Source organism: Rickettsia endosymbiont of Polydrusus tereticollis (assembly GCF_964026385.1).
Taxonomy (GTDB): domain Bacteria; phylum Pseudomonadota; class Alphaproteobacteria; order Rickettsiales; family Rickettsiaceae; genus Rickettsia.
The window spans coordinates 1-57,671 of the sequence record NZ_OZ032142.1 but is presented as its reverse complement, the minus strand read 5'-3'; the positions used below and the strand labels follow the sequence as shown (position 1 = coordinate 57,671).

Sequence of the window (57,671 nt, the reverse complement as noted above, 5' to 3'; positions counted from 1 at the left end):
TTTGGCATTATATTATTCATCTTTCTTTTGCGGTATTTCTTTGTTAATATATTCTTTCATTAATGCATGATATTTATGTTTTACTTTTTTTAAAGTGTAATCTCCGTCATAATGACCGTCCATACTAATAACCTTTTGCAAATAAAAGTTTAATTGTTCTATATCTTCGTTTAATATATTATCATCGTTGTTTATAATATAAGAAATCGTTTGTTTTTGAAAATTAGTAAAATAAGACTTTATTTCATAGATTTTTTTCATAATTATAGGAATATCTTTTGGCTTTATTACTAATAACGTTACTAATATAATTACTATTAAAGACATTAAATTAATTTTTTATGTTTATATTTAGGATTTATAAGGTTTTGTCCGGTTGCTTGCAACATATACTCATGATAATCCTGGTAATTTCCTTCAAACCAAGTAGCATCGCCTTCTTTATCATAAGCAATAATGTGCGTAGCTATCCTATCTAAAAACCAACGGTCATGGCTAATTACTAAAACACAGCCGGCAAAATCTAAAATAGCATCTTCCAAAGCTCTTAAAGTATCAAGATCAAGATCATTTGAAGGTTCATCAAGAAGTATAACATTCGCTCCTTCTTTTAACAATTTTGCTATATGTACTCTATTACGCTCTCCTCCGGAAAGCTGACCAACCTTTTTTTGTTGATCACCGCCTTTAAAATTAAAAGCTGCACAATAAGCTCTACTTTTTACTATTCTACTACCAAGTTGTAACTCGTCTAATCCTTCGGAAATTTCTTCCCATACGGTTTTGTTGTCGTTAAGGTGATCTCGAGACTGATCAACATAACCTAATTTAACTGTCTGACCGAGTTTAATAGAACCGTTGTCCGATGCTAATTTTCCGGTAATAATATTAAATAAAGTTGATTTACCTGCTCCGTTCGGACCAACTATACCGACAATTGCGCCACGTGGAACTTTAAAACTGAAATCTGATAATAATATTTTATCACCGAATTTTTTAGCTATATGGTCAGCTTCTATAACCAAATCTCCAAGACGCGGACCGTTTGGTATAATAATTTGAGCCGTACCGTTTCCTTGTTCTTGTTGTTTAGTTAGTAATTCTTGGTAAGCGGTAATACGTGCTTTGCTTTTTGATTGTCTAGCTTTTGGCGTTTGACGTATCCACTCCAGCTCTCGATTAAGTTGTTTTTTCCTATCGTCTTCCTCTTTACTTTCTAGAGCGAGTTTTTTTTGTTTTTGTTCAAGCCAACTAGTGTAATTGGATTGCCAAGGCACACAATTTCCTCGATCAATTTCTAATATCCATTCCGTGACATTGTCCAAAAAATAACGATCGTGGGTAATAATTACCACGGTACCTTTATAATTTTTTAAGTAGTTTTCAAGCCAAGAAACTGATTCTGCGTCTAAATGGTTTGTCGGCTCATCAAGTAAAAGCATATCCGGTTTTTCTAAAAGCAATTTGCATAACGCAACTCTTCTTTTTTCACCGCCGGAAATTTTTTCAACATTAGCTTCTTTTGCCGGACAACGTAACGCTAGCATAGCAATATCTATTTCACGCTCTAAATTCCATGCATCACAAGCATCTATTTTTTCTTGTAAATCTGCTTGCCTAGTAAGCAACTCATTCATTTGCTCATCGGTCATTTCGTTAGCAAATTTATTACTTATTTCATTAAATTCATCAATAAGTATTTTCTTCTCATTTAACCCTTCCATAATATTATCAAAAACATTTTTATTAGGATTAAGATGAGGCTCTTGAGGCAAATAACCTACTTTTATACCATTGGCAGGAGACGCCTTACCGTCAAATTCTTTATCAATTCCTGCCATGATTTTCAGCAGGGTAGATTTACCGGCACCGTTTGGACCTATTATGCCAATTTTAGCCCCGGGTAAAAATGATAAACGTGTTTCTTTTAAAATTTGTTTACCGTTGACGGTTTTACTTAAACCATCCATTTTATAAACATATTGATATGACATAGATTATTAGTTCCTTATATTATTATTTAACACCGATTAAAATGTCTAATATTGTATTTTTAGGGTTTATTGCTCGCTGATAGTAAATTTCAAAACCCGTATGATAATTTGTTATTCTACAAATGATTTTTCATTTCATATCCTAACTTAACTTTAATAAAATTGTGTCTAGTTCTTCTAGGTTATTATAATGAAATATTAATCTCCCGCCTATTGAATAATTTTCTATTGTTACCTTTATATTAAACCTTTCCGATAATGTTTTTGCGAGTAATTGTAAATCATTACTTTTATCACCTTCTTTTAAAAAACGCTTTCCAACCCGATAATCATCATCCGGTGATTTTACATATTCATCTTTAGACCATTTTCTAACTATTTCTTCAGTTTGACGGACATTAAGGTCGTGTTCTACTATATGCTCAGCTATTACTTCCGCATGCTCATGATTTACTAAACACCTAGCATGCCCCATGCTTAATACTCCTTCATTTACTTTATCTTTAATTGACTGCGGTAATTTATTTAACCTTAAAAGATTTGCTATATGACTTCGACTTTTACTAAGCTTTTCAGCCAACATTTCTGTTGTATAATTAAAATTTTCTACTAAATGCTTAAACCCCTCAGCTTCCTCTATAACAGATAACTCTGCTCTCTGTATATTTTCGATTAAAGATATCTCCATACTTTCTTTATCGTCTAAGTTTTTTATAATTACCGGTACGTCAATAATTTTTGCTAGTTTACATGCTCGCCAACGTCGTTCGCCGGCTATAATTTTATAATCTTGATTAATAATAATAGGCTGTAATAAACCGTTATTTGCTATAGAGTCAGCTAATTCTTTTATTTTATCATATTCAAAATTTTTCCTTGGTTGATTCTCGTTCGGTTTAATTTTATCAATATTTACAATTTGAATTATTTCATCTTTTGCACTTGGTACAACTTCTTCACCAAGTAATGACGATAATCCTCTCCCTAATCCTTTATTTTTCATTGTGCCTTCCTAAAATTTCTTTTGTAAGCTGCATATAAGCAATAGCTCCTGAACATTTATGGTCATAAATAATCGCCGGCTGACCGTATGACGGTGCTTCAGATAATTTAATATTCCTAGGAATAACTGTTTTAAATACTAGCTTCCCTAAATATTTCCTTACATCTGCCTCCACCTGTTCAGTTAAGCGATTGCGTCTATCATACATGGTAAATAATATGCCGGCAATTTTTATTTTAGGGTTTAATTTTTTTTCTACAATTTCAATTGTCTTTAGTAAATGGCTGAGCCCCTCTAACGAATAAAAGTCACATTGCATCGGGATCAATACCTCATCCGCAGCTACCAAAGCATTTATCGTAAGCAAATTAAGCGATGGAGGACAATCTATAATAATATAATCATAATAAGCTTTTGACTCTTCAAGCAAATTTACTAATAAATATTCTCTATCTTTCATATTCATCAAATCTAATTCTGCAGCCGATAAATTAGCATTCGAAGTAACTATATTTAAATTTGGAATGTTTGTAGACATTATTGCATTTTCTAATTTAATCGAACCGATTAATACTTGATAAATAGTATTTTTTCTCTCTCGTTGATTAATACCAAAACCGGTACTGCTATTTCCTTGAGGGTCAATATCTACCACTAAAATTTTTTTTTCCATAGCAGCAAAAGCGGTTGCTAAATTTACTGTAGTAGTAGTTTTAGCGACTCCGCCTTTTTGATTTACTATAGAAATTATTTTTACGGTCATGTAATCTTCACTAAATTACGAATTTCTAATACTTTACCTTCCTCAGACGTAATACTTTTATGTACAGAATAATCAAATGACCAATTTTTTTTGGTCTCTTCTAATTCTGCATGGTAATTTTTCCCTTTTAATAGCAAAAATTTCTCTTTTATCGTAATATTTTTAGTATAGCTAAATATCATCCCCAACGAAGCAAAAGCTCTACACACTAATATATTACAATCAAACTCAGATTTTTCCACTCTTTGGTTGATTACCTTAACATTATTATCTGATATGTTTGATGCTTTTTCTAAAAATACACATTTTCTAATATCCGATTCTATTAAAATCACCGATTTTATCCCTGCTATTGATAATACCATACCGGGAAAACCCGCTCCCGCACCTACATCAATTAAACATATATCCTTATTATCAATATATTGTAATAATTGTAAAGAATCGATTACATGACGCAACCAAAAATCTCCAACACTATTATGCGATACAAGGTTAATAGTATTATTCCATTTTAATACTAATCCTTGATATTCCTTTAGTTTCTCAATTATTTCACGTGGAATAAAATCATAATTTTTAATCACGGTATTTAGTTTTTAAATAAATTATAATAGCAGTAATGGCTGCGGGCGTTATTCCTGATATTCTTCGTGCTATACCGACGGTTAAAGGTTTGTGATAAGTAAGTTTCTCACATACTTCCACAGATAACCCCGATATTCGAGAATAATCAATATTTTGAGGGATTAATAAAGTTTCTTCTTCCTTAAATAACCGTATATCTGCCTGTTGCCTAACTAAATATGAAGAGTATTTTGATTCAATGTAAAGAAATTGTAAAATATTATCGGTTATGCTTGCTAGTTGAGGGAAAATTTTAACCGCTTGGTCTATAGTAAAATTAGGCATTGCCAATAAATCCAACACTGATTTATATGTTCCGTCTTGAGCAACTAATATACCGTTTTTTGCTAATTGACTTGTTGTTAAGGATAAGGAAGCGGCTAGGATTTTTGCTTTTTCAATATCTTGACGTTTTTTTATAAATATTTCTTCTCTTTTTTTCGATGTGAGTCCAATATCTAGGCCTAATTGTGTTAGTCGTAAATCGGCATTATCCGCTCTTACCGACAACCTATATTCCGACCTTGAAGTAAACATCCTGTACGGCTCTACGGTACCAAACATTATTAAATCATCTATCATTACTCCGATATAACTATCTGCTCTAGTTAATATAAAAGGTTTTTGGTTTTTTACAGCTAAAGCAGCGTTAATACCGGCTATGATACCTTGCCCCGCTGCTTCTTCATAGCCGGTAGTACCGTTAATTTGCCCGGCAAAATATAGTCCTATAATTTTCTTGGTTTCTAAGGTAATTTTTAATTCTCGAGGATCGACATAATCATATTCAATTGCATAACCGGGGCGAAGTACTATAGCATTTTCAAACCCCGGTATCGTTTTTATTAATTCAAGTTGAACATCTTTTGGTAATGAAGTAGAAATACCGTTAGGATAAATTGTATAATCATCTATACCTTCAGGCTCTAAAAATATGCGATGTTCAGATTTAGCACTAAATCTAACCACCTTGTCTTCAATGGAAGGGCAATATCTAGGACCCGTACCTTCTATTTGACCTGAATACATAGCAGATTTATCTAAATTATTTCTGATAATATCATGCGTTTTGCTAGTGGTTTTGGTGATGTAGCAATTTATTTGAGGAACTTGAATATTAGTAATTAACTCAGAAAAAGGACGAGGGATTTTATCTCCCGGTTGAAGCTCAACTTTACTATAGTCAATGGTGCGTCCGTCAATTCGTGGCGGCGTACCTGTTTTTAACCTACCAAGCTTAAACCCTATTTTTTTTAATGTAGTAGATAAGCCGTAAGAAGGTTCTTCATCGACTCTACCGGCTGGAATTTTCTCTTGCCCTATATGAATAAGACCCGACAAAAATGTTCCTGTTGTAAGAATAACTTTTTTACATAGAATTTTTTTACCGTTTTTTAAAATGACGGCTTGTACTTCCTCATTCTTAGTTTCAATATCCTCTACCGAGTTATAAAGTAAGGTTAAATTTTCATGGTCTGTTAATGCGGCTTGCATTGCTTTTTTATAAAGCTTGCGATCAGCCTGAGCACGAGGTCCCCACACCGCCGGTCCTTTGGTTTCGTTCAGCATTTTATAATGTATGCCTGCCTGGTCTATAACTCTTCCCATTAAACCGTCAAGAGCATCAACTTCTTTAACTAAAGTACCTTTAGCAATCCCGCCGATTGCAGGATTACAAGACATTTCACCAAGATTTTCCGGTTTTAACGTAATTAAAAGCGTAGTAACGCCAAGACGTGCCGAAGCAGAAGCGGCTTCCGCACCGGCATGCCCTGCTCCGATAACTATTACGTCATATTCAAGCATTAAGTTATTCTATAATTTCATTTTTAGCAAAGAAAAATTTTATTTCTCTTTTAGCACTATCTTGATTATCGGAACCATGAATACTATTAGCTTCAATTGATTCACCGAGATCTTTCCTAATGGTGCCGATTTCCGCCTCATTTGGATTAGTAGCTCCCATAACCTTACGATTTAAAGTAATAGCATTACTGCCTTTAAGGACTTGCAGCACTACCGGACCGGAAGTAATATATTCAACTAAGCTATTAAAAAATGGTCTTGTTCTATGTTCATCATAAAAACACTCAGCTTGATATTTTGTTAAAATAGTCATTTTTTGTGCTACAATTTTTAAACCGGCTTTTTCTAAATAAGCGTTAAGTTGACCGGTTAAATTTCTTTTTGTAGCATCCGGTTTAATCATTGAAAAAGTATATTCGATTGTCATTATTAACCTTTTTTATAGTTTATTAAAATTTTATTTTGACGGCTGTTTTTTTTGATGTATTAGCAGAATGATTCCATGTTAAAGCAAACAAACACGCTCCTAAAAAGGCCGATATACTAAAAAATATAAATACACCGTCCCAGCCCCAATTATCACTTATCCATCCGACACCTACTCCAGCAATCGCCGCTCCTAGATAGCCGAACAAACCGGAAAAGCCGTTAGCGGTGCCGACAGCTTGCCGAGTACTAAAGTCAGCAGCGGCAACTCCTACTAATAACTGAGGACCGGATACAAAAAAACCGATTAAAGCAAGAATTGCAATACTTAATATTTCACTTTGCATAGGAATCTGCCAAAATAAAATAAGCGTAATACTAAGGATCAACATATATATTGCCCCGACAGGACCGCGACGTCCTTGAAATAATTTATCGGACATTGAACCGGCAATAATAGCCCCGGGTATGCCGATTACCTCATAAAAACCTATCTGCCAGCCTGCATTTGCAAGGCTTATATTTTTTAACTGCAATAAAAATGTCGGTGCCCAATAAATTATCCCCGAACGTATGATATAAACAAACATATTCGCTAAGCAAACATACCAAATTAATTTGTTACCGAACACCATTTTAAGTAAGGCAGGCGTTAATAAACGTTCATAATCATTTAATGTTTGAATTTCACCTTCCTTATACTCTTCAACCGTCGGAAGCCCTACTTCTTTCGGAGAGTTCCGCAAACGATTAAATAAAAATAACGAAACTAGACAGGCAATTATTCCCGGTACGAAAAATGCTGCCCTCCAACCGTAACTTTCAACTAAATAACCGCAAATTACCATTGCAAGGGCACCGCCTATTTGATTAGAAGTAGCACCTAAGGCCCATTTAGTTCCAAGCTCTTTGGGTGCAAACCAATGCGTTAACATGCGTGTTGCCGGAGGCCAACCCATTGACTGAAACCAACTGCTTATAATCCATAAAATACCGATTACTATTAAGGAATCGGCAAAACCTAAGGCTATAGTAATAATACCTACGACTAAAAGCCCGGACACCATAAATATACGAGCGTTAGCCCTGTCACTAATAAAACCGTTACAAAACTTACTAACACCGTAAGTTATAGAGGACGCTGTTAATATCCAGCCGATTTGAGTTTTTGTAATGCCAAAATAGTTTATTAAAGCAGGTGTTGCTATACTAAAATTTTGTCGACAAAAATAAAAAGTTGCATAACCGATAATGATAGAATACAAAATTCTCACACGCCAGTTATTATAGTTCTTCACGAACGGTGTTCTTGGGCTTTTAGCTTTAGATTTCGTATTCATGCTATGCAACTTAATAATTAAAAAAGAAAAATATCATTATACAGTGTCATACCGTGATCAAGTCGGTATTGTTGCATGGCTCTAAAAAAGTGCTGTATGTCATTCCCGCGAAGGCGGGAATCCAGAGAATATTTAAGCGAATTATGTAGTAAATTTTTATATAATTTTGCTTATTTTAAGTGTTTTTTCTGGATTCCCGCCTGCGCGGGAATGACATCAAAAATTCGAGCCATGACGATTCCGGCAACCATGCAACGAAGTTCGTTTCTCCTTCACAGACCTAGCTATAAACAATTATTTAGTAGCTATCAAAGTTTGATATTGTGTATTTAAACCTTTAACCGCATATAACCATAATATTACTATTATAAAAAATATAGAGGCAAAAAACGGTGTTGCTTCAACAAAGCCAAAAGCCGGAAATAAAATAAAGAAAGTCGATTGAATAACCGCCCCTCCTGATTTACCAAGCCTCCCGCCTATAACCTCAACGGCAGCTTGCCCTTTTACTCTTAAATCTTTATCAAGCGGTATATATGCCATATTTTTAGTGGCGTCAAATAACGAATATTTCACGCTTTTACTTAAAACATTTTGAATCATACCGATCATAACCGCTAATGCAAGCGGTCCCGAAGCCAACACACCGGTGAGATGCATAGCAATAACATTGTCGAAGAAAATAAAAACAAAGAAAGCAATACCGGTAATTAACATCATTAAAGGCGTTATCATTGCTGCCGTCATCCATGATACTTTTCTTAAAATATTACTCCCTATAATCATGAAAGCAATTGCTGCCCAACCTTGATAAGCTTGGAATTGCCCCATATACATCGTATAGGCTTCTTTTGTTGGGTGTAATTGATAAACTTTTGATTTCCAAACACCTTCTACCAAATTTACCGAAACACTGTAAGCTATAAGTAACAGTGCAATAAAACCGATATATTTAGAAGCAAAAATCATTTTAAAGCTTTCGACTAACGACAATTTTGCTTTACCTTTTTTCTCTTTAACAAGAGCAGGATCGTAAAGCCTTGGATCGGTAAGAACGTTCTTGTTCATCCATCTATATAACAATAGAATAACAAAACTACTTGCTATCATTATCATAAATAAAGGCGTAAATTTTAAATGCTCGGCAAATATTTTAGTTTTTTCATTTAAAAAATGTAAGATAATCCAAGAAGTAAGAGGCAAAGCCAAATTAGCAAGTAACCCGAACATTGAATAGAAACGCCTTGCTTCTTCAGTTTTAGTAATTTGGTTAGCAAATTGCCAAAATAGCAAGCTTAGCATTAATGTTCCCCAAAGTTCCGACATTGCATAAAAAGATGCATAACTCCACTTGCCGATTATTCTAATAAACCATTTAAAATTTGGGTAGCTGCTGCTCAAAGAAGCTATATATTCAGGGTTGGGATGAATTAAATCAGGATACGGATATAAAACAAAAGCAAACAGCACAAAATATACTAAAAAGAATAATGTTACCGTATAAAAAACATTTTCTTGTTTTAAAATATCACAGAGCTTGACGTAGATTATCATGGCAAGCACCGCCGACGGCAAAACTATATAGGTTTTCAAGAAGCTTATAGCTTCAGGCCCGATAGCGGTTACTACAAAACCGTCTTTAATCGAACGAAGTGTCGAATAGTTTAATAAAATACAAAACATCATAAAAGCCATCGGCAAGAATTTTTTGTTTTCATGCCACTCAATCGGCCAAATTATTCTTCTAAGCTCTGAAATATAATTATTATTTTTGTCGGCATCACTTTTTGTGGTACTCATAAGTTTAAATTTTCCTCTTAAATTCCCTGTTAAAATCGATCAGTATTATACTGATATATATTAAAAAAGTCAATTCCAATGATTATTTACCTGTAAATTGCAATATTAATATCACCCAATTATTCTTACGTATAATTTTTTTTAGGCTCAAACCCTATTGCTTGATAAGCATCTTTAACGTGTTCCATTTGATAATCAAGAAATCCCGATAATATCAGATATCCTCCAACTTCAATTATTGAGCCGATTTGGCTCGATAATTCAATTAACGGCGACGCTAAAATATTACCGATAATTAAGTCAAATTTAGTATTTTTATGTTTAGAAAGTAAAATTTTATCTTCACTATTTTTATAAAAAATTACCTTAGCCCGGATATTGCATGAAGTGAGATTTAAAGTAAGAAATTGAGTAATTTATAATATTAGCAATGATACTTTTGTAAAAATTTTGCCAAAAAGTGCTTTGAAGCCGTTATTTTCAAATTTTAGATGTAATGCCCCTTACCCCATTTTTTCTAAGCACCGGGAACAGTGCTAATCTAGGTTATTCTAATGCTAATTTCTTCATCACATGATTCCATACCTGTCGGTAAGGATATGATGAAGATAACAAAAACTTAATACGCCTAGTATTACGGATAATTACTACCCCAATTTTTAATAATTTTAAACGTATTGTACCTATTTGTGCTTTTGCTAATGCACTACCTTGTAATAAATTACCTCTGATATATTCTACTAAAGTGTATGCAAGACCCGATAAAATCATTCTGAGCTGATTAGCCCACCATCTATGACAAGAAGTACGATCTGCAAATAATTCTAGTTGTTGCTCTTTTATACGGTTTTCCATATCACCACGACCACAGTAAACTTTGTCGTATAAATCTTCAGGTTTATCTGATAAATTAGTTACTATATACCTTGGATTTTCTCCAAGCATTGTCATTTCTGCCTTACCAATTATTCTACGTTCATGACTCCAACTACCAGCCTTATATGGAAACTCACTAAAAAGACGTTGCTTTTCTTGGGTTATAATAAATGCTGCTTTTGACTTCTCCATTGTAGGTTTCAGTAACTCATTTAGTCTGTTATTTTGGGGCATTCCTACAATATATTTTATATTATGAATATCACACCAATCAAACATCTGATGACGACAAAATCCACTATCACCACGAAAAATAATCTTTACCTCTGGCCAAGCTTGGCGAAAACGTTTTACTAACAATGATAATATTGCCCAAGAATGTTTTGCTTGATCCTGCTTTGACGTCCTAAGATAACTAACTAACAGATGCTTTCCACAAAAAACATACAAAGGTAAAAAGCAATTATGACCGTAATAACCATGATAAAACTTACCTTCCTGTTGCCCATGAATTTCATCATCCGTAGCATCAAAATCAAGTATTAGCTGCTTTGGTACTATTTTATGAGACTTAATAAATTTATCAAGCATTAGTTCATGCACTTTAATTGCAAAGTGTCTATCAGCATTGTTTTCTATACGACATAAGGTAGAACTACTTGCCATATCATCAATTGTTTCCATAGCTGTTTGCATAGCAGGACATTTTCGTAGATAATTGTGGTCATTTAAATCTTCATAACCTAATGCAATACCATAAATTCGTTGCCTCAGCATTGTTGCCATATTATGGGTAATTTTACTACCATCTCGTCTATCAGGAAATATTTTAGCAAGCTCCTCTGTTATACCAAGCCTTTTATCTGCTTCTCTTAATAACAACACACCTCCATCGCTACTAATATCACCTCCAGTGAAATTTATCTCTATTGTCCGATTTTTTACTTTGGAAAACTGGTAACTATATGCTATACAATTTGTCATGACAAAATCCTTTGTATTATTCTAATGAAATACCAGTATTATACAGCTTTACGAGGATTTTGTCTCCTATATCTCATGCAATATCCGGGTTAGAGTCATTAAATTTAGCATTTTCCTTAGCTATTTCTATCGCTATTTTATCAATATCGCAGGCAAAAATTTGTGCTTCCGACCAAAGTTTTTCGGCTGCAAAAGATAATATCCCCGTGCCTGTGCCGATATCTAATATTTTACGCATTTGCGTATCCGCTAGCTGCTCAATAGCCTCAAGGCATCCTAAAGTGGTTTCGTGCTGCCCCGTTCCAAAGGCTCTTGAAGCTTCAATAAGTAGCGAGGTTTTACCTTTAGGACATTTATCTAAATGTAATTTTGTGCTAATAAAAAAACGCTTTGTTTCTATTGGGGTCAATTGGCTTTGATAAAACGCTACCCAATCCTTATCCTCGATTCTTTCTAGGTAAATATCCTTGATAGTTTCAAGATTATTATGTTTTGCTAATTCCTGAATTTGTTTTTTTAATAGTGACAAATTAGGTTTGCGGTTATAATAAGCCTCAAAATTCCAAATATCATCAGGCTTTGATTCAATAGTATCGGATTTGATTTCGCACATCGACGTAGCACTAGCACTTTCTGCAAAAAATTCTTCAAAAATTTCAATATCACGATATTTAATATTAAAAAAAACTTTAAAAGTATCTTTTAATTGACTATACGATGTAATCATGGTGTATTATTAATTATTCTTAAAGTATAACTGTATTTTTAAATTTTTGCAATTTTTTAAATATTATAAAGAGATTTATATGATGAAAAACAAAGCCGTAAGTGTCGCTATTTTGACAATATTATTATCAAATGTAAATAGCTTTGCTGAGTTGCCTAATTCTACACTGCCGAAAACAGATTTAACAAAAGCAGATTCAGCGAAGGCGTCGGCAAATAACACTGATGCATCACAAAAAATAATAGATGATTTTCAGGCTTATGCAGGTAGTATTAAGCCGGAAATACGCACAGAAATAAGAAAATATAGGGAAGAAATAGTGGCGATTAACAAGAAAAAATGTGATTTATATAATAGTTTATCACAAGAAGCACAAAGTTTTTTAATCGAACAACAAAAATATAAGAAAAAAATCTCAATTGTAGAAGAAAATCAAGCAAATAGCCCTTCCTCGGATAAGCTAGATAAAAACAAACCAAAATAACGGCTTAAGTAATTAAAATTGCGGTTCTTGTGTGGATAACTTAACTCATTGCGAGCGAATGAAAGTGTTTGTTGCATAGCTCTAAAAAATTGTCGTGTGTCATTCCCGCGAAAGCGGGAATCCAGAGAATATTTAAGCGAATTATATAGTAAATTTTTATATAATTTTACTTATTTTAAGTGTTTTTTCTGGATTCCCGCTTTCGCGGGAATGACATCAAAAATTCGAGCCATCCAACAACGCCGGAGGCATCATAGTACCGACGCAGTAATCCAGGCTATCCGAATTACACTAAAGAACTCTACTCAAACGGTTTCACTACTACCATAGTGACGGCTACAACCATACAAAGTGTGGGAATCTCATTAACAAGACGATAAAATTTTTCGGAGTGGGTATTTTTGCCGTCGGCAAAATCTTTCCGCCACCTGGCAAGTAGCCCGTGAAAAATAGTTAAAATTACGACAGCCAGCATTTTAACATGAAACCAAACACCTAGTGCAACTATTCCGTAAATATAAGCATTTATGATACCGAAAATAAAGGTGCTGATCATGGCTGGATTCATAATAATCCGTATTAGGTTCTTTTCCATTAATTGCAGCATTTTATCTGCCTCTCCACCGATTTTTGCCCTAGTGTGATAGATATACAGTCGCGGTAAATATAACAATCCTAGCATCCAAGATATCGCAGATATTAGATGAATTGATTTAAACCATAAATAATAACTTGCCATTTTTTAATACTTTTTTGGTTAAGCATGCTCGGTGTCATTCCCGCAAAAGCGGGAATCCAGCCTTACTTCTAATATTATTTCTTACACAAACACATTGTAAAGTTTTCGGGGCATATTTTTTTACCCTCGGCACTTATTATTAAATTATTAACTTGTTTATTAGGTTTAGCATTAATTAATCCTAATACTATTTTTGTTAAACCATTAATAAAATTTTTATTTACTCTAAGCGTCGGTATGCGAGTATAAGCAATTCCGTGTTTATCTGCAATTAATTTATATTCTATATCAAGCTCTACTAAAGTTTCAACATGTTCGGAGACGAAAGCAATAGGCACTATTATTAAATTTTTCTTTACCGTTCCGGCTATCTCTATTTCATCTTCGGTATTGGGTTTTAACCACTTTACCGGTCCTACTTTACTTTGATAAGTTACTTTATAATCCAAATTATCGATATTTAACTCCTTCACTACCAACCTTACGGTTTCCTCTATTTGCCATTGATAAGGATCGCCTGCCGTTATTATTTTTTCCGGCAAGCCATGTGCCGAAAACAATATACGAAAATTACCTTTATTTGCTAAATATTTTTTGATTAATGAAACATGGGATTTTATAAAATCTGCTTGCCTTGGGTAACAACAAACCGTTTTTATCGGAATATTGCCGTTGAAATTATTTATAAAATCTTTAACGGATGAACCGGTAGTAGTAGCTGAAAATTGTGGATATAACGGCAATAAAATTATCTCTGACGGTCCATATTTTTCTATTTGCTTAATTACTTCTGTCGATATCGGCGAAAAATAACGCATGGCTATAAAAATACTGAAATCTTCTTTTATAGTTTTTTGTAGTTCCTTCGTTAATGCTAATTTCTGAGCTTCCGTTTCAGCTAGTAAAGGCGACTTATTACCGATTAACGAATAGATTTTTTGAGATTTTTTATTTCTCGTGATAGAAATTATTTTAGCGATGACAAAACGCCAAGGATTCGGCAGGTTAATAATTGCCTTATCGTAAAATAAATTAAATAAAAACGGCTTTACCGATTTTAAACTATCCGGTCCGCCTAAATTGAAAAGGATAATAGCTATTTTTTTTGACATTTATTTACCCGACAATATTTACCGTATTATGGTTATTACAAGTACGGTGTCATACCGTGATCAAGTCCTCTAGTGTACGAACGTTGCAAAAACCGTCATTGCGAAGCCATGAAGGGCGTTGTTGCATGGCTAGAACTTTTGATGTCATTCTAGCTAAAAGCGGGAATCCAGAGAATATTTAAGCAAATTATATAGTAAATTTTTATATAATTTTACTTATTTTAAGTGTTTTTTCTGGATTCCTGCTTTCGCAGGAATGACATATAGCACTTTTCTTAATCCATGCAACAACGCTGACAAGCCACGGAATGACAGATTTTTACCTCTTTATTTAAACATTCGTACACTAGTAGGTCAAGCCACGGTATGACACCGTACACTTTGCAAAAATTCGATCCATGCAACAATGCCCACAGAACCTAGCCCGGATATTGCATGAGATATAGGAGACAAAATCCTCGTAAAGCTGTATAATACTGGTATTTCATTAGAATAATACAAAGGATTTTGTCATGACAAATTGTATAGCATATAGTTACCAGTTTTCCAAAGTAAAAAATCGGACAATAGAGATAAATTTCACTGGAGGTGATATTAGTAGCGATGGAGGTGTGTTGTTATTAAGAGAAGCAGATAAAAGGCTTGGTATAACAGAGGAGCTTGCTAAAATATTTCCTGATAGACGAGATGGTAGTAAAATTACCCATAATATGGCAACAATGCTGAGGCAACGAATTTATGGTATTGCATTAGGTTATGAAGATTTAAATGACCACAATTATCTACGAAAATGTCCTGCTATGCAAACAGCTATGGAAACAATTGATGATATGGCAAGTAGTTCTACCTTATGTCGTATAGAAAACAATGCTGATAGACACTTTGCAATTAAAGTGCATGAACTAATGCTTGATAAATTTATTAAGTCTCATAAAATAGTACCAAAGCAGCTAATACTTGATTTTGATGCTACGGATGATGAAATTCATGGGCAACAGGAAGGTAAGTTTTATCATGGTTATTACGGTCATAATTGCTTTTTACCTTTGTATGTTTTTTGTGGAAAGCATCTGTTAGTTAGTTATCTTAGGACGTCAAAGCAGGATCAAGCAAAACATTCTTGGGCAATATTATCATTGTTAGTAAAACGTTTTCGCCAAGCTTGGCCAGAGGTAAAGATTATTTTTCGTGGTGATAGTGGATTTTGTCGTCATCAGATGTTTGATTGGTGTGATATTCATAATATAAAATATATTGTAGGAATGCCCCAAAATAACAGACTAAATGAGTTACTGAAACCTACAATGGAGAAGTCAAAAGCAGCATTTATTATAACCCAAGAAAAGCAACGTCTTTTTAGTGAGTTTCCATATAAGGCTGGTAGTTGGAGTCATGAACGTAGAATAATTGGTAAGGCAGAAATGACAATGCTTGGAGAAAATCCAAGGTATATAGTAACTAATTTATCAGATAAACCTGAAGATTTATACGACAAAGTTTACTGTGGTCGTGGTGATATGGAAAACCGTATAAAAGAGCAACAACTAGAATTATTTGCAGATCGTACTTCTTGTCATAGATGGTGGGCTAATCAGCTCAGAATGATTTTATCGGGTCTTGCATACACTTTAGTAGAATATATCAGAGGTAATTTATTACAAGGTAGTGCATTAGCAAAAGCACAAATAGGTACAATACGTTTAAAATTATTAAAAATTGGGGTAGTAATTATCCGTAATACTAGGCGTATTAAGTTTTTGTTATCTTCATCATATCCTTACCGACAGGTATGGAATCATGTGATGAAGAAATTAGCATTAGAATAACCTAGATTAGCACTGTTCCCGGTGCTTAGAAAAAATGGGGTAAGGGGCATTACATCTAAAATTTGAAAATAACGGCTTCAAAGCACTTTTTGGCAAAATTTTTACAAAAGTATCATTGCTAATATTATAAATTACTCAATTTCTTACTTTAAATCTCACTTCATGCAATATCCGGGCTAGAAATTCACCCTAATTTTTAAGCTACCTTGTTGGGCAAGATATTTATTTGCAATGTTAACATTGTAATTAATACCATACTCCATCATTTTATATTTAGCAGTCAAACCGCCCCCAACATTAAAGCTAATTTTAGCCTGGTTAATTTTACTGTTTGGGAACGGATTTGTCATGCCCGGTAACCTTGCATCAACGAGCTGTGATTTATCTTTAAAATGACGATGAACAAAACTATATAATTCCGGAGTTAGGATCATATGACCGGTATTGATGTTTTTAGAAGCTCTAAAACCAACTATTCCTTCAACTAAGTCGGAAGTTGCACCTTTAACCGTTAAATTTTGGAACGAAGTACCGGTCTCAAGATAGCTAGCATCTCTAGATTTAGAATATCTAATACCTATCATCGGCTTTAAGTTTACTGCTTGGGAAGACAAATAATCATACCCTGCCAAAATCTGTCCGGTATAAGAATGCGATCTATGTTTGCCGATTGCCGTTTGATAACTCATTACTCCGCCCGCCAATATCACCGGACGTTGCGAATAATTTTTAACTAAACTATTACTATATAAGGCAATACCGCTAAAGAATAAATTACTATTCGGTACGTCATATAAGCCGTATAAAGAGTAAATATCGCTCTTAACTCTATTTTCATCACCGAGCTTATCGTTTTTATGCTTCATTATCGTATAAGCTCTAGTATAAGATGTGCCGAGTAACAAATCGTCGGTTACAAAACCGTCAAATCCGACGGTAGCACCTCTTGATTTGGCTTTGTAATCATTCACGTCACCTTTTATTTTCTGCTCACTATTACCGATAAAAGGACTCACCCATACACCAAGCTTTGTTTCCGTTTCATCACCTGCCGCTTCTGCTACAAAATTATTCATTCTCGTATTTAGGGTAGCGTTCACTATATTATTTACTTTTGTATGTATACGAACGACAGTCGATGGATTGATCTTATTTTGGATCAGGGGTTTTATTATTTCCGGCGTCCTATCTTTATCAACACGACCTAATTGATTTACAACTTCACCAACTGCAGGGCTATATTGATGTTTTTCTACTACATCTTTATCATTATTATTATCGCTAAGTAATGCTTCCATAGCTTCTTTCACGAGCGGATCGTGAATTTCTTTCACCTCTTTCTTTAATACTTCCTTAGATGTATCAGCAGCAGATATAGTCAGTGACGACTCATCTATAAACCATTTAACAAAACGATTTTGTTGATCGTTCAGGGTAATATTAATTCTATCGATAGGTAGAACTACTAGCCCGTTGCCGTCTTCCGAAGATATTAACCGGTATTTAGTATTTTCATCTATCTGGGTAATATCTATAGCAGGAGCAGTAAAATTAATTTGTAAATCCGTTACTTGCGATAAGTCTATTTTACTGCCGGCTGTAATTAATATGTTACCACAGTCTTGGGTTTCTGCATCATAATTTGCTAAAATAGTTAACTGATCTGAAAAATTAGCCTGCCCCGTATATGTTATTTGCGAAGTACCTAAACTAATCGTGGTACCGCTACCGGTTAAATCACTATTAAAAGCAAGGTCGTCAGTAGCCATTATAACAGCATCGTCGGCTATTACATTCGTTGCGGTTATATTACCGACAAATTTTGTTGTCGAGCCTTTTGATAATGTAATATTACCGTTACTATTAATGGCACTATTAAAACTTGTCACACCGTTTGTTGTAATGTCACCGACCGGATTTGCCGCCGTCCCAACCACACCGCTAATGCTACCGCCGTTAGTGAAGTTTAATTTTAAAGGCTCGCCGCCGGTTGAGTTAATAGCACCGATTAGGTTAACCCGGATATTGCATGAAGTGAGATTTAAAGTAAGAAATTGAGTAATTTATAATATTAGCAATGATACTTTTGTAAAAATTTTGCCAAAAAGTGCTTTGAAGCCGTTATTTTCAAATTTTAGATGTAATGCCCCTTACCCCATTTTTTCTAAGCACCGGGAACAGTGCTAATCTAGGTTATTCTAATGCTAATTTCTTCATCACATGATTCCATACCTGTCGGTAAGGATATGATGAAGATAACAAAAACTTAATACGCCTAGTATTACGGATAATTACTACCCCAATTTTTAATAATTTTAAACGTATTGTACCTATTTGTGCTTTTGCTAATGCACTACCTTGTAATAAATTACCTCTGATATATTCTACTAAAGTGTATGCAAGACCCGATAAAATCATTCTGAGCTGATTAGCCCACCATCTATGACAAGAAGTACGATCTGCAAATAATTCTAGTTGTTGCTCTTTTATACGGTTTTCCATATCACCACGACCACAGTAAACTTTGTCGTATAAATCTTCAGGTTTATCTGATAAATTAGTTACTATATACCTTGGATTTTCTCCAAGCATTGTCATTTCTGCCTTACCAATTATTCTACGTTCATGACTCCAACTACCAGCCTTATATGGAAACTCACTAAAAAGACGTTGCTTTTCTTGGGTTATAATAAATGCTGCTTTTGACTTCTCCATTGTAGGTTTCAGTAACTCATTTAGTCTGTTATTTTGGGGCATTCCTACAATATATTTTATATTATGAATATCACACCAATCAAACATCTGATGACGACAAAATCCACTATCACCACGAAAAATAATCTTTACCTCTGGCCAAGCTTGGCGAAAACGTTTTACTAACAATGATAATATTGCCCAAGAATGTTTTGCTTGATCCTGCTTTGACGTCCTAAGATAACTAACTAACAGATGCTTTCCACAAAAAACATACAAAGGTAAAAAGCAATTATGACCGTAATAACCATGATAAAACTTACCTTCCTGTTGCCCATGAATTTCATCATCCGTAGCATCAAAATCAAGTATTAGCTGCTTTGGTACTATTTTATGAGACTTAATAAATTTATCAAGCATTAGTTCATGCACTTTAATTGCAAAGTGTCTATCAGCATTGTTTTCTATACGACATAAGGTAGAACTACTTGCCATATCATCAATTGTTTCCATAGCTGTTTGCATAGCAGGACATTTTCGTAGATAATTGTGGTCATTTAAATCTTCATAACCTAATGCAATACCATAAATTCGTTGCCTCAGCATTGTTGCCATATTATGGGTAATTTTACTACCATCTCGTCTATCAGGAAATATTTTAGCAAGCTCCTCTGTTATACCAAGCCTTTTATCTGCTTCTCTTAATAACAACACACCTCCATCGCTACTAATATCACCTCCAGTGAAATTTATCTCTATTGTCCGATTTTTTACTTTGGAAAACTGGTAACTATATGCTATACAATTTGTCATGACAAAATCCTTTGTATTATTCTAATGAAATACCAGTATTATACAGCTTTACGAGGATTTTGTCTCCTATATCTCATGCAATATCCGGGTTAAAGTTTTTCGGTAAGGTTAACATCTTGGTACCGGTTCCCTGAATCTCGTTAATCACATAATAATCGTCTGCTTGGAGCAATACGTTTCCTTTACCGACCTTTAACATTTTAAGACCATCGATCTTGCCATTGATCTCGCCGTCGCCTAAAAACTCTATACTACTATTAGCATCACCCAAAACATCACCGGTAATGTTTCTACCGTCAGCTAAGGTTACTGCATTACCAACCTTTATGTTAGTAGCAAAAATATCAGGATATATATCAATGCTTCCTGCACCTATAAAAATTAATTTTTTTAATTTGTGAGCCTCGGTACCAAGGGTAATATTGTCGGCACTAGCAATAGTTAATATCTTACCGGCTTCTACGGAATTTATTACAACTTGACCCAAATTATTATTTCCCGTATCAAGAGTATTAGCGAGTGTTATAGTCATATCATCATTAATACTAGAATTAGTTAGTATTAATGTAGAATCTTCTCCCTCAAAATTGATTTTATTACCATTATCCAGCAAATTAACATCCGCAAGATTAGCATCAATTATTAAGGTATTGTTACCTTTGATATCAATTGTTTTGATATCACCGATAGTTACATCATTTGCCGTAAGTTCGTAAGTATTAACTTTAAGCGTGGCGTTATCGCCGTTTTCTATCTTACTGCTAAAAGTATAACCGTTTTCATTTTGTCCGTTAAATTCTAATATACCGCCCTGAGCGTTGCCGTTAGCAAATATAACATTTTCTGCTATTAAATCACCGCCTATTTGCACGATACCGGCGTCATGTCCATTAGCAGGAACAAAACTCAAATTTTTCGTGGTAACATCCCCCTGCAATTCAACTATTTTTGTATCGCCGCCTTGAATGTTAATATCTTTTAATGCCTCACCTTCTATATTTCTTTGACCTATATTCCCTTGAACTACTCCACTGCCCTGAAAGTTAATTTCACCTACTACTTTCTCATCATTATAGTTTGTTAGATTACCCTTTATTAATATATCATCAGCAACGTAAAGCTTAGCATCGTAGCCGTCGAAACACATATTACCGGTTAATATTGTTCCTTGCTTGTCAAGATACAAACTAGAGTTATCAGCAACAAAAACAACTGACTTAGCTTTAATTATCTGACCTTGCAAAATAGTTGTACCTTCCCCAATACTTATCGCTTGCAGTGAATTTGTAGCTCCTATATTTCCGGTTATTCGACTATTTTCTCCTGTTATAATTAATTGCCCCTTCCCGTCTTGTCCGCTAATATTATCTACATCACCGGTTAACACTGCTACGCCTTTATTGTTAATATTAAAACTTGACTCAGCGGTTGTTAGGTTAACCTTATCGGCTTTAATTTCTGCTCCATTAAACGTAACTGTAGTTGCGTTAATGTTTATTTCATTTAAGGAATGTTGATTGCCGATGCTTTTAGTAAATACTGCCGGTGTATTAATAATTAAGTTACCGTTCTTATTATTCTTACCGTTTATAGACGTTTCGAATGTTATCTCCTTACGATCGGCAGAATTTATCACTAATTCTGCTGCGTTTCCTTTTAAAGTTACCTTGCCCAGGGCATCATAACTATTAGGCATTGCTTCAGTACCGGATAAAAATTTCAAATTATCGTCTGTGCCGGTGCCGGTTAAAGTTAAAGCTTGTCCATCATTAATTGTGACTTGAAGCTTTTTATCTCCTTCTGTTGTATTAACCACGGAGCCTAATTTAATATTTCTTTCCACATTAAGGGTAGCGTTTTGCCCATGTAAATCAAGTGCACATATATTATTTTCTTGCTTACCGGTATTAATAGTAGCCGTTCTATCATTTAATTGTAGTGTAGAGCCGGGGATAAAAGGTATATGATCCTTTTCACCGCTTAGCCCTTTCCCTGTTTCAATGTTTATTTCTCTATGATCCTTCCTACCTATGCCAGATGATTTATTAGATCCATTTTCTTTAGCTTGTCTAGCTTCCGGCGCTGGTCTCCCCCTGCCGCCGCAAATGCACCGTTACCCATTAGCAAAGTCAGGCTAGAGGCAGTTACTAAGCCTGTTTTAAATATTTTATTAAGAATTTTCCGGGAGTTGTTCATGAGATTATACCTTAGATAAGTTTATTAAGAAATTTTTATATTTTTGTTAAAAATATATTAAGGTACAGTAATATATAGTGGTGATTTTGCTATGTCTATATAAATTATTAGAAAAATAGGCTTAGGAAATTAATAAAAATATCTGTAGTTTTTATACAACTATTAAATTTCATTAATCTATTGTGTTATTATGTTGTCGTTTGAAGAAATGAAGAATTAAAAGGAGGCGACGCCTGAGTGGATAATCGAAGCTCGTCATTGTAGGAGGCACAGGCATTGTAGCATGGACAGGTTAAAGCATGTTCTATGTCATTCCCGCCTTGAGCTAGAATGACATCAAAAATTCTATCCATATAACAATGGTTTCTCACCATGACGGTTTGGATATTATTCCGAGCTTTTATAAACCATTATTCGTAAACTATGTATTGCTTTGAAACCTAAGTAAATGGCAATGCGTTCTAATATTATTTCTTGCTGAAAAGCAATTTCCGGATGGACTGCAGAATTCTCTATTTGTATATGAAGTATATTTGTTTTCTGTCCTTTATGTATGCTGGAGGTTATTTTTAAAGGACGTGCTTTAGCACTAATTGTGCTGCCGACAATTTTGTGCCAATTAATCACAATTTCAGCAAGTAGCGGATGTTGCTTATTTAAAACTCGTCTAAGAATTAAATCTAGATTATCTTTAATAGGTTTCATTTTAATAACTTAACTAAAGTGAGTAACATTACCGCCAAAGCAAGCATAATAGATATAATAGGATAATATAAAGAAGTCACGGACAATATCATTAAGAATATATTACAGACGGCAACGCTGCTTACTACTTGCTTATGGGTTTTACCGTTTTGTACCGCTTTTTGAAAAAAATGTTTTAAATGAGGCTGCCAAATTTTTTCTTTATTAATAAGTCTAATTAAGATAGTGAGACCGCCATCGGCAATATAATATAATACCGCAATAAAACAGGCGATAAACAAATGGATGCCGGAAGAGCTAAGTAAAAGCAAACAAAGACCTGTTAAAAAGCCAAGGCTAATACTGCCGATATCCCCTAAAAATACCTTAGCCGGATGCCAATTAAATATCAAAAAACCGGAACAGCAGCCAAGTATAATAGTGCTTAAAGTAACTATAAAATATAGATTTGCGATTGCATAAGATTGTAAATAGCATAACAGCAACATCGTAATTGATAGATGAATCGACTGCATACAACTAATACCGTCTATGCCGTCCATAAAATTATAAATATTTGTGAAACCGCTTAAAGCAATAACCGCTAAGGTAAAAATGATATATAAAGGTAGGTCATAATCAAGCGACACTACAGGCGATAAAAAAAAGAAAACGGCAAAAGCAGAGCAAATTAAATGAACTATTAGCCGAATAAAGGCGGATATAGGTTTTAAATCATCCCAAAACGACACTGCCGCAATAACAAATAACAGCGGGATAATTTTTATTGAAGTAATAAGTGCATCGGTAGTTAAATATTCAAACAGACTAAAAGCTATAGTTACGACAATTACGATAGCAAGCCCGCCCCCTCGCGGCGTTACTTTATCGTGTGAGCGACGGTTGCTTGGTACGTCCACCACTCCCAAAGAAGCAAGATAGCGAATTAATAACCTTGTCAGTAAACTCGTCGCTACCATCGAACAAACGAATAATAATATATAGCTATTTATATAAGTCATAATAACATATTAGATTTGAAGCTAAAATAATCATTATTAGCTATAATAACGTGATCATGTACCGATATATTTACGGTATGGCAAGTTTCTACTATTTTACGGGTCGTATCAATATCAGCTTTTGAAGGCTGGGAGCTACCGCTTGGATGATTATGAACTAATATAATTGCACTCGCTTCGTTAAATAACGCTCGTTTTATTATTTCCCGTGGATATATTGCCGCCTGGTCAATGGTACCCTGGCTTAAAACTTCATCGGCAATTAAAATATTTTTTTTATTCAAGAATAATATACGAAACTGCTCTAACGGCATACTACTCATTGTAACTTTCAAATAATCAACTAAAGCTCCCCATGACCCGATAATATTTTTATTCGTTATTCTCTGTTTTAATACCCTATTGATTAACTCACGCATTACCGCAAAATTAACGTATAAATTTTCATTTGTACCGCTTATAGTGAGTAACTTATCCTTATCAAGGCTAATTAAATTAGTAAGATTTTTAAATTTTTCCAACAATTTTTTTGCTAAAGGTTTTACGTCTTTGCGAGGGATAGCAGAAAATAATATCAGTTCTAGTAACTCATAATCGGAAAACCCCGATGCTCCGCCGGCATTAATAAGACGTTGCTTTACTCGCTTTCGATGCCCTATATAATGCGGTCTTATATGATTAGGATCATCTTCAGCAGCTTCGTTAAGACTCTCAACTTTTTCAATATCATTTTCGTACGTTAAATCCCAAACATTAAAATTATTTAAATATAAGTTACTTTTCATATAGCATTTCTAATTAAATATGTGTCGTATCGAGTTCCCGCCGACTATGCAGCAAGACCATAGTAGACGAGCTTGTTGTATGGCTCGAAAAAAGTGCAGTATGTCATTCCCGCGAAGGCGGGAATCCAGAGAATATTTAAGCGAATTATATAGTAAATTTTTATATAATTTTGCTTATTTTAAGTGTTTTTTCTGGATTCCCGCCTTCGCGGGAATGACATAGAAAATTCGAGCCCTGCAGCAAGAGCATCATAGCCACAGGGTGACGGTTTACACATACGGAGGAAAACAAAGATTTTTAGGCGACATAGTAAATATTTCAAAACCGTCTTTCGTGACTCCTATAGTATGTTCAAATTGCGCCGATAAAGATTTATCACGGGTGGTAACCGTCCAGCCGTCAAGTTTGCTTAAATGCGTAGCATAATGACCGGCATTAACCATCGGCTCAATAGTAAAAAACATACCTTCTTTAAGTACTGCCCCCGTGCCTTTAGTTCCGTAATTTAATACAGTCGGCTCGTCATGAAAAACTTGACCGATACCGTGCCCCGTATAATCTCTTACCACCGAATAATTATGCTTCTCGGCGTAAGTTTGGATAACATGCCCTATATCACCGAAATGTACACCGGGCTTAACTATTTCAATACCTTTCATCATGGCATCATAGGTAACCTGAATAAGCCGCTTCGGTTTAATCGCCACCTCACCGACATAATACATACGACTAGTATCACCATACCATCCGTCAACAATTACGGTTACATCAATGTTAATTATATCGCCGTTCCTTAGCGGTTTATCGTTTGGGATACCGTGACATACTACGTGATTTATCGACGTGCAAATCGATTTTGGAAACCCTTTATAATTTAAAGGTGCCGGAATAGCATCACTCGCAATAATAAAATCATGACAAAGGTTATTCAAAGTGTTCGTAGTAACTCCGGGATTTACATAATCGGTAATAAAATCTAAAGTTTCAGCCGCCAACTTCCCCGCTACTCGCATCTTGTGAAAATCTTCGGTTGAATGGATTGTTATACTCATAAATAACTATTAATTGTATTTTAAAGAATTGACTACAGCTAAATCTCGATCGCTTCAGACAAGATGAATTTGAGGAAGAGCTAAGCTACCGTACTAGAGTTAGAGTACGTGAGCATAGGCGAATGCCGAAAAATTTGCTTGTATCAGTATCAAGCTTCCTGAATGACGCTGTATAGCATAACAGCTTTCCACACCGGTGTAAATTCTAAGTTATCGTAGAGCCTATCTTCCGTCATCCTGAAAGCGTTATTGTATGGATCGATTTTACCTCGTCATTGCGAGGAGGTACGAAGTACCGACGTGATTTGATGTCATTCCCGCGAAGGCGGGAATCCAGAGAATATTTAAGCACATTATATAGTAAATCTTTATATAATTTTGCTTATTTTAAGTATTTTTCTGGATTCCCGCCTTCGCGGGAATGACATATAGCACTTTTTTCGAGCCAAGCAACAACGCCTTTAGTCGCTCGTAATGACGTAGGATTTTCAAGTGATCTATCTGTGTTTTTCATGTTGCGGCTTTTTAACTTTATTAATATTTTCCTTTGCAAGATTTATTTTGTTAGGAGAAATTGTAGTTTCTACTTCTTTATTTTTATTACGCTCTTTTGCTTTTTCTTGCACCAAAAAAGCTTGATTATTATTTTGAATTTCAGTTTTGAATTCATTAATTTCTTTCTCTTTAGACTTTATTACCGAATCGTTATTTAAAATCAACTCGCCGATTTTTTCGCCGATTTGAGGTGCGTATTTTATAGCAAAAATAGAAGTCGGTATAACTATGAGGGAAAAGGTAGCACCGGCTGTTGCAATGCTAATTGCTCCGATGGCTAGTGCACAAATAGCACTGGCAATTTTGCCGGCGGCTTGTTTAAATGTATTATTTTTTTTAGTAAATTCTAAAGAAATTTCTAATACTTTATCAATTTCTTTTTTTATATATAAATTTATCTCGTCTTGCTTCTGATATTTCTTTATTGCATACATTACCGAGCTACAAAATAATTCTGGATTAGATTGAATATAATTAATTATATTGTTAGAATTTTTTTCCTTTAATAAATTCTTAAATACTGCTTTAATTGCTACTTTATCAGCATCGCTTATAACCATATCTTTAAAATAAATATTTACTAAATTCTCCGCCACTATATCTTGCGATTGCTCTAAAATATTATCTTTATGAGCAGTATTTGTATCTTCAGGTGTAATAGCTACGGCAAATAACGTTAAAGCTACTGAAAAACTATCGTCGTTTATGACCTTATGACCTAAAAAAGTTTTTAATTTGTGAATGCAAGAAGCAATATATTTTTTAGCATCAGGTTTAGAGTTAAGCCTTATTACATAGTCTATAGAAATAATATTTGCCAGTGTTGAACATGTAAGGCTCGAGATATTATCAATAAAATTATTCATAATATCTTTTTTAAACAATTGAGAATTAATATTATTTAATATAATCATATTATTTATAGTTAGTCTTTTGATACTAATTCTCTAATATACATAGTTAATTTAGCATAAATAAAATCAGGGGATTTTGCTGTTGAAAGTTTATAAATAGTTTTAGGAGTAAGTACTTCCTCGTTACGTACCCGTACAAAAGCTACGATAGTGTTAACCGGCATATAAGAATAAATTTCTCGAAATATTTGTAAAAACGTATTGAAATCTTGGGCTGCAAATTTTAAATTCACACTATAATTATCTATATTAATTTTTTCATGCTCGTCTTGAAATTCCTGAATATTATTTTTTAGGAAGACTGTATTGATAGTTACGTCAATGGGTTCAGCTAATTTATATTTATCGGCAAGACTTTGTATTTTCGGTATAAGCTCATGATGGTTTAAACAGTCGGTTCTCTTATGAATACTTAAATTGGCATATTTGGTATAAGCTTCTAATAGCTCTCCTTTAGAATTAACTATAGAATATAATTTTAAAGTTTCTTCCGTTAGAGCTTCTTGGGCACTCTGTTTCCTAATAGTAGAGTCCTTATACTCTTGCTTAAGACTTTGTATTAGGATAATAATTAGTGAAGTACAAAAAAAATATACGACAAATTGAAAAAAAATATAATTTTTTAAATACATAATATATTTTGTAAACATATTCTTATCCTTTTTGGCTATATTTAATGAATAACGGTATTACTACCTTACCGGATATATTAATTATTTTATCTTTAGATACGGTGATATTGAGTTTAATATTTTTGTCGGTCATAGTATCTTGGATAAGTTTTATATGGTCATTTAATTTGTTTATAGATTCTGTTACCGATAAGTTAGTAGTTATAAAATTAAGCAGAATGCTAACATTTAAATATCTTTTAGACATCAATAATATGTTATCTACGTCAGTCAATTCCCATGTGATTTCTTTTAGCTGAAAAGGCGGTCCTAAAGTTGTTATATATTTTTCTAACAAATCAAACGGTAATGTTACCGGTGCTTCCAATAATTTTTCTATCACATATAAGTCTGCTAAATTAGTGGTATTTTGAATGTAAGGATATTTACGTTTTACCTCATCATATTGTTGGGTCGTTGCGTAATATTTTTCACTAAAAAAAAGTGATGCTTTGTTGTTTCGTAATGTTTTGTATTTAGTAGCCCCTGCTATAATAAGCAATATAATCATACCGAAACTAAATAATTTAAATATTAGGGAGCCGATAAAGTTAAGCTTTTCTATTGATTTTAAATAAATATTAGTTGCTCGGAAATTTTTATATTTGATAAATAATTTGCTAACATTAACGTCTAAGAATTTATTAGCGGTTAAATTTACTTCATTTAATATCCCATCTGCGGGGATGAAAATTACAGGATGATTTTCAAAATTTGATTGTTGTAATAAAGTTTGTAATTCAGGTTCTACTATAAAAATTATACACGCTTCATTGTTTAAGTTACCGATATAGTTTTTAAATAATAACAAACAATCATTTATTTCTTGTTCAATAATTCCTTGAATATAAGACTCCGATTTATCGGGAGGATATTCGAAGGTACGCATAGAAATTATATTATCTTGATGTTTTATAATAAATTTAATGCCGCTTGCTTCTAAAATAAATACACAGATCTGAAAATAATCGGCATATTTATTTTGCTGAGTATTTTTTATTATTTTATCAAGGATAATTTTAAATTCTAACGCTAAAAAATAAATTCCTTTAAAGGTTAGTGATTTGTTTTCAAATACACATTCACCTATGTCGCTCAAAGGCGGTTGATAAGGACTAGACATAATTAAAGTAGACCAAAGCTCGTTCGGTGTCGTAGTCTTCTTATAAACATAATGTGCTATTATATCGTCTTTATTAAAATAGCCGTTAATAAATTGCTCGATAGGGTTAGTTTTTACTATCGATTGCAATATAGGTATTGAATCATGGCGCATTTTGCAATCAAGACCGTCAAGTAAGAAAAAAACATCGGAATTTTTAAATTTATGAAAAAAACTTTTATATAAGTTTAAATCTATCGAATCTGCAAAGGGAATAAATAAACTTTCTACTAACTTATTTTTTATAAAAGCACTAAGAAAAACACCTTTGCTGCCAAATAAAATAACAATATTTTTTTTATACAACCAACGCACTTTTACATTAGTTAATAAATTATTCAAGAATTTTGTAATAAATTGCGTGTTTAATTGCATATTTCGTAGTTTGTTTAAATTAAACATAATTAATTATATTTTTTTACTATACTGCTTATAATCATTTAGGTATAAAGAAATCTTAATATCGGGACAATTTAAAAGTTGTGATTGATATTAACTTAAACATTGATGTCATTCCTGCAGGCACATAAGGCGTTGTCGCCTGGCTCGATAAATCGGCAGTATGTCATTCTAGCTAAAAGCGGGAATCCAGAGAATATTTAAGTGCATTATATAGTGAATTTTTATATAATTTTGCTTATTTTAAGTTTTTTTCTGGATTCCCGCTTTTAGCTAGAATGACATCAAAAATTCGAGCCATGCAACAATGCCTTATGCAGCTCACAATGACGATTCTAGCATCCGTGCAATAACACTCAAAAGCAGGAATGACATCGAAAATACCCAAAAGGCATATTCAATAATATCTTATTATGACTAAATTTACCACCGAAGAAGTTAGAAGTAAATTTATAAGTTACTTTACTGCTAATAATCATACTCATGTACCGGCTAGTTCGTTGATTCCTCACAATGACCCCAGCCTTATGTTTGTTAATTCCGGTATGGTGCAGTTTAAAAACGTCTTTACCGGACAAGAAAAAAGAGCTTATAAAACAGCCGTGACTAGTCAGAAATCACTTAGAGCCGGCGGCAAACATAACGACCTTGAAAATGTCGGCTATACTGCAAGACATCATACATTTTTTGAAATGCTAGGTAATTTTTCTTTCGGTGATTATTTTAAAGAACAAGCTATATATTATGCTTGGAATCTTCTAACAAAAGAATTTGAATTACCTAAAGAAAAGCTATATGTAACGGTTTTCCATAGCGACGATGAGGCGGCTTTATACTGGCAGAAAATAGCTAATCTAAGTGATGAGAGAATTATTAGAATTAAAACAAATGATAATTTTTGGTCAATGGGTGATATCGGTCCGTGCGGTCCGTGTTCGGAGATTTTTTATGACCACGGCGAACACGTAAAAGGCGGTTTGCCCGGCACGAAAGATGAAGACGGCGATCGTTTTATTGAAATCTGGAATATGGTATTTATGCAATATGAACAGACAAATAAAGATACTAGAATTCCGCTACCGCAACAATCGATCGATACCGGCATGGGGCTTGAACGCATCACCGCCGTAATGCAAAATGTAAATAATAATTACGATATAGATTTATTTAAAGAAATAATAAACTTCACTGAAAATATAGTAAAAGTTAAGGTCGAAGGCGAAGCTAAATTTTCTTACCGAGTAATTGCCGATCACTTGCGAGCAGCAGCCTTTTAATTGCCGACGGGATAATGCCTTCAAACGAAGGAAGGGGCTACGTTTTACGACGCATTATGCGTAGATCTATGAGACATGCACATATACTCGGTAGCAAAGAACCGCTAATATATAAGTTATTACCGAAATTAGTAGATTTAATGGGTGATGCTTATCCTGAGCTAAAAAGAGCAGAAGAATTTACTGCTAGTATTTTAGAGCAAGAGGAAATTAGATTTAAAACTACCCTAGAACGTGGTCTAAAATTACTTGATGAAGAAGTAAAAACCTTAACAAGCGGTAGTAAATTATCGGGAGAAATAGCATTTAAATTATACGACACTTACGGCTTCCCGCTTGATTTAACTGAAGATATCTTAAAAAATCGTCAAATTTCTGTTGATCATGCAGGGTTTGACCAAAATATGCAACAGCAAAAAGAACGTGCACGACAATCATGGCTCGGTTCAGGTGAATCTAAAACCGATCAGCGTTGGTTTGATATAAAAGCGGAATTCGGTAGTACCGAGTTCCTAGGTTATACACTTAATGAGACTGAGGGCACAGTAATTGCTTTAATAAAAAATAACTCGTTAGTAGATGATATTAAGGAAGTAGGTGAGCGGTTTTTATTAGTTAGCAATCAAACGCCTTTTTACGGCGAGTCCGGCGGTCAAATGGGTGATATAGGGTTTATTACTTCACAAAATAGCAAGATTCAAGTAATTAATACTTTAAAATATTTGGGTTCTATAATCGTTCATGAATGTCTTTTAAATGAAGGCATAATCAAAAAAGGCGATACTGCTAGCTTTAGTATTGATATTAGATATCGGCAAAACTTAAAAATTCATCATTCCGCTACTCATATATTACATGCGGTATTACATGAAATATTGGGCAAACATGTAACGCAAAAAGGTTCATTAGTTGCACCTGATCATTTACGTTTTGATATTAGTCATTCAAAGGCTATTAGCGGCGAAGAGATTAATTTAATTGAAGATAAAGTAAATCAAATCATTAGAGATAACCATAAAGTAAATACTGCTTTAATGTCTACCGATGAAGCAATTAAACTAGGTGCAATGGCTCTATTCGGCGAAAAATACGATCAAGAAGTACGAGTAGTATCAATGAGCGGTGATTACTCGCTAGAGTTATGCGGCGGTACGCATGTCAAGCGAACCGGCGATATCGGTTGTTTTAAAATTGTTAGTGAAAGTGCTATAGCGGCAGGAATCCGAAGAATAGAAGCCGTTTGCGGAGAATTCGTTTTAAAATTAATGAGGGACAACGATTTTATACTAAAGTCGCTAGAAAATATTTTACGAACTAATAGAAATGAGTTGATTAATAAAGTAGATAATATTCTTAATCGTACCAAAGAAGCAGAAAAAGAATTATTTAAAACACAACTAGCTGCTCTTGATTTAAGCATAGAGCAAATTACCAAGGAAGCTATAGAGGTATCGGGCATAAAGCTAATCTACAAAAGACTAAGAAATATAGATAATAAAATATTACGTCAAGCTGCGGAACAATTAACAACAAAAATGGCAGATTTAGTAGTGTTATATATTGCCGAGGGTATCGGTACATTATATATTACTGTTGCGGTTAGTAAAAATATTAGCAATAAGCTTAACGCCGGTAATATAGCAAAAGAACTTTCCTTGTTTTTAGGCGGTAACGGCGGTGGCGGGCAACCCACCATTGCCCAAGCCGGCGGAAGTGATATAAATAAATTAACGAGCGTGGTAGAAAAAATAAAGAGCTTAATTAAGAAATAACAGTAGGCGTGTTGCATGGTTCATAATTTACCGTATTATGGTTATTACAAGTATGGTGTCATACCGTGGCTTGACCACGGTATCCAGAAAAAACCTTAATAAAAAGACTGGATGCCGTGATCAAGGAACTAGAATGACACTGAACGCTTTGTAAAAATTCGGTCATGCAACAATGCCTTACTCTACATAAAAATGATATTTTTACCACATTAAAGCAGTGCTAACGACATATAGTTATATTTTAGTCTTTTAACTGGTGAAATAATAATATATACTAACTTACATAGCTTTTAGTCGGGTTGTACTTATCAATTTTAAGATAACCGACTAAATAATTAATATATAATAATAATATTTAAAACTTAAAGGAGTTTAATTATGACAACAAAAAAAATTACACTAGCTGTTCTTGCTTTATTTCTTCTTGCCGGCTGTAATACTTCAAAAAGAACCGCACAAACTGACGGTATGATGAATCAAGGCGAAGAAACTTCTTTAATGAAAGATTTTGAAAAAAGTGCCGGTAATGCAGTATGGTTTGCTTTCGATAGTTCCGCTTTATCCGAAAAAAGTAAAGAAGAGCTAGAAAAACAAGCTTGCTGGTTATCTAGACATCCTCATGTAAAAGCTACGGTTGAAGGACATTGCGATGAAAGAGGTACTAGAGAGTACAATCTAGGTCTTGGCGAAAGAAGAGCAACCGCTGCACAAAAATTCTTAACACGGAAAGGCGTTGGGCAGGACAGAATAAACATCATATCTTACGGTAAAGATAGACCGGCTATGATGGGAAATAATGAAGAAGCTTATGCTTATAATCGTAGAGCTGTAACTGTTGTACATCAATAAAAGTTACAATATCTAATTTATCTTTTTAAAGAAGGTCGGGCTTAAAAACCCGACTTTTTTTATAATGAAAATGGTTAAAATATCGCTAAAAGGGTATTGCCTAAAAAGAATTGCTTTGTAGCCATAGCTTAACACTTCAATGTCATTCTAGCTATGGCGGGCGTTGTTGTATGGATCAAAAAATAGTTCCGATGTCATACCGTGGCTTGACCACGGTATCCAGAAAAAAGCTTAATAAAAAGACTGGATGCCGTGATCAAGGAACTAGAATGACACCGTATGCTTTACAAAAATTCAATCCACGCAACAACACCAATACCGCCTCGCAATGACGATAACAGGGGATTCAATGGTTTACCCAACAATAATCATATTTATATCAACTATTTTTTGCTTGTGAATAGGGGCTATTAACTTTATTATTCTTTATTTGAGATATATAAAATACAAAGTAACTTGATGAGAAAGGTCGTAATATCCGGCATGATCGGCAATGCCCTTGAATGGTATGATTATGCATTATATGCTCAATTTGCTTATATAATCGGTCAGCATTTTTTTCCTGATTCAGAAATGCGTGAAACACTAACTTTTGCCGTGTTTGCCGCAGGCTTTATAGTAAGACCGCTCGGCGGGATTATTTTCGGCAATATCGGTGATAAATTCGGTCGACGCATTGCTTTAGTAGTAGGTATTATAACAATGGCGGTACCGACCGCCGGTATCGGGTTATTACCCGGTTATAATACTATCGGGCTTGCTGCTCCTATAATCTTAACCATTATCAGATTAATACAAGGTTTTTCTCTCGGTGGAGAATTTAGCGGCTGTATCTCTTATATCGTAGAACATGCGTCTTTAGAACAAAGAGGGCTTGCAGGTAGTGCTTCTTTCGTTAGTATGTGTGCCGGTATGCTCCTTGGTCTTGCCACGGCTGCCGGTTTCTCTTATTTTATGCCTCCGGATATCCTTTATAATTGGGGTTGGAGGATACCTTTTATTGCCGGTTTATTTATCAGCTCGGTAGGGCTATATATTAGAAAAAATTTATCGGAAAGCCCTATCTATAAAAAAGCCAAAGAAAGCGGGCGTTTAGCACGTTCCCCCCTTCGGGAAACGCTAACTAAATATTGGCGTGAGCTGATTATAGCCATCGGTCTTTATATTACGGTAACTGCACCTTTTTATACCTCAACGGTTTTTATCGGTAATTTCATGAAAACGCTTGGGTATAGTAATCATCAAAGCTCTATAGTTAGTAGTGCGATACTTATCACTATGATGGTTGTATTTCCTATTTCTGCTTATATTTCCGATAAAATCGGTCGGCGTCCGGTATTAATATGGGGAATTGTCTTAATGATCCTACTTGTTTATTCGATTTTTATATGTTTGGGATCAATGAATTTCTGCCTAGCACTTCTGTCACAAATAGTATTTGCCGGAATTATTGCTATTTATATGGGACCTATTCCAACCGTGCTAGTGGAAATATTCCCGACCAGCGTAAGGTTTACGGGAGTTGCACTTTCCTATAATTTAGCGGCGGCAATATTCGGCGGTACTGCACCGGTAATGGGGATGATGCTGACAAAATTCACCGGTGACAAATATGCAATTTCGTACTATTTGATTGTGCTGGCGTTATTATCTTCTATAATTTTGCGGTTTTACAAAGAAACCTATAAAAAAAGTTTGATAGAGTCATGAGTGAAGTTTTTGAATTACCTGAAGAAGGAGAAAATAAAGTTTTATTGCATTCTTGTTGTGCACCTTGCGTAGGTCCTCTTATGGAAAAAATGATAACCGCCGGAATAGACCTGACTATTTTTTTCTATAATCCCAATATCCATCCTAAAAAAGAATATGAGTTACGGAAAAATGAAAATATTAGATTTGCCGAAAAGCATAATATAAAATTTATTGATGCCGATTACGATCCGCAAAATTGGTTTGCTAGGGCTAAAGGAATGGAATACGAACCGGAAAGAGGTAAACGCTGCAGTATGTGTTTCGATATGCGTTTTGAGCGTACTGCCCTTTATGCTTACGAAAACGGCTTTAAGGTTATTACTAGTTCCTTAGGCATTTCAAGATGGAAGGATATGAATCAAATTAACGAGTCCGGTATTAAAGCCGCTTCACATTATGACGGTATTACTTACTGGACGTATAATTGGCGTAAAGACGGCGGTAGTAGCAGAATGTACGAAATTGCCAAAGAAGAAAATTTTTATAAGCAGGAATTTTGCGGTTGCATCTTTTCTTTTCGTGACACTAATGACTGGCGGACAACTAACAACCGTCCGAAAATTGAAATCGGTAAGGAATATTATAGCTAAGAAGAGTGTGTTATTTCTGCGTGGCATTGTTTCGCCGATACGGCGTTGTTGCATGGATTGAGAAATTAATAAAAATCCGTCATGACGAAGCCACGAAGGCGTTGCTGCATGTATCGGTTTTACACTTTGTGTCATTCCCGCGAAAGCGGGAATCTAGAAAAAACACTTAAAATAAGCAAAATTATATAAAAATTTACTATATAATTCGCTTAAATATTCTCTGGATTCCCACTTTTAGCTAGAATGACATCAAAAATTTGATACATGCAACAATGCCGTTAAAAAGAACTAAAATAGATTAATTTAAATTTTGTTCACAGAACCCAAAATACTTCAATTTTAGCGTTTATATAAAAGATAGCATTTTGTAAATCAGTTTGATCGATTGCAAACTCTCCCCTAACCCGGATATTGCATGAGATATAGGAGACAAAATCCTCGTAAAGCTGTATAATACTGGTATTTCATTAGAATAATACAAAGGATTTTGTCATGACAAATTGTATAGCATATAGTTACCAGTTTTCCAAAGTAAAAAATCGGACAATAGAGATAAATTTCACTGGAGGTGATATTAGTAGCGATGGAGGTGTGTTGTTATTAAGAGAAGCAGATAAAAGGCTTGGTATAACAGAGGAGCTTGCTAAAATATTTCCTGATAGACGAGATGGTAGTAAAATTACCCATAATATGGCAACAATGCTGAGGCAACGAATTTATGGTATTGCATTAGGTTATGAAGATTTAAATGACCACAATTATCTACGAAAATGTCCTGCTATGCAAACAGCTATGGAAACAATTGATGATATGGCAAGTAGTTCTACCTTATGTCGTATAGAAAACAATGCTGATAGACACTTTGCAATTAAAGTGCATGAACTAATGCTTGATAAATTTATTAAGTCTCATAAAATAGTACCAAAGCAGCTAATACTTGATTTTGATGCTACGGATGATGAAATTCATGGGCAACAGGAAGGTAAGTTTTATCATGGTTATTACGGTCATAATTGCTTTTTACCTTTGTATGTTTTTTGTGGAAAGCATCTGTTAGTTAGTTATCTTAGGACGTCAAAGCAGGATCAAGCAAAACATTCTTGGGCAATATTATCATTGTTAGTAAAACGTTTTCGCCAAGCTTGGCCAGAGGTAAAGATTATTTTTCGTGGTGATAGTGGATTTTGTCGTCATCAGATGTTTGATTGGTGTGATATTCATAATATAAAATATATTGTAGGAATGCCCCAAAATAACAGACTAAATGAGTTACTGAAACCTACAATGGAGAAGTCAAAAGCAGCATTTATTATAACCCAAGAAAAGCAACGTCTTTTTAGTGAGTTTCCATATAAGGCTGGTAGTTGGAGTCATGAACGTAGAATAATTGGTAAGGCAGAAATGACAATGCTTGGAGAAAATCCAAGGTATATAGTAACTAATTTATCAGATAAACCTGAAGATTTATACGACAAAGTTTACTGTGGTCGTGGTGATATGGAAAACCGTATAAAAGAGCAACAACTAGAATTATTTGCAGATCGTACTTCTTGTCATAGATGGTGGGCTAATCAGCTCAGAATGATTTTATCGGGTCTTGCATACACTTTAGTAGAATATATCAGAGGTAATTTATTACAAGGTAGTGCATTAGCAAAAGCACAAATAGGTACAATACGTTTAAAATTATTAAAAATTGGGGTAGTAATTATCCGTAATACTAGGCGTATTAAGTTTTTGTTATCTTCATCATATCCTTACCGACAGGTATGGAATCATGTGATGAAGAAATTAGCATTAGAATAACCTAGATTAGCACTGTTCCCGGTGCTTAGAAAAAATGGGGTAAGGGGCATTACATCTAAAATTTGAAAATAACGGCTTCAAAGCACTTTTTGGCAAAATTTTTACAAAAGTATCATTGCTAATATTATAAATTACTCAATTTCTTACTTTAAATCTCACTTCATGCAATATCCGGGCTAAACGGTTTATCTAAGATAAATATTAAAAATATCATTGAGGCCGAAGTAATACAAACTAACATAACCAAAATTCTATGAAGATAGAGTTTAGTACCGAGCATACAAACAAGTATTAAATTAATAATTGTCATTATAAATATAATAACCCAATATGGAACATTTAAGGAAAAATATGACATTTTAATTCTATTGTCTCGCACTGTATAAAGGTCTTGAATCTCATTAAATATTTTTTGCTTAATAAATAATTGCATTGAGCCGTTTCCTTCATAAGCCTTAATTACTTTGATAATATTTTGTAGATAAGAAAGTACTTGATTATCGATTTTTTCTCCATTTTTCATTAATGTCCATTCATGTGTGATAATATCCTTTGTATAATTCTCAATATCCAGATAAATATCTGATCTTACTGAAGGCGGAAGCCAATTTATAGTATCTGCAAGCCTCATTAATATTATCGCTTCAGATGCCACCGTATCTTTAGTTTTGTTAAAATTACCCAGTAAAAACATTAGTACAAACCCTACCGATACTGCGTACATACTGCCGACCACTCCGGATAAAAAGCCTCCTAACCCGGATATTGCATGAAGTGAGATTTAAAGTAAGAAATTGAGTAATTTATAATATTAGCAATGATACTTTTGTAAAAATTTTGCCAAAAAGTGCTTTGAAGCCGTTATTTTCAAATTTTAGATGTAATGCCCCTTACCCCATTTTTTCTAAGCACCGGGAACAGTGCTAATCTAGGTTATTCTAATGCTAATTTCTTCATCACATGATTCCATACCTGTCGGTAAGGATATGATGAAGATAACAAAAACTTAATACGCCTAGTATTACGGATAATTACTACCCCAATTTTTAATAATTTTAAACGTATTGTACCTATTTGTGCTTTTGCTAATGCACTACCTTGTAATAAATTACCTCTGATATATTCTACTAAAGTGTATGCAAGACCCGATAAAATCATTCTGAGCTGATTAGCCCACCATCTATGACAAGAAGTACGATCTGCAAATAATTCTAGTTGTTGCTCTTTTATACGGTTTTCCATATCACCACGACCACAGTAAACTTTGTCGTATAAATCTTCAGGTTTATCTGATAAATTAGTTACTATATACCTTGGATTTTCTCCAAGCATTGTCATTTCTGCCTTACCAATTATTCTACGTTCATGACTCCAACTACCAGCCTTATATGGAAACTCACTAAAAAGACGTTGCTTTTCTTGGGTTATAATAAATGCTGCTTTTGACTTCTCCATTGTAGGTTTCAGTAACTCATTTAGTCTGTTATTTTGGGGCATTCCTACAATATATTTTATATTATGAATATCACACCAATCAAACATCTGATGACGACAAAATCCACTATCACCACGAAAAATAATCTTTACCTCTGGCCAAGCTTGGCGAAAACGTTTTACTAACAATGATAATATTGCCCAAGAATGTTTTGCTTGATCCTGCTTTGACGTCCTAAGATAACTAACTAACAGATGCTTTCCACAAAAAACATACAAAGGTAAAAAGCAATTATGACCGTAATAACCATGATAAAACTTACCTTCCTGTTGCCCATGAATTTCATCATCCGTAGCATCAAAATCAAGTATTAGCTGCTTTGGTACTATTTTATGAGACTTAATAAATTTATCAAGCATTAGTTCATGCACTTTAATTGCAAAGTGTCTATCAGCATTGTTTTCTATACGACATAAGGTAGAACTACTTGCCATATCATCAATTGTTTCCATAGCTGTTTGCATAGCAGGACATTTTCGTAGATAATTGTGGTCATTTAAATCTTCATAACCTAATGCAATACCATAAATTCGTTGCCTCAGCATTGTTGCCATATTATGGGTAATTTTACTACCATCTCGTCTATCAGGAAATATTTTAGCAAGCTCCTCTGTTATACCAAGCCTTTTATCTGCTTCTCTTAATAACAACACACCTCCATCGCTACTAATATCACCTCCAGTGAAATTTATCTCTATTGTCCGATTTTTTACTTTGGAAAACTGGTAACTATATGCTATACAATTTGTCATGACAAAATCCTTTGTATTATTCTAATGAAATACCAGTATTATACAGCTTTACGAGGATTTTGTCTCCTATATCTCATGCAATATCCGGGCTAAACTGCCTAGCTCTTCTCTTTGAAAATTATTAGGAATGATAGATTTTGTAAAATGTAAACAAATGGTACAAAAAATCATCAAAATAATATTTATTATTAAGAATAAAGTAACATTATGCAGGCTATAGAGAAAATCAATTACGTAATCGAATATATTGCTCATTGTTGATAAATACCATTAAGTGCAGTAGTAAATTATATAGAAAAAGCCTGGATTTCTGCCTCTGCGGCATTGTTGCGTGGCTCGAGTTTTCGATGTCATTCTAGCTAAAGGCGGGAATCCAGAAAAAACACTTAAAATAAGCAAAATTATATAAAAATTCACTATATAATCCGCTTAAATATCCTCTGGATTCCCGCCTACGCGGGAAGGCATTGTTGCGTGGATCGATTTTACCGTATTATGGTTATTACAAGTATGGTGTCATACCGTGGCTTGACCACGGTATCCAGAAAAAACCTTAATAAAAAGACTGGATGCCGTGATCAAGGAACTAGAATGACACCGTACGCTTTGCAAAAATTCGAGCCACGCAACAATGCCACGCGGGAATGACATACGGCACTTTTTTAGAGCCACGCAACAACGCTAATGCCGTGCAAGAATGACGCTGTCACAATATGACAGCTCAAAAAGTTTATAATTCTATTTCCTCTAAAGTTACCGTAGAATCTGCAAGTTTAGTAATTTTTTCAATTTTCAAACGTGCTTCTTGGAGTTTTTTCTCGCAATAATTTTTTAGTAAAACTCCTCTTTCAAAACTATTAACTGCCGATTCTAAACTTTCCTGACCGTCATCTATTTTTTTTACGATCTCCTCTAATTCGGCAAGTGCCGATTCAAAGCTGACATTTTCTTCGATAGATTTTATTTTAGCCATATTGTTACCTAAAAATTTTAATTATATTTTTCAAATATACGCTCCGTGAGTATATTATACCTTAATTTAAGGGTTAGCGGCAGGATTTTTTACCGGAATTTCTGATATCTGAAACAATTTTTTTAACTCGCTACTATCAATAGTTTGTTTTGGACTAAAAATATTTCCTTGAAGTTTTATATTAAGATTTGTCAGAATATCCTTATTATTTGGATCATTTGCGTTTTGACCGTTTAAATCAGGGGTTATACGCGGAACATAAAAAGATAAAATAGAAGAGAAATTCGTATCGAAATTATATATATTTATGGCCATAGATGCCGCACCGGAACTATATTGGGTATTAAAAGTTATATTCTTTAAGAGAGCTATACCTTTTTCTAACTTAATATCGCCTTTTATAGTGCTAATTGTATTTTGTCCATATGATATAGTTTTTAAATCATAGTCAAGATTTTGTGGATTGTAATTTTGTGAGTTGATTTTTTCTATAAAAGAATCAATAGAAAAATTATTAACCTTTATATTATTTATTGCAAATTGTGACTCCGTAGTAAGGTTATATAATTGATTTTTTAATGTATCGCCGCTAGTTGAAAAATTACCGTTTATACTAGCTTGACCGTTTAAAGAGGGGAATATTTTAGGGATAATAGTCGATAATCCTGTTAAATCAATCATATTAAGGGCATAAACAAAGTTGATAGAATTAGAGTCTAGTAAAATATTCCCTGTTCCTTGAAATTTACCTGCCAATATATTTGCTTCTATACTATTAATTTTGAATAAATTATTGTCATTTTCTATGCGGAATTTAAGATTTTCTATTATTAAATCATTTTGGAATAATTTAGTTAGTTTTCCGTAAATTTTTAAAGAAATTTTATCTATGCTATATTCGTTAAACAACTTATTTCTTAAAGCAAGCAGTGAGGCGGGGGATAAAAAATTAGTTTCAAAAACTCCGTCTTTTATTTCCGTGGTTAATATAGGCTTGAAACTCGATGCTTCTAAATCCCAACTAGTCGATAAATAATTATTACCTGCTCGAATATCCAAATTATTAACTTTGAGATGAGCCGGCGAGATATTGGCTAATAAATTTACTTTTTCAAATGAATTATCGGCAAAATTTATATTATCTATGGTAAAATCTAAGTTAGCCAAACAATTTAATGTTCTGATCGGGATAAATTTATTTAGGTAATCTGAATTTTTCATATCTTTCGTTAAGTCTTCAATAAACTCGATAATCGGTGAAATTATAGGGTAGGTTTGCTTAGTTAAATCCAGCAAAGAAAAATTAAGGGTGGCATTCACATGCGGAATAGACGCTATAAATTTAGTAGATAAATCACCCGTTACATTAAGATTATCAGTTTTCAATAAGAAATTTCTTAAATATAAATCTATTAAAGTTAATTTTAAATCTGAGGACAATACAAAGGGGGTGACCTCTTTCACAGTTGCACTGCTAAACCCTAATATATCTAATAGAGAGTTTAAATCATTGTGAGTTAAGGAAATCTTGCCGTCAAACATACTTCTTATCGAATTTTGTGTTACGTCTCCCGTAAGCTTAAATTGCCCTCCTGTTCTAATACTACCTGAAAACTCTTCTACTTTTAAAATTCCTTCCGTTAAGTTAGAAGAAAAGATTATTTTATCTAACGACTCATTATTGCTTAAAACTATTTCATCGATTGTAATGTCGGTTTTTAATAATTTATCGGCAAAAATAAACCTCAAATTAGCAGGAACGCTATTAAATTGATCAGAAATATTTGAAGTAAGAAGGGAATTTATATCTATTTTCGGAAAATGTAAGGTAATAAGGCTCGGAACTTTATTATTTTTACTGATATCCATTACCCCGTTTCCTAAAACAAAAGGCGAATTTATCGTTATATCTTTTAATTGCAATATATCTTCTGCCGCTAAAATATTAAATTTAATATTTATAGGTTCATTTTGTTTAAATTTGCTAAAAATATGATTTAACTCCGGTAAAATACTATGCAAAAAAGCGGCTAAATTTTTTATTTGATATTCGCCGGTACCATTTTCTAATTTCGTCCCTAGTTTAGAATTTTTATAAGTTTCCGATATCTTAAGGCTATAATTACTATTATTAATATTTAGATTGAAATCTATCAGGTCATTATTTTGCTTAACAGAACCCGAAATTTCTCCTATATTATGGTTTGCTTTAAATAAAATGTTAGACGATAAATTATTTTCTTGTCCTAAGGAACAATTAGTAAAATTCACAATAGAATAATCTTGCTTATTAATAATATTTAAATTAGTAATATTGAGCTTTATATCTTTTAAGTTAGAATTTAGAAAAATATTTATTAATTGTTCATGATCGTAAATATTTAATTTATTGTCATTTGAATAGATTTTAGCATCTAATATATTAAGACGGCTAATTTTAGGCTTAAAGTTTAAGAACGACCAAAACGAAAAATGAACTTCTATTTTTTCTAATTCTATTTTCCCTTCTTCGGTTATTGATTCAATAATTAAATAAGGGAAAGGGAGTTTATTTACTGTTACTTTCCCGATATTCGGGGCAGTAATACCAAAATGAGCAACAAAATTTTTGTCTATAGAATTATAATTAATAAGAAACGAGGCACTAAATATTGTAAATATTAATAACGCAACGCTAATTGTAGTAAAGGCAATTATTTTTTTTATCATGTTATGTAATTTATAAAAGCTTTTTAAATATTATTACCTATAACTATTAGAATTTAAAGGCAAATTAATGACTTTCTCGCAAAATTTAATTTTAGTTGGTGTAATAACATCGTCTCACGGTGTGCGAGGAAATGTTATTATAAAATCTTTTACTGATCCTGCAGCAAATATTGCCAAAATGAAACTAGTAAATGAATCGGGCGAAGATATTAACATTAAATTAATTAATCAAAATTCTCAAGGGAATTTAATTTGTAAGTTTAATAAAATATTAAATAGGGAAGAGGCGGCAAGTCTAAAAGGCTATAAATTATTTTGTTTAAGAGAGATTTTGCCGGAGTTAGGAGAAGATGAATTTTATATAACGGATTTAAATAATTTACCCGTATTTGATCAATCAATGAAGCCTTTAGGCAAAATAAAAAATATTTTTAATTTTGGTGCCGGCGATTTAATAGAAATAGAATTTCTAGACAAAAAAATAGAATTATTGCCTTTTACTAAAATTTTCTTTCCTATTATTACTAAAGATTATGTCGTTTACGTTCCGGAGATTATTTCTTCTTAAATTTAATCGTGTAAAATTAAGTACGATACAGGTTTTTTTTATATGCTATAAACCGTTTCTTAATAATTATGTTTGTCTTGTTGCATGGCTCGAAAAACCTCGCCATGACGAGACGCCAAGAGCGTTGTTGCATAGCTCGAATTTTTCGATGTCATTCCCGCGAAAGCAGGAATCTAGAGAGTATTTAAGCGAATTACATAGTAAATTTTTATATAATTTTGCTTATTTTAAGTGTTTTTTCTGGATTCCCGCCTTCGCGGGAATGACATATAGCACTTCTTTAGAGCCACGCAACAATGCCGTAATTTCCTTGCAATGACGTAGATTTTCCAAGGTATCTTTTTTTATTTTTCAATGCCGCATTAAGTATTACATATAGCTTGTAATATATTTTTTATCTGTTATAATTCACTCCTTAAAAAATAGTTTATTAATTAAGGAGTAAGTAACAAATTTATGAAAAATAACGATTTAACCTCTGATTTTTTTGTTAATAATTACGTTGATAATTATAATAACGCAAGAAAATTGTTCCGTTTATGGAACAATGAAAGAGCACTTACTTTATTTAATAATGCTCTCAAAGAACCATTAGATTCTTCTGCATCACTTAAGGAAATATATTTGTATATAGGACGAATTTACCTTAGACTAAAAAATTATGAAGAAGCTTCTACCAATTTTAAAAAAGCTATTCAAGAACAGCCCTATTATATAGAAGCAATAGGTAAATTAGGGGAAACATATTTTAAATTAGCTCAATATAAAGAAGCTGCTAGTTATTGTGATCAAGTTATAGAATTAAATCCTTCTCTAATAATAGCTTACTATAACAAGGGTAATATATTATTAAACCTTGCTATTGATAATAATTTAAAGGATCAAGAAATAGGTAAGAAAGCGATAGAATGTTATAAGAAGGCTTTAGAAATTAAGACTCCTCTTTATGAGAAAGATATTTGTTGGATATACACAAGTGAGAAACAAGAAATACCGGCTTTAGCTAAAGGAAGAAATAAAGAATTAAGTAAAGAGATTGCCGAAATAATAGTATGGAAAGGTAACGTTTCTTTAAAGCAATTTGGCAAAGCTGAAAAAGCTCTTGCAGATTATAATAAAGCTTTAGAAATTGACTGTAATTGCTTGGAAGCTTTATGCGAAAAAGGACAAGTTTTAATAAAATTAGAACGCCTTGAAGAACTTGTTGAAGTATACGATAAAATGATTGAAATGTTTCCAGAAGAAAGTGAAGAAGTCTGCTTTGCAAAAATTAAATTATTATTGATAATTAATGCAAGTAAAGGTGTCGAAGGTGATAAAAACCATGAAAGTGATGAGCTATCGGTACTAGGTTTTAGTGAGGACTACAGCGATAGTGAGTAAGACTTAATAAAATTAGCGTGACAAAGCTAGCTAAATTTGTATTAATAATAATTATTAATGCATTTTTAGTTAGGTTTAAGTCATGCCGAAAGCTTTAAAATACTCAATTGTTACATTGCTGATTACAGTTGCTCTCTTAATTATAATACCTTTTTTTATTCCTTTAAATAGTTATAAAGGTTTAGTAATAAGTAAAGTTAAGGAGGCAACAGGGCGTGATCTAGTAATTAACGGTGATATAAAACTTAAGATACTGCCAAACCCTTCCGTGCAACTGCAAGAAGTTAGATTATCGTCTATAGCAGGGACAAAAGAGCCGTCTTTAGTTGATATAAAAGAAGCTAGAGCGGCTCTTAGCCTGTTCCCGCTTATTACCGGTTCAATTGAAATAGCCAGTATTGAGCTACAAGAACCGACAATTAATTTAGAGATATTAGCCGACGGACGCAAAAACTGGGAAATGACTAAGGCTGAGAAGAAGAATAATACTACCGGAAATGCAGTTGCCGTTATTGAGAATAATACTGTAGAATTACCTGTTTTTGTTAAGCATATCAAAATCGTAAACGGGAAATTGACTTATATTGACGGTAAAGGGCGAGGGGTGGTTGGCGGCATAAATCTCGATACTAAAATTAATAGTATCAAAGGTCCGATAGATTTTACTTTGTCGATGAACGGTTTGGAGCAACAAATTAATGTTACGGGAAATATAGCGGAGCTTGCAAAAATTATTCCTATTGTCGTCTCTCTTGATATTTTAAGCGAAAAAATTAAAGTTGAAGGGAAATTTGATACCGATAACAACTCTTTTATAGGCAATGCATCGATTAAAGGTAATAGCAAAAATTTTGGTGTTCCTGTTCAGTTGCAAGGTGATTATGAGTTAATAACCTCTATTTTAGCGGATAATAAACAGCTAGCTATCAAAGATGCGAGGCTTAACTTTAAAGATATCGAGCTTGCGGCTCAAGCTAATTATGATATCGATCAAAATAATATTAAAGCAAATATAGTTTTAAATCCCGGTAATATTATAGTTGACCTAGCTTCTAATATTGATAAATCTGCTATTTTTAACGGCGATATTAAACTACAAGCTCAAGCAATCCAGCCTTTACTTACGGCTTTAAATATAAAACCGGCTAAATCCCTGCCTATCGCTAATCAAAAATTAACATTTGCTACTAATCTAATTTATAATCCTCAAGAAATAACCTTCCAAAATATCAATTTCCTTGCTGCAAATACTAGCTTGCAAGGTATGATTAAAGTAAAAAACCTACCGCAAGATATTTTAGTTTCTCATAATTTAAAAGTTAATAATGCTAATTCTTTTATGAATTTGTTAGGCGTTAATAGCTCTAGCTCTATTGGGTCTTTACAAATTAGCGGTGAAGTACAAAAAATCGGTGATATTTTTCAAATCAACGATAAAATAGGTATTTTCAATACCGATATATTAGTTAAAGGCAATGTTAACTTAAGCGGCACAAAACCGAATTTTACGCTAGATTTACAAAGTAATTTAGTTAATTTGGATAAAATAATTGCTTCGGATTCAGCTAGCCAATCAAATACCAAGGTTAGTGATCAAAATATTGCTAAAAATATTTCCGGCGGCGGTGCTCCTTGGTCTAATAACCAAGTAGATTTATCTTTTTTAAATTCAATTGAAGGAAATGTTACCGTTTTCATAAACAAACTTACCCAAGACTCTTTAGTTCTTGATAGTTTGAGGGTAAAATTAAATATAGAAAAGGGTAAATTAAATATTAATTCCCTCACTTCAAATATTTACGGCGGGCAGCTTAACGTAAGCGGTTATGTGCAAGCGAGTAAAGACCAAGGTGCTTCTTTCAACATTGATTTAAAACATGCACATTTAAGAAATATAATACCGCAAGGCGGCAAAATTAAAGTAACCGAAGGGCAGTTAAGTCTAAAAGCCGACCTTAATACTCATGGAAATAGTAGTTATAAATATGTAAGTAACCTAGGCGGAAAATTTAGTATGAATGCCTTAAACGGCAAAATAAGCGGATTTGATTTAAATAAAATAGTTGATGCGGTAAATAACGTTAAAAATGCTGAAGGGGTTCTCCGAGTAATTAATTCTTCTTTTACCGGCGGAGAAACGGCTTTTAATAATTTAGTTGCTAATGCCGATATTGAAAACGGCATCGTCAAATTAATCGAATGCCGACTTGATGCTTCGCCGGCTATTGCGACCGCTACCGGTCAAATTAATTTACCGCAATATATGATGGATATAAATGCGACTGTCAATATAGCCAATCTTCCGCCTCTAGGCGTTAAACTATACGGCTTTCTAAATAACCCACAACATAAATTAGATGCTAAAGCTTTACAAAAGCATTTAGTTAAAAATGTCCTAAATAGTGTTGTTAAAGATTTAAAGGGCGGAGAAGCTAAGCCGGAAAATATTATTAAGAATGCACTAGGAATCGGTAAAAAGAAATCTGCTGAACCTCAAGATGGTCAGCCTACCGATAATCAAGAGAGTAACGATAATAAAGCTAATGATCCGGTTAATAAATATTACAGAAGGGGTTGAAAAAGCCGTTTTAAGTGACGTTTGTCATTCCCGTGAAAACGGGAATCCAGACTTTTTTTGTCATGCTGAACAAGTTTGCCGCATCTTTTTGTAATAGACCCTGAAATAAATTCAGGATGACTATTATTTTTCTGGATTCCCGTTTTCACGGGAATGACATTAACCCTTACAAAAATCCAGTGCTAAAAATATAGCAAATAAATAAAATATTGAATAGGCAAAAAGCCTTTTTGCTTGCTTATGATCAGGAGTATCACGAAATAACGAAATAGAGTAATATAAAAATATTATTCCAAGTATGCCGGCAATTATCAAATATGTATGATTACTTATTTTGACAAAAAAAGGCATCAGGGAAGTGATAAATAGGGCAATGCTATAAATAAGTACTTGTTTCTTAGTATAATAAGCACCTTTCACCGCCGGCATCATCGGCACTTTACAATTTTTATAATCTTCATTACAGAAAAGAGCCAAGGCCCAAGAATGGGGCGGTGTCCAAATAAAGATAATTAAAAATAAGGTAAATGAGGCAATAGATATCTCATTACTAACAGCTGCCCAGCCAATCATAGGAGGAAGAGCACCGGCAACACCGCCGATAACGATATTTTGTACGGTAGAGCGTTTTAACCACATCGTATAAATGAAAATATAGTAGCAAATAGTAAATAATAATAAGGCGGCAGCAAGAAAGTTAACGCACAAAGCCATAAAAAAAACTGAAAAGAAACCGGTTATTATGCCAAAAGATAAAGCTTCGTCAGCCTCTATAACTCCGGTTATTAAGGGTCTTTTTTGTGTACGTTTCATTAGTCGGTCGATATCTCTGTCATACCACATATTGATTGTTCCGGCACTTCCGGCACCAAGTGCAATACATAGCACCGCAATAAAAGCAATAAAAGGATGAATAGAAGAGGGTGCAAGCCACGCACCTGAAAATCCCGTAAAGATTACCAAAGACATTACTCGTGGCTTCATAAGCGAAATATAGTTTTTAACGGTACTGCGGTTATCTTCAGTAGCAAGTGTCGTTGCATGGGCTATTGAATTCATAGGAATTTATACATAATTCGCATTAATATAGTGAAGAGCGGGCAAAGATGTCGGCAAGTTTAAATCAATTGACTATAAAAATCAAGGATTGACTTTAATGTGAGAAATGTATATATTTTTTGTAATAAATAATATTGTTATAAATTACAAGGGAATACAATAGTGACAAAAATCGTTAGTTCTAAGTATAAAGCTAGTAGAAGATTGGGTGTTAGCCTATGGGGAGATAGTAAAGACGCCTTTAACACTAGAAATTATCGTCCCGGTCAGCACGGGCAAAATACCATGATTAAAACTTCCGATTATGGTTTACACTTAAAAGCAAAACAACGACTAAAATGTCATTACGGTCGTATTAATGAAAAGCAATTTAAGAATATCTTTGCTCTTGCCCAAAAAATGAAAGGTAATACCGGTGAGAATTTTATCGGGCTACTCGAAAGCCGACTTGATACCGTAGTATATAGGATGAATATCGTATCGACAATTTTTGCCGCTAGACAATTAGTTTCACACGGTCACATTAAAGTAAACGGCAGGAAAGCTGATATTGCCAGTATGCGATTGAAAGAAGGGGATGTTATCGAGCTTAAAGATTCTACTAAGCAAATGGCAGTTGTTTTGGAGTCCGTATCAAAGCAAGGTCAGACTGCACCCGGTTATTTGTCCTTTGACGTTACTTCTCTGTCAGGAAAATTTGTACGAGTACCGGGAATTTCCGACGTGCCTTATCCCTTTGAGCCGGAAATTAACTTAGTGATCGAGTTATATTCTCGTTAAGTAGTTGATATTATTCGTGTTCTCTACGTTATTTCCGCTACTCCTTATGTTCATTCCTGCGAGGGCGAGGCGTTTGCATGGATAATAAAAGCACGGTCTATGTCATTCCTGCGAAAGCAGGAATCCAGACTAAAAAGCCTTAACTTACAAGGCTTTTTTCTATATAACTGAAAGTGATAGTTATTCTTTAGTTTAATTTTTCTGGATTCCTGCTTTCGCAGGAATGACATAGACTATGCTTAACCTATTCCACGCAACAATCCCTCCAGACACAACCTTCTCATTTAATCATCTTCAAAAAATTCCGGCTTGAATAATTTAAAACTTTCACTCGGTGATTTCGGTAGGGAAATTAGATTATATTGTTCATCAAAAGCATTGCCGTATATTTTGGTAATATTATTAATATTTTCGGGAGCTTGAAAGCCTAATAATATTGATTTCAGAATAGTAAATATTGCTATATACGAGTCGGTAGTAGGTGAGGCTAAACGATGCTCCAAACGTTTTGGGTAGGAGTCAGGTATACGCAAAGCAACCGTTCTATTATTTCCGCCGAATGATATATTAGTCGGAGCCATAAAATTTTTATCTATACGTAAATAATCCTCTTCATTAGACATAAATATTAAAAAAGTATCGAGCATATAGTGGCATAAACTTTTAGCTACTACCTCAGTAAAATCACCCTTTACATTATCATCGGAAATAAAATTAATATGAAAATGCATACTATTGCCGTAATCATTTAAAAATGGTTTAGGAGAAAAATTTATGTTACCGCCTAGTTTTTTAGCGATATTTTCTAAAGCAAGCTTAACATTAGATATTTCATTGATATAATTTATTAAATCTGTCGAAGGCGGTAAGTCTATTTCAAATTGATTATTGCCTTTTTCTTTTTTTACTTTTGAAATTTTTTGTCGTGCTAAATATTTACTTGTAAGAGTTGCAAATTTTGATATATCAACATTAGGGCTTAAATAAAATTCTATTTCCACACCTATAACCGGAATTAAGTTATAATATTTTTGGAATTTTGTTATTATTTTCTCTAGTTGATTGTTTTTTTGTAAATTATTTGCTAGGTTACTTACAAATGCATTATAGGATATTTGCATGAAAGAACTAATAAATGGATTAGTTTATTATAAAATTTTTGACAAAAGCTACAAGCATTCTAGCCATATTTACGTAAAAAAAAATGCATCTATCAATTTAGCAGAAATAGAAAAAAATAAAAAAGCTATTATTAATCATTTTTCGGCAGATGATATTTTAATTTTACGCCAGGTACACGGTAATAAAATTATTGACGCTGATATAGCTAGCAAGATTGCTGAACCTGAAGCAGATGGTGCTATCACTACTAAAAAAAATTTAATTTTAGCTATTCAAACGGCAGATTGCGTACCGGTACTGCTCGCAAGTGATGACGGGGCAGTTATCGGTGCAGCACATTGCGGTTGGAAGGGTGCTAAAGCTAATATTATTAGCAATTTAGTTACTTCTATGAAAGAAAAAGGTGCAAAGAATTTAATTGCGGTAATAGGTCCGGCAATTGTGCAAGCTTCCTATGAAGTTGATAGCAAATATTATGCTGATTTTATTACTGATTCGTCTAATAATTCGGTATTTTTTATTGAGTCTAAAAGAAAAGAGCATTATATGTTTGATTTGCCTAAATATGTAGAGTCAAGACTTCAAGAAATGGGCGTAGAAAATATTAAAAAAATAGCAGAAGACACTTATACTAATCCTTTAAAATATCCAAGCTGCCGGCGTTCCTTTCATTCAAGGATGCCGTATAAGGAAAATATATTATCGGCTGTTGTAATAAAGTAGGTTAATGGTTATCATATATGGTATTGCTTGCATGAATAGGTTGAAGCAGGTTTTATGTCATTCCCGCGAAAGCGGGAATCCAGAGAATATTTAAGCGAATTATATAGTAAATTTTTATATAATTTTGCTTATTTTAAGTGTTTTTTCTGGATTCCCGCTTTCGCGGGAATGACAGATAGCACTTTTAAAGAATACTCTATTTATAACTAAAATTTCACTTTAAATAAAATAAATCGTATGAATTCAAATTTATCCTTTTTCTCCATAATTTACGCACCGAACGAAATTTTTAAAAAGCAAGCCGAGTATATAGATGTCGTAGATGACAATATCCGTATTATAATCGATAAAATGCTTAAGACTATGCAGATAGAAAAAGCCGTTGGGCTTGGTGCTAATATGGTCGGGATATTAAAGCGTATAGCTATAGTTGATTTGTATGAAAATAATAAATCTTCTCCTATTATTTTGATCAATCCGGAAATAATTTATTTTTCTGAAGAGAAGCAAAGTTTTATGGAAAGGTCTTTATCCTTTCCCGGGATAGACGCAAATATTACTCGCTCAAAAACGATAAAAGTAAAATATCTTGATTATGAAGGAAATAAACAGGAACTAAACGCCGAAGGTTTTTTAGCTACGGTAATCCAGCACGAAGTGGATTATTTAAACGGCAAAGTTTTTCTAGATTATCTTTCAAAACTAAAGCGTGATACTTTACTAAAAAAAATGGGTAAGCATTTAAAGCTCCACCCTCCGCATATCCACAGTGCAGGATGTCGACATTAGGGAAATTCCTCAAGAAGGTAAGCGTTGGCTACGTGGATTGATTTTACCTCGTCATTGCGAGGAGATTCGAAGAATCGACGTGGCAATCTAGGAAAAAAAAATGATAAAAAGTGCTATGAAATTTATTATTTTTAGATTGCCACGCTCCTTTTAGTCGCTCGCAATGACGTTTGGGGTATCTGACCTTGCTATAAAAAAACGTACAGATTAAAGAGAGACGTTTTTAATTTTTTTGTAGTTTATCTCATATTCATATAGAGGAACATAATAAAGGTGATGATAGCTTTAATCAAAGAATGATAGACGTCCTTAATTTAGCGGCAAATGCACATAAAACATTCAAAGGTTCGAAAATTGAAGAAAAAAGGAAACTTATAAAATTAGTGTTTTCGAACCTAAAATTAAACAACGAGAAACTTGATTACTCTCTACGTTCTCTAGTACGATATGTTCGTAGAATTGCCTGAAAATAATGACTGGCGCACCCGAGAGGATTTGAACCCCTAACCTTATGATCCGTAGTCATATACTCTATCCAATTGAGCTACGGGTGCTGGTGAATAAATATATTTTCAAGTGAAGCGGATTAATAATATTACACTATTACTGCTTTGCAGCATATCTAAAAGCTCAGCACTTGTCAAGGAAACATGCTTTTTAAAGAAATCACTAAAATTATTACAAATATATACAATTAATAGTTGAATATTTTAAATAAATAAAATATATATATTGTGCATAAAATTAATATGAGAGAAAGAGCATGACTAAACTTTTTAAACTTATAATAACTTACTTACTTTTTATTAGTAGCTTAGCCCAGGCTGAAACTATAGCAGAGCCGGCTAAGGAAGTTTTAGGAATAGTTAATTCCTTAAAAGTTGAAGAGAAATGGCAAAAAGGGAAAACTATTAATTGTAAAACCGGTGAAACTATAGAAGAATATACCGGTGAGCATAAAAAAACCGGTAATCGTATTACACATGATAGCTGTTTTGTTTATGCTGTAGCATCTTCTCTTAATATAGCAAAAGATTCTTTACCGCCTCATCCTGAATTCGGTACGGATTTTATTCCGTTCCTTACAAATAAACAAGCCGATTGGTATGAGAAAGAAGGAAGTAAACAAGGATGGAATTATATTAAAAATAAAGATAAGGACAATAATTTTATCCAGGCACAAAAATTAGCTAATCAAGGATATTTAGTTGTCGCAATATATAAAAATATCAATCCTAAAAGGCTCGGACATACTTCTATAGTTATACCGAGTAATAAAGATGTAGAAAAAATTAAACTAGAAGGACCTGATACTGCACAAGCCGGTATAAATAATTTTTCCTGCGGTTCATTAAAGAAAGGCTTTAAAAATAAAAAAGACGTATTTAAAAATAATGAAATAAAGTTTTATTATCACAAAATTAATAGCTAATTTTTTATTATTTTAACTCGAAAACCCTATCATGGCGAAGCCACGCCGGGTGTTGTTGTATGGCTTGAATTTTTGATGTCATTCTAGCTAAAGGTGAGGATCCAGGCATTGTTGCATGGCTCGAATTTTTGGTGTCATACCAGCGAAAGCTGGTATCTAACTTATTAGTGTTGTTATATTGTTAAGTAGATTCCCTCTTTCGAGGGAATGACACAAAGTGTAAAATCGAGCCATGCAACAATGCCGTCTTGCCATGACGATTTTGGAAGTCATGCAACAACGCCAGGTTTGCTAGACCTCTGAATAGATATCTGTTACTCGATCCGATAAATAAACAATTTCATTTCTTCTTAAACATCTCAAGCATTCTTTCTGTAACTATGAAACCGCCGAAAATATTTATAGATGCAAGAAAAGTTGCAAAATATCCAAGTAAACTAGAGAAACTAAAAGCCGCACTACTTGCCGCAATCATCGAACTAATAACTATAATACCTGAAATAGCATTAGTAATTGACATCAAGGGCGTATGTAAAGCCGGCGTTACTTTCCAAACTACATAATATCCCACAAAAGAAGCTAATACAAAAATTGTTATAGCAAAAACTAACGGATCAATGCCTCCGCTGCTTGCCTGCCAACTACCGTCTATTACTAAATCTTTTAATTTATCTGATAAATTTTGCGTCTTCTCGGCTATTTCTGCAGCTTGCCTTGCTGCTATCGGTAATTGATTCATATTTTTACCTAAATTTAAATTCCTTAGCGTTGTTGCGTGGCTCTAAAAAAGTACTGTATGTCATTCCCGCGAAGGCGGGAATCCAGGCTTTTTTGTCATGCTGAACTTGCTTCAGCATCTCTTATAGTAGATCCTGAAATAAATTCAGGATGACTTAAAAATATTTTTTTCTGGATTCCCGCCTTCGCGGGAATGACATCAAAAATTCGAGCCACGGTGCCAAGAAGCACCTCGCCATGGCGTTTGAGGTATCCATGCAATAACGCCATACAAGCCCATAACTGTTGAAAGTGAGAAAGAGCATCATAAAATATTCTTTATATGAGGTAAAAATTACTACTAATAATGTCGTAATATTATTGTGACCGTTCACGGATAATATAAAAAATAAATGAAAATAGGAGCTTTAAAAGTAAATAGAATTATATAGAAATAGATAGGAAAAGAAAAGCAGCAATATTAATGAATAATCTTGATCGAATTATAGAGTTAGAAAAGCTAGTAGAATTATTAGAAGTAACCAACCAACGGCTTTTACAAGAAAATAAAGAATTAAAGATTAAGCTAATAGAGTTGGAAGATAGGCTAAATAAGAACTCTAGCAACTCTGGTCTTCCTAGTTCTAAAGATATATACCGGATAGAGAAGAAGACAAAGCCAAAGAGCGATAAAAATCCCGGTGGTCAAATAGGTCATAAACATAATGCTTATGAAATAAAAGCATCAAATATCAACGTTGATATTATACCTGAAGAAGAGAGTTGTAAATGCGGTGGTTCATTGCTATTAGAAGAAAAATATAGAACCCATCAAAAAATAGAAATTCCTATTATCCAGCCGGTTGTTACGGAATATAGGTTGTATAGGAAAATATGCACTTTATGTAATAGAAGATATAAAGCAAAACTTGATAATTATCGATTGTTAGGGAAAAACGCTGAAAGTATAATTAGCTCTTTAAGTGGATTCTTTAATAATAGTAAGAGAGAAGTACAATTAATATTAAAGCAAATATTTAACCTTGATATTAGTCTTGGCTTAATCTCTAATACTGAGAACAGAATATCAGTTAAGTTAGAAGATAAATATAATGAATTATTGAATAAAATCGAAGAGAGCAGTTACCTACATTTAGATGAGACAAGTTCTAATAATAAAGGCAATAAACATTGGTGTTGGGTGGCTGCAAACAAAGCTTTGACGGTATTTAAGCTAGCTAATTCAAGAGGGCAGAAGGTATTAAAAAGTTTTTTACCGGAATATGAAGGCAAAGTAATAAGCGATAGATATGCAGCTTATAACATGTTTGATAGCAACAAACGTCAAATATGTTTAGCTCATTTGCGTAGAGATTTTAAAAGATTTGCTTATAGTCAGAATGCCTCGCTTGCTAAAATTGGTTCAGACCTTCTTTATATAACTGATACGATATTTAGGCTTTATAATTTACATAAAGAAAATAAGCTAGATCAAGCTCGATATTTAGCAGTAATGCAAAAAATTAAAAAGGTTATGTTGTATTACTTGCAAGACGTCGCTAATACTGACTACTTACAAGCCCAAAGGGTAGCAAATAATATACTAAAATCATTCGATATGATATGGCTCTTTTTATATGATCCACAAATAGAGCTAACTAATAACTTGGCAGAACGACAGATAAAACATTTTGTTAAATATCGAAAAAATTCTTTTTTTACATGGTCACTAAGAGGCGACAGATTCTTAGAAAGGATTAAGTCACTTTATGCGACCTCTAAACTCCAAGGTGTTAACCCTTTCTGCTATTTACTAAAATTACCGTGAACGGTCACATATTATTAGTATTTCTTTCTCTAGTAGTAAAAAATTGTAATAACTTAATTACTACTTTCTCACTTTCAACAGTTATGCATACAAGCCACGGTATGACATTGAAACCATTTTTAGAGCCGTGCAACAACGCTGCTATACGGCTAAATTCACTTGTATCAAGCTTTATGAATGACGCTATACATAGTTGACGGTTCTACTATTTGCTTAACAATCGCATCAGAGAAACACAAGCTATGTTACTTTAAAATCTCTAACATAATTCACTAAAAATTCAACGTTTTCAGGAGGGGTTTCCGGCATAATGCCGTGTCCGAGATTAAAAATAAACTTCTTACCGTTAAAATTCGATAAAATCTTGCTCACTTTTTCTTTAATTACATCCTTATCGGTAAGTAACACTATCGGATCTAAATTGCCTTGTACTATTATTTTATTGCTCCACGATTTCATTACCTCAAGCGGTACATACTGATCACAAGCTATAATATCTATACCTGTTTCCACTATGTATTTTTCATATAGCCACCCGGAGTTTTTTGGAAAACCAATAATCGGAATATTAGGAAAATATTTTCGTATTTCCATTATTATTTTTTTTGTAGGTTGTAATACAAAATCTACGTATTCTTCGCTACTCAAAACTCCTGCCCACGAATCAAAAAGCTTTAATATATCTGCTCCGGCTTTTGCTTGATTTATAAGATGATAAGCGGTTTTTTCGGTAATAAAATCTAAAAGCTCTTTAGCTAATTGTTTATTTTCGTAAATAAATTTTTTGCTTATTTTAAAATCCTGTTTGCCCTTTCCCTCTAACATATAGCTCATCACTGTCCACGGGCTACCGGTAAAACCAATTAAAGAAGTATGTATTGGTAGCTCAGCTTTTACTTTTCTGATTATCTCATAGATAGAAGAAAGTTTTTTACTAGGATCATTTTCTAAATATCTAAAATCATCGTGTGATTTGAATTGACGTAATATAGGACCTATATTTTCTTTAAACCTCACATCCCAACCAAGTGCATGCGGTAATACTAAAATATCGGAAAAAATTATTGCTGCGTCAAAATTGTAACGCCTTATCGGCTGCAGAGTTATTTCAGTTGCTTTATCAATATCATAGCATAACTCAAGAAAACTATCTACCGTTTTCCTGATTTTCATGTATTCCGGTAAGTATCTACCTGCTTGTCGCATGAACCAAATCGGAGTATTAGTATTGTTATTCTTCAGAAGTTCAAAAATTTGATTCA

General features: G+C 33.5%; 48 protein-coding genes, 1 tRNA gene and 3 pseudogenes (1 of these 52 running past the window's edge). 18 read left to right on the top strand and 34 right to left on the bottom strand.

Annotated features, from left to right (window positions below):
- From idi to AAGD48_RS00215, 9 genes are all read right to left on the bottom strand, one after another.
- Nucleotides 1-8: the 5' end (the start) of an isopentenyl-diphosphate Delta-isomerase gene (idi, locus tag AAGD48_RS00255; protein WP_341789987.1), read on the bottom strand. 541 nt of this gene lie to the left of the window's left edge; the window shows 8 of its 549 coding nt (coding positions 1-8); its start codon is at nucleotides 6-8; its stop codon lies off the left edge, out of view.
- Nucleotides 9-12: 4 nt separating this feature from the next.
- Nucleotides 13-327, bottom strand: a complete 315-nt coding sequence (locus tag AAGD48_RS00250) for a DUF2672 domain-containing protein (protein WP_341789986.1) — start codon at nucleotides 325-327, stop codon at nucleotides 13-15.
- A complete protein-coding gene (ettA, locus tag AAGD48_RS00245) occupies nucleotides 327-1,994 on the bottom strand; it encodes an energy-dependent translational throttle protein EttA (RefSeq protein WP_341789985.1) in 1,668 nt (555 codons plus the stop codon). Before ettA ends, AAGD48_RS00250 begins: the two co-directional genes overlap by 1 nt.
- A gap of 142 nt (nucleotides 1,995-2,136) precedes the next feature.
- Nucleotides 2,137-2,997 (bottom strand): ParB/RepB/Spo0J family partition protein, encoded by an 861-nt coding sequence (locus AAGD48_RS00240; protein WP_341789984.1) that lies wholly within the window; start codon nucleotides 2,995-2,997, stop codon nucleotides 2,137-2,139.
- A complete protein-coding gene (locus tag AAGD48_RS00235) occupies nucleotides 2,987-3,760 on the bottom strand; it encodes a ParA family protein (protein WP_341789983.1) in 774 nt (257 codons plus the stop codon). Before AAGD48_RS00235 ends, AAGD48_RS00240 begins: the two co-directional genes overlap by 11 nt.
- Nucleotides 3,757-4,326: a 16S rRNA (guanine(527)-N(7))-methyltransferase RsmG gene (rsmG, locus tag AAGD48_RS00230; RefSeq protein ID WP_341790799.1), complete on the bottom strand. Its 570-nt coding sequence runs from the start codon at nucleotides 4,324-4,326 to the stop codon at nucleotides 3,757-3,759. The genes AAGD48_RS00235 and rsmG overlap by 4 nt, the downstream gene beginning before the upstream one ends.
- 13 nt (nucleotides 4,327-4,339) lie before the next feature.
- Complete coding sequence (mnmG, locus tag AAGD48_RS00225; protein ID WP_341789982.1) at nucleotides 4,340-6,193, bottom strand: tRNA uridine-5-carboxymethylaminomethyl(34) synthesis enzyme MnmG; 1,854 nt, start codon at nucleotides 6,191-6,193, stop codon at nucleotides 4,340-4,342.
- Nucleotides 6,194-6,197: 4 nt separating this feature from the next.
- Nucleotides 6,198-6,620: a nucleoside-diphosphate kinase gene (ndk, locus tag AAGD48_RS00220; protein ID WP_341789981.1), complete on the bottom strand. Its 423-nt coding sequence runs from the start codon at nucleotides 6,618-6,620 to the stop codon at nucleotides 6,198-6,200.
- A 22-nt stretch (nucleotides 6,621-6,642) separates the two neighbouring features.
- On the bottom strand, nucleotides 6,643-7,959 hold the full coding sequence (locus AAGD48_RS00215) for an MFS transporter (RefSeq protein WP_341789980.1): 1,317 nt from the start codon (nucleotides 7,957-7,959) through the stop codon (nucleotides 6,643-6,645).
- Between the two features lie 210 nt (nucleotides 7,960-8,169).
- On the opposite strand from AAGD48_RS00215, the gene AAGD48_RS00210 reads away from it, so the two are divergent.
- Nucleotides 8,170-8,292, top strand: a complete 123-nt coding sequence (locus tag AAGD48_RS00210) for a hypothetical protein (RefSeq protein ID WP_341789979.1) — start codon at nucleotides 8,170-8,172, stop codon at nucleotides 8,290-8,292.
- Here AAGD48_RS00210 and tlc1 read toward each other — a convergent pair.
- The 4 genes from tlc1 to AAGD48_RS00195 form a co-directional block, all read right to left on the bottom strand.
- Complete coding sequence (gene tlc1, locus AAGD48_RS00205; RefSeq protein ID WP_341789978.1) at nucleotides 8,254-9,759, bottom strand: ATP/ADP exchange transporter Tlc1; 1,506 nt, start codon at nucleotides 9,757-9,759, stop codon at nucleotides 8,254-8,256. The two genes, AAGD48_RS00210 and tlc1, sit on opposite strands and share 39 nt — an antisense overlap.
- Before the next feature lie 125 nt (nucleotides 9,760-9,884).
- Nucleotides 9,885-10,094 (bottom strand): 50S ribosomal protein L11 methyltransferase, encoded by a 210-nt coding sequence (locus tag AAGD48_RS10580; RefSeq protein ID WP_410526045.1) that lies wholly within the window; start codon nucleotides 10,092-10,094, stop codon nucleotides 9,885-9,887.
- Nucleotides 10,095-10,305: 211 nt separating this feature from the next.
- Nucleotides 10,306-11,619: an IS1380 family transposase gene (locus AAGD48_RS00200; protein WP_341789277.1), complete on the bottom strand. Its 1,314-nt coding sequence runs from the start codon at nucleotides 11,617-11,619 to the stop codon at nucleotides 10,306-10,308.
- 73 nt (nucleotides 11,620-11,692) lie between these two features.
- Complete coding sequence (locus AAGD48_RS00195) at nucleotides 11,693-12,346, bottom strand: 50S ribosomal protein L11 methyltransferase (protein ID WP_341789977.1); 654 nt, start codon at nucleotides 12,344-12,346, stop codon at nucleotides 11,693-11,695.
- Nucleotides 12,347-12,425: 79 nt separating this feature from the next.
- On the opposite strand from AAGD48_RS00195, the gene AAGD48_RS00190 reads away from it, so the two are divergent.
- Nucleotides 12,426-12,830 (top strand): hypothetical protein, encoded by a 405-nt coding sequence (locus AAGD48_RS00190; protein ID WP_341789976.1) that lies wholly within the window; start codon nucleotides 12,426-12,428, stop codon nucleotides 12,828-12,830.
- Between the two features lie 301 nt (nucleotides 12,831-13,131).
- Here the strand turns inward: AAGD48_RS00190 and hemJ are convergent, their stop codons facing one another.
- Together hemJ and hemH are read right to left on the bottom strand one after the other, a co-directional pair.
- Nucleotides 13,132-13,569 carry a protoporphyrinogen oxidase HemJ gene (gene hemJ, locus AAGD48_RS00185; RefSeq protein ID WP_341789975.1) on the bottom strand — a complete coding sequence of 146 codons (438 nt, stop codon included), beginning with the start codon at nucleotides 13,567-13,569 and terminating at the stop codon, nucleotides 13,132-13,134.
- A 74-nt stretch (nucleotides 13,570-13,643) separates the two neighbouring features.
- Nucleotides 13,644-14,681, bottom strand: a complete 1,038-nt coding sequence (gene hemH / locus AAGD48_RS00180) for a ferrochelatase (RefSeq protein WP_341789974.1) — start codon at nucleotides 14,679-14,681, stop codon at nucleotides 13,644-13,646.
- 512 nt (nucleotides 14,682-15,193) lie between these two features.
- On the opposite strand from hemH, the gene AAGD48_RS00175 reads away from it, so the two are divergent.
- On the top strand, nucleotides 15,194-16,507 hold the full coding sequence (locus AAGD48_RS00175) for an IS1380 family transposase (RefSeq protein WP_341789277.1): 1,314 nt from the start codon (nucleotides 15,194-15,196) through the stop codon (nucleotides 16,505-16,507).
- Between the two features lie 176 nt (nucleotides 16,508-16,683).
- On the opposite strand, the gene AAGD48_RS00170 is transcribed toward AAGD48_RS00175, so the two are convergent.
- Entirely contained in the window at nucleotides 16,684-18,396 is a 1,713-nt protein-coding gene (locus tag AAGD48_RS00170; protein ID WP_341789973.1) for an autotransporter outer membrane beta-barrel domain-containing protein, read from the bottom strand.
- Nucleotides 18,397-18,409: 13 nt separating this feature from the next.
- Between AAGD48_RS00170 and AAGD48_RS00165 the strand changes: the two genes are divergently transcribed.
- Nucleotides 18,410-18,565, top strand: a complete 156-nt coding sequence (locus AAGD48_RS00165; RefSeq protein WP_341789972.1) for a hypothetical protein — start codon at nucleotides 18,410-18,412, stop codon at nucleotides 18,563-18,565.
- 135 nt (nucleotides 18,566-18,700) lie between these two features.
- On the opposite strand, the gene AAGD48_RS00160 is transcribed toward AAGD48_RS00165, so the two are convergent.
- The 6 genes from AAGD48_RS00160 to map all read right to left on the bottom strand — a co-directional run bounded on the left by AAGD48_RS00160 (nucleotide 18,701) and on the right by map (nucleotide 25,754).
- Nucleotides 18,701-20,014 carry an IS1380 family transposase gene (locus AAGD48_RS00160; RefSeq protein WP_341789277.1) on the bottom strand — a complete coding sequence of 438 codons (1,314 nt, stop codon included), beginning with the start codon at nucleotides 20,012-20,014 and terminating at the stop codon, nucleotides 18,701-18,703.
- Between the two features lie 73 nt (nucleotides 20,015-20,087).
- A complete protein-coding gene (locus tag AAGD48_RS00155; RefSeq protein WP_341789971.1) occupies nucleotides 20,088-21,830 on the bottom strand; it encodes a hypothetical protein in 1,743 nt (580 codons plus the stop codon).
- A gap of 767 nt (nucleotides 21,831-22,597) precedes the next feature.
- Nucleotides 22,598-22,915 carry a DUF721 domain-containing protein gene (locus AAGD48_RS00150; protein WP_341789970.1) on the bottom strand — a complete coding sequence of 106 codons (318 nt, stop codon included), beginning with the start codon at nucleotides 22,913-22,915 and terminating at the stop codon, nucleotides 22,598-22,600.
- Nucleotides 22,912-23,916, bottom strand: coding sequence for a glycosyltransferase family 4 protein (locus AAGD48_RS00145; protein ID WP_341789969.1), 1,005 nt, complete (start codon nucleotides 23,914-23,916; stop codon nucleotides 22,912-22,914). The genes AAGD48_RS00150 and AAGD48_RS00145 overlap by 4 nt, the downstream gene beginning before the upstream one ends.
- Nucleotides 23,913-24,701 carry a RadC family protein gene (gene radC / locus AAGD48_RS00140; RefSeq protein ID WP_341789968.1) on the bottom strand — a complete coding sequence of 263 codons (789 nt, stop codon included), beginning with the start codon at nucleotides 24,699-24,701 and terminating at the stop codon, nucleotides 23,913-23,915. The genes AAGD48_RS00145 and radC overlap by 4 nt, the downstream gene beginning before the upstream one ends.
- 270 nt (nucleotides 24,702-24,971) lie before the next feature.
- Nucleotides 24,972-25,754 carry a type I methionyl aminopeptidase gene (map, locus tag AAGD48_RS00135; RefSeq protein ID WP_341789967.1) on the bottom strand — a complete coding sequence of 261 codons (783 nt, stop codon included), beginning with the start codon at nucleotides 25,752-25,754 and terminating at the stop codon, nucleotides 24,972-24,974.
- Between the two features lie 32 nt (nucleotides 25,755-25,786).
- On the opposite strand from map, the pseudogene AAGD48_RS10575 reads away from it, so the two are divergent.
- Nucleotides 25,787-25,900: pseudogene (locus tag AAGD48_RS10575) on the top strand (palindromic element RPE3 domain-containing protein); the annotation flags it as partial.
- A gap of 351 nt (nucleotides 25,901-26,251) precedes the next feature.
- Here the strand turns inward: AAGD48_RS10575 and AAGD48_RS00125 are convergent.
- Genes AAGD48_RS00125 through AAGD48_RS00115 form a run of 3 tightly spaced genes read right to left on the bottom strand, consistent with a single transcriptional unit; the run spans nucleotide 26,252 to nucleotide 29,431 of the window.
- Complete coding sequence (locus AAGD48_RS00125; RefSeq protein ID WP_341790798.1) at nucleotides 26,252-27,232, bottom strand: RP853 family protein; 981 nt, start codon at nucleotides 27,230-27,232, stop codon at nucleotides 26,252-26,254.
- Nucleotides 27,233-27,234: 2 nt separating this feature from the next.
- Complete coding sequence (locus AAGD48_RS00120) at nucleotides 27,235-27,873, bottom strand: hypothetical protein (protein WP_341789966.1); 639 nt, start codon at nucleotides 27,871-27,873, stop codon at nucleotides 27,235-27,237.
- 4 nt (nucleotides 27,874-27,877) lie between these two features.
- Entirely contained in the window at nucleotides 27,878-29,431 is a 1,554-nt protein-coding gene (locus AAGD48_RS00115; RefSeq protein WP_341790797.1) for a hypothetical protein, read from the bottom strand.
- Between the two features lie 437 nt (nucleotides 29,432-29,868).
- Between AAGD48_RS00115 and alaS the strand changes: the two are divergent.
- The 5 genes and pseudogenes from alaS (at nucleotide 29,869) to AAGD48_RS00090 (ending at nucleotide 37,501) form a co-directional block, all read left to right on the top strand.
- Nucleotides 29,869-32,504 (top strand): annotated as a pseudogene (alaS, locus tag AAGD48_RS00110) (alanine--tRNA ligase).
- Between the two features lie 378 nt (nucleotides 32,505-32,882).
- Nucleotides 32,883-33,353: a peptidoglycan-associated lipoprotein Pal gene (pal, locus tag AAGD48_RS00105; RefSeq protein WP_341789965.1), complete on the top strand. Its 471-nt coding sequence runs from the start codon at nucleotides 32,883-32,885 to the stop codon at nucleotides 33,351-33,353.
- 459 nt (nucleotides 33,354-33,812) lie between these two features.
- Nucleotides 33,813-35,063 (top strand): metabolite/H+ symporter, encoded by a 1,251-nt coding sequence (locus AAGD48_RS00100; protein WP_341789964.1) that lies wholly within the window; start codon nucleotides 33,813-33,815, stop codon nucleotides 35,061-35,063.
- On the top strand, nucleotides 35,060-35,695 hold the full coding sequence (locus AAGD48_RS00095) for an epoxyqueuosine reductase QueH (protein ID WP_341789963.1): 636 nt from the start codon (nucleotides 35,060-35,062) through the stop codon (nucleotides 35,693-35,695). The genes AAGD48_RS00100 and AAGD48_RS00095 overlap by 4 nt, the downstream gene beginning before the upstream one ends.
- Before the next feature lie 492 nt (nucleotides 35,696-36,187).
- Nucleotides 36,188-37,501 carry an IS1380 family transposase gene (locus AAGD48_RS00090; RefSeq protein ID WP_341789277.1) on the top strand — a complete coding sequence of 438 codons (1,314 nt, stop codon included), beginning with the start codon at nucleotides 36,188-36,190 and terminating at the stop codon, nucleotides 37,499-37,501.
- Between the two features lie 160 nt (nucleotides 37,502-37,661).
- On the opposite strand, the gene AAGD48_RS00085 is transcribed toward AAGD48_RS00090, so the two are convergent.
- From AAGD48_RS00085 to AAGD48_RS00070, 4 genes are all read right to left on the bottom strand, one after another.
- Nucleotides 37,662-38,225, bottom strand: a complete 564-nt coding sequence (locus tag AAGD48_RS00085) for a hypothetical protein (protein ID WP_341789962.1) — start codon at nucleotides 38,223-38,225, stop codon at nucleotides 37,662-37,664.
- 209 nt (nucleotides 38,226-38,434) lie between these two features.
- Nucleotides 38,435-39,748, bottom strand: coding sequence for an IS1380 family transposase (locus AAGD48_RS00080; RefSeq protein WP_341789277.1), 1,314 nt, complete (start codon nucleotides 39,746-39,748; stop codon nucleotides 38,435-38,437).
- A 730-nt stretch (nucleotides 39,749-40,478) separates the two neighbouring features.
- On the bottom strand, nucleotides 40,479-40,721 hold the full coding sequence (locus tag AAGD48_RS00075; protein ID WP_341789961.1) for an exodeoxyribonuclease VII small subunit: 243 nt from the start codon (nucleotides 40,719-40,721) through the stop codon (nucleotides 40,479-40,481).
- Nucleotides 40,722-40,787: 66 nt separating this feature from the next.
- Entirely contained in the window at nucleotides 40,788-43,430 is a 2,643-nt protein-coding gene (locus AAGD48_RS00070; RefSeq protein ID WP_341789960.1) for an AsmA-like C-terminal region-containing protein, read from the bottom strand.
- Nucleotides 43,431-43,497: 67 nt separating this feature from the next.
- On the opposite strand from AAGD48_RS00070, the gene rimM reads away from it, so the two are divergent.
- From rimM to AAGD48_RS00055, 3 genes and pseudogenes are all read left to right on the top strand, one after another.
- A complete protein-coding gene (gene rimM / locus AAGD48_RS00065) occupies nucleotides 43,498-43,998 on the top strand; it encodes a ribosome maturation factor RimM (RefSeq protein ID WP_341789959.1) in 501 nt (166 codons plus the stop codon).
- A gap of 456 nt (nucleotides 43,999-44,454) precedes the next feature.
- The gene (locus tag AAGD48_RS00060) at nucleotides 44,455-45,381 is read left to right on the top strand and encodes a tetratricopeptide repeat protein (protein WP_341789958.1); all 927 of its coding nucleotides are present in this window, start codon (nucleotides 44,455-44,457) and stop codon (nucleotides 45,379-45,381) included.
- A gap of 82 nt (nucleotides 45,382-45,463) precedes the next feature.
- A pseudogene (locus tag AAGD48_RS00055) lies at nucleotides 45,464-47,973 on the top strand (AsmA family protein).
- Between the two features lie 145 nt (nucleotides 47,974-48,118).
- On the opposite strand, the gene cyoE reads toward AAGD48_RS00055, so the two are convergent.
- Complete coding sequence (gene cyoE, locus AAGD48_RS00050) at nucleotides 48,119-49,018, bottom strand: heme o synthase (protein WP_341789956.1); 900 nt, start codon at nucleotides 49,016-49,018, stop codon at nucleotides 48,119-48,121.
- Between the two features lie 162 nt (nucleotides 49,019-49,180).
- On the opposite strand from cyoE, the gene rpsD reads away from it, so the two are divergent.
- On the top strand, nucleotides 49,181-49,798 hold the full coding sequence (gene rpsD / locus AAGD48_RS00045; RefSeq protein WP_341789955.1) for a 30S ribosomal protein S4: 618 nt from the start codon (nucleotides 49,181-49,183) through the stop codon (nucleotides 49,796-49,798).
- Nucleotides 49,799-50,082: 284 nt separating this feature from the next.
- On the opposite strand, the gene AAGD48_RS00040 is transcribed toward rpsD, so the two are convergent.
- Nucleotides 50,083-50,919 carry a glutamine synthetase gene (locus AAGD48_RS00040; protein ID WP_341789954.1) on the bottom strand — a complete coding sequence of 279 codons (837 nt, stop codon included), beginning with the start codon at nucleotides 50,917-50,919 and terminating at the stop codon, nucleotides 50,083-50,085.
- Here AAGD48_RS00040 and pgeF point away from each other — a divergent pair.
- Together pgeF and def are read left to right on the top strand one after the other, a co-directional pair.
- Nucleotides 50,918-51,643 carry a peptidoglycan editing factor PgeF gene (gene pgeF, locus AAGD48_RS00035; protein ID WP_341789953.1) on the top strand — a complete coding sequence of 242 codons (726 nt, stop codon included), beginning with the start codon at nucleotides 50,918-50,920 and terminating at the stop codon, nucleotides 51,641-51,643. The genes AAGD48_RS00040 and pgeF overlap by 2 nt on opposite strands.
- 237 nt (nucleotides 51,644-51,880) lie before the next feature.
- On the top strand, nucleotides 51,881-52,432 hold the full coding sequence (gene def, locus AAGD48_RS00030; RefSeq protein ID WP_341789952.1) for a peptide deformylase: 552 nt from the start codon (nucleotides 51,881-51,883) through the stop codon (nucleotides 52,430-52,432).
- Nucleotides 52,433-52,909: 477 nt separating this feature from the next.
- Here def and AAGD48_RS00025 read toward each other — a convergent pair.
- Nucleotides 52,910-52,986, bottom strand: a tRNA-Arg gene (locus AAGD48_RS00025).
- Nucleotides 52,987-53,195: 209 nt separating this feature from the next.
- Here AAGD48_RS00025 and AAGD48_RS00020 point away from each other — a divergent pair.
- On the top strand, nucleotides 53,196-53,864 hold the full coding sequence (locus AAGD48_RS00020; RefSeq protein ID WP_341789951.1) for a hypothetical protein: 669 nt from the start codon (nucleotides 53,196-53,198) through the stop codon (nucleotides 53,862-53,864).
- 340 nt (nucleotides 53,865-54,204) lie between these two features.
- Here AAGD48_RS00020 and AAGD48_RS00015 read toward each other — a convergent pair whose 3' ends face one another.
- Nucleotides 54,205-54,603 carry an NAD(P) transhydrogenase subunit alpha gene (locus AAGD48_RS00015; protein WP_341789950.1) on the bottom strand — a complete coding sequence of 133 codons (399 nt, stop codon included), beginning with the start codon at nucleotides 54,601-54,603 and terminating at the stop codon, nucleotides 54,205-54,207.
- A 462-nt stretch (nucleotides 54,604-55,065) separates the two neighbouring features.
- Between AAGD48_RS00015 and tnpC the strand changes: the two genes are divergently transcribed.
- Entirely contained in the window at nucleotides 55,066-56,409 is a 1,344-nt protein-coding gene (gene tnpC, locus AAGD48_RS00010; RefSeq protein WP_341789949.1) for an IS66 family transposase, read from the top strand.
- Nucleotides 56,410-56,649: 240 nt separating this feature from the next.
- Here the strand turns inward: tnpC and hemE are convergent, their stop codons facing one another.
- Complete coding sequence (hemE, locus tag AAGD48_RS00005) at nucleotides 56,650-57,615, bottom strand: uroporphyrinogen decarboxylase (protein ID WP_341789948.1); 966 nt, start codon at nucleotides 57,613-57,615, stop codon at nucleotides 56,650-56,652.
- Nucleotides 57,616-57,671 lie beyond the last annotated feature (56 nt).

Coding starts and splice junctions, on each gene's coding strand:
- AAGD48_RS00250 (WP_341789986.1), bottom strand. CDS start 327: ATGTCTTTAATAGTAATTATATTAGTAACGTTATTAGTAATAAAGCCA.
- ettA (WP_341789985.1), bottom strand. CDS start 1,994: ATGTCATATCAATATGTTTATAAAATGGATGGTTTAAGTAAAACCGTC.
- AAGD48_RS00240 (WP_341789984.1), bottom strand. CDS start 2,997: ATGAAAAATAAAGGATTAGGGAGAGGATTATCGTCATTACTTGGTGAA.
- AAGD48_RS00235 (WP_341789983.1), bottom strand. CDS start 3,760: ATGACCGTAAAAATAATTTCTATAGTAAATCAAAAAGGCGGAGTCGCT.
- mnmG (WP_341789982.1), bottom strand. CDS start 6,193: ATGCTTGAATATGACGTAATAGTTATCGGAGCAGGGCATGCCGGTGCG.
- ndk (WP_341789981.1), bottom strand. CDS start 6,620: ATGACAATCGAATATACTTTTTCAATGATTAAACCGGATGCTACAAAA.
- AAGD48_RS00215 (WP_341789980.1), bottom strand. CDS start 7,959: ATGAATACGAAATCTAAAGCTAAAAGCCCAAGAACACCGTTCGTGAAG.
- AAGD48_RS00210 (WP_341789979.1), top strand. CDS start 8,170: ATGACATCAAAAATTCGAGCCATGACGATTCCGGCAACCATGCAACGA.
- tlc1 (WP_341789978.1), bottom strand. CDS start 9,759: ATGAGTACCACAAAAAGTGATGCCGACAAAAATAATAATTATATTTCA.
- AAGD48_RS00200 (WP_341789277.1), bottom strand. CDS start 11,619: ATGACAAATTGTATAGCATATAGTTACCAGTTTTCCAAAGTAAAAAAT.
- AAGD48_RS00195 (WP_341789977.1), bottom strand. CDS start 12,346: ATGATTACATCGTATAGTCAATTAAAAGATACTTTTAAAGTTTTTTTT.
- AAGD48_RS00190 (WP_341789976.1), top strand. CDS start 12,426: ATGATGAAAAACAAAGCCGTAAGTGTCGCTATTTTGACAATATTATTA.
- hemJ (WP_341789975.1), bottom strand. CDS start 13,569: ATGGCAAGTTATTATTTATGGTTTAAATCAATTCATCTAATATCTGCG.
- hemH (WP_341789974.1), bottom strand. CDS start 14,681: ATGTCAAAAAAAATAGCTATTATCCTTTTCAATTTAGGCGGACCGGAT.
- AAGD48_RS00175 (WP_341789277.1), top strand. CDS start 15,194: ATGACAAATTGTATAGCATATAGTTACCAGTTTTCCAAAGTAAAAAAT.
- AAGD48_RS00165 (WP_341789972.1), top strand. CDS start 18,410: ATGTCACCGACCGGATTTGCCGCCGTCCCAACCACACCGCTAATGCTA.
- AAGD48_RS00160 (WP_341789277.1), bottom strand. CDS start 20,014: ATGACAAATTGTATAGCATATAGTTACCAGTTTTCCAAAGTAAAAAAT.
- AAGD48_RS00150 (WP_341789970.1), bottom strand. CDS start 22,915: ATGAAACCTATTAAAGATAATCTAGATTTAATTCTTAGACGAGTTTTA.
- AAGD48_RS00145 (WP_341789969.1), bottom strand. CDS start 23,916: ATGACTTATATAAATAGCTATATATTATTATTCGTTTGTTCGATGGTA.
- radC (WP_341789968.1), bottom strand. CDS start 24,701: ATGAAAAGTAACTTATATTTAAATAATTTTAATGTTTGGGATTTAACG.
- map (WP_341789967.1), bottom strand. CDS start 25,754: ATGAGTATAACAATCCATTCAACCGAAGATTTTCACAAGATGCGAGTA.
- AAGD48_RS00120 (WP_341789966.1), bottom strand. CDS start 27,873: ATGTTTACAAAATATATTATGTATTTAAAAAATTATATTTTTTTTCAA.
- AAGD48_RS00115 (WP_341790797.1), bottom strand. CDS start 29,431: ATGCAATTAAACACGCAATTTATTACAAAATTCTTGAATAATTTATTA.
- pal (WP_341789965.1), top strand. CDS start 32,883: ATGACAACAAAAAAAATTACACTAGCTGTTCTTGCTTTATTTCTTCTT.
- AAGD48_RS00100 (WP_341789964.1), top strand. CDS start 33,813: ATGAGAAAGGTCGTAATATCCGGCATGATCGGCAATGCCCTTGAATGG.
- AAGD48_RS00095 (WP_341789963.1), top strand. CDS start 35,060: ATGAGTGAAGTTTTTGAATTACCTGAAGAAGGAGAAAATAAAGTTTTA.
- AAGD48_RS00090 (WP_341789277.1), top strand. CDS start 36,188: ATGACAAATTGTATAGCATATAGTTACCAGTTTTCCAAAGTAAAAAAT.
- AAGD48_RS00085 (WP_341789962.1), bottom strand. CDS start 38,225: ATGTACGCAGTATCGGTAGGGTTTGTACTAATGTTTTTACTGGGTAAT.
- AAGD48_RS00080 (WP_341789277.1), bottom strand. CDS start 39,748: ATGACAAATTGTATAGCATATAGTTACCAGTTTTCCAAAGTAAAAAAT.
- AAGD48_RS00075 (WP_341789961.1), bottom strand. CDS start 40,721: ATGGCTAAAATAAAATCTATCGAAGAAAATGTCAGCTTTGAATCGGCA.
- AAGD48_RS00070 (WP_341789960.1), bottom strand. CDS start 43,430: ATGATAAAAAAAATAATTGCCTTTACTACAATTAGCGTTGCGTTATTA.
- rimM (WP_341789959.1), top strand. CDS start 43,498: ATGACTTTCTCGCAAAATTTAATTTTAGTTGGTGTAATAACATCGTCT.
- AAGD48_RS00060 (WP_341789958.1), top strand. CDS start 44,455: ATGAAAAATAACGATTTAACCTCTGATTTTTTTGTTAATAATTACGTT.
- cyoE (WP_341789956.1), bottom strand. CDS start 49,018: ATGAATTCAATAGCCCATGCAACGACACTTGCTACTGAAGATAACCGC.
- pgeF (WP_341789953.1), top strand. CDS start 50,918: ATGAAAGAACTAATAAATGGATTAGTTTATTATAAAATTTTTGACAAA.
- AAGD48_RS00040 (WP_341789954.1), bottom strand. CDS start 50,919: ATGCAAATATCCTATAATGCATTTGTAAGTAACCTAGCAAATAATTTA.
- def (WP_341789952.1), top strand. CDS start 51,881: ATGAATTCAAATTTATCCTTTTTCTCCATAATTTACGCACCGAACGAA.
- AAGD48_RS00020 (WP_341789951.1), top strand. CDS start 53,196: ATGACTAAACTTTTTAAACTTATAATAACTTACTTACTTTTTATTAGT.
- AAGD48_RS00015 (WP_341789950.1), bottom strand. CDS start 54,603: ATGAATCAATTACCGATAGCAGCAAGGCAAGCTGCAGAAATAGCCGAG.
- tnpC (WP_341789949.1), top strand. CDS start 55,066: ATGAATAATCTTGATCGAATTATAGAGTTAGAAAAGCTAGTAGAATTA.
- hemE (WP_341789948.1), bottom strand. CDS start 57,615: ATGCGACAAGCAGGTAGATACTTACCGGAATACATGAAAATCAGGAAA.